General features: G+C 55.8%; 51 protein-coding genes (1 of these 51 running past the window's edge). 22 read left to right on the top strand and 29 right to left on the bottom strand.

Annotation, left to right across the window (positions count from 1 at the left end):
• Together ACCD02_RS25895 and ACCD02_RS25890 are read left to right on the top strand one after the other, a co-directional pair.
• A protein-coding gene (locus ACCD02_RS25895; protein WP_413308398.1) for a DUF4124 domain-containing protein crosses the window boundary here: on the top strand, nt 1–48 show its 3' end. Its footprint begins 480 nt before the window's first position; only the last 48 of its 528 coding nucleotides appear in the window; its start codon lies off the left edge, out of view; it ends in the stop codon at nt 46–48.
• Between the two features lie 847 nt (nt 49–895).
• On the top strand, nt 896–1,495 hold the full coding sequence (locus ACCD02_RS25890; RefSeq protein WP_413308396.1) for a hypothetical protein: 600 nt from the start codon (nt 896–898) through the stop codon (nt 1,493–1,495).
• A 398-nt stretch (nt 1,496–1,893) separates the two neighbouring features.
• Here ACCD02_RS25890 and tnpC read toward each other — a convergent pair whose 3' ends face one another.
• Together tnpC and tnpB are read right to left on the bottom strand one after the other, a co-directional pair.
• Nucleotides 1,894–3,438: an IS66 family transposase gene (gene tnpC / locus ACCD02_RS25885; RefSeq protein ID WP_413308394.1), complete on the bottom strand. Its 1,545-nt coding sequence runs from the start codon at nt 3,436–3,438 to the stop codon at nt 1,894–1,896.
• An 18-nt stretch (nt 3,439–3,456) separates the two neighbouring features.
• On the bottom strand, nt 3,457–3,816 hold the full coding sequence (gene tnpB, locus ACCD02_RS25880; protein ID WP_413308392.1) for an IS66 family insertion sequence element accessory protein TnpB: 360 nt from the start codon (nt 3,814–3,816) through the stop codon (nt 3,457–3,459).
• A 72-nt stretch (nt 3,817–3,888) separates the two neighbouring features.
• Between tnpB and ACCD02_RS25875 the strand changes: the two genes are divergently transcribed.
• Nucleotides 3,889–4,197, top strand: coding sequence for a hypothetical protein (locus ACCD02_RS25875; RefSeq protein WP_413308390.1), 309 nt, complete (start codon nt 3,889–3,891; stop codon nt 4,195–4,197).
• Nucleotides 4,198–4,581: 384 nt separating this feature from the next.
• On the opposite strand, the gene ACCD02_RS25870 is transcribed toward ACCD02_RS25875, so the two are convergent.
• Genes ACCD02_RS25870 through ACCD02_RS25860 form a run of 3 tightly spaced genes read right to left on the bottom strand, consistent with a single transcriptional unit; the run spans nt 4,582 to nt 9,588 of the window.
• Nucleotides 4,582–5,799, bottom strand: coding sequence for a hypothetical protein (locus ACCD02_RS25870; protein WP_413308388.1), 1,218 nt, complete (start codon nt 5,797–5,799; stop codon nt 4,582–4,584).
• 10 nt (nt 5,800–5,809) lie between these two features.
• Nucleotides 5,810–6,274, bottom strand: coding sequence for a response regulator transcription factor (locus tag ACCD02_RS25865; protein ID WP_413308386.1), 465 nt, complete (start codon nt 6,272–6,274; stop codon nt 5,810–5,812).
• Complete coding sequence (locus ACCD02_RS25860; RefSeq protein WP_413308384.1) at nt 6,271–9,588, bottom strand: hypothetical protein; 3,318 nt, start codon at nt 9,586–9,588, stop codon at nt 6,271–6,273. The genes ACCD02_RS25865 and ACCD02_RS25860 overlap by 4 nt, the downstream gene beginning before the upstream one ends.
• Before the next feature lie 860 nt (nt 9,589–10,448).
• On the opposite strand from ACCD02_RS25860, the gene ACCD02_RS25855 reads away from it, so the two are divergent.
• On the top strand, nt 10,449–10,649 hold the full coding sequence (locus ACCD02_RS25855) for a KTSC domain-containing protein (protein ID WP_413308382.1): 201 nt from the start codon (nt 10,449–10,451) through the stop codon (nt 10,647–10,649).
• An 82-nt stretch (nt 10,650–10,731) separates the two neighbouring features.
• Entirely contained in the window at nt 10,732–11,574 is an 843-nt protein-coding gene (locus ACCD02_RS25850; protein WP_413308380.1) for a DUF4062 domain-containing protein, read from the top strand.
• 544 nt (nt 11,575–12,118) lie between these two features.
• On the opposite strand, the gene adhP is transcribed toward ACCD02_RS25850, so the two are convergent.
• The 5 genes from adhP to ACCD02_RS25825 form a co-directional block, all read right to left on the bottom strand.
• The gene (adhP, locus tag ACCD02_RS25845) at nt 12,119–13,153 is read right to left on the bottom strand and encodes an alcohol dehydrogenase AdhP (protein WP_413308378.1); all 1,035 of its coding nucleotides are present in this window, start codon (nt 13,151–13,153) and stop codon (nt 12,119–12,121) included.
• Between the two features lie 67 nt (nt 13,154–13,220).
• A complete protein-coding gene (locus tag ACCD02_RS25840; RefSeq protein WP_413308376.1) occupies nt 13,221–14,657 on the bottom strand; it encodes an NAD(P)(+) transhydrogenase (Re/Si-specific) subunit beta in 1,437 nt (478 codons plus the stop codon).
• 9 nt (nt 14,658–14,666) lie between these two features.
• The gene (locus tag ACCD02_RS25835; RefSeq protein WP_413308374.1) at nt 14,667–15,008 is read right to left on the bottom strand and encodes an NAD(P) transhydrogenase subunit alpha; all 342 of its coding nucleotides are present in this window, start codon (nt 15,006–15,008) and stop codon (nt 14,667–14,669) included.
• A complete protein-coding gene (locus ACCD02_RS25830; RefSeq protein WP_413308373.1) occupies nt 15,005–16,141 on the bottom strand; it encodes an NAD(P) transhydrogenase subunit alpha in 1,137 nt (378 codons plus the stop codon). Before ACCD02_RS25830 ends, ACCD02_RS25835 begins: the two co-directional genes overlap by 4 nt.
• A gap of 63 nt (nt 16,142–16,204) precedes the next feature.
• Nucleotides 16,205–17,587 (bottom strand): NAD-dependent succinate-semialdehyde dehydrogenase, encoded by a 1,383-nt coding sequence (locus ACCD02_RS25825; RefSeq protein ID WP_413308371.1) that lies wholly within the window; start codon nt 17,585–17,587, stop codon nt 16,205–16,207.
• A gap of 398 nt (nt 17,588–17,985) precedes the next feature.
• Between ACCD02_RS25825 and ACCD02_RS25820 the strand changes: the two genes are divergently transcribed.
• Nucleotides 17,986–19,905, top strand: a complete 1,920-nt coding sequence (locus ACCD02_RS25820) for a response regulator (protein WP_413308369.1) — start codon at nt 17,986–17,988, stop codon at nt 19,903–19,905.
• A 24-nt stretch (nt 19,906–19,929) separates the two neighbouring features.
• Here ACCD02_RS25820 and ACCD02_RS25815 read toward each other — a convergent pair whose 3' ends face one another.
• Complete coding sequence (locus ACCD02_RS25815; protein WP_413308367.1) at nt 19,930–20,613, bottom strand: BON domain-containing protein; 684 nt, start codon at nt 20,611–20,613, stop codon at nt 19,930–19,932.
• A 669-nt stretch (nt 20,614–21,282) separates the two neighbouring features.
• Here ACCD02_RS25815 and ACCD02_RS25810 point away from each other — a divergent pair.
• Nucleotides 21,283–21,486, top strand: coding sequence for a hypothetical protein (locus ACCD02_RS25810; RefSeq protein WP_413308365.1), 204 nt, complete (start codon nt 21,283–21,285; stop codon nt 21,484–21,486).
• Nucleotides 21,487–22,685: 1,199 nt separating this feature from the next.
• Here the strand turns inward: ACCD02_RS25810 and ACCD02_RS25805 are convergent.
• On the bottom strand, nt 22,686–24,299 hold the full coding sequence (locus ACCD02_RS25805) for a hybrid sensor histidine kinase/response regulator (RefSeq protein WP_413308414.1): 1,614 nt from the start codon (nt 24,297–24,299) through the stop codon (nt 22,686–22,688).
• A gap of 98 nt (nt 24,300–24,397) precedes the next feature.
• On the opposite strand from ACCD02_RS25805, the gene ACCD02_RS25800 reads away from it, so the two are divergent.
• The 3 genes from ACCD02_RS25800 to ACCD02_RS25790 all read left to right on the top strand — a co-directional run bounded on the left by ACCD02_RS25800 (nt 24,398) and on the right by ACCD02_RS25790 (nt 27,764).
• Nucleotides 24,398–25,048, top strand: coding sequence for a response regulator (locus ACCD02_RS25800; RefSeq protein WP_413308363.1), 651 nt, complete (start codon nt 24,398–24,400; stop codon nt 25,046–25,048).
• A gap of 307 nt (nt 25,049–25,355) precedes the next feature.
• The gene (locus ACCD02_RS25795; RefSeq protein ID WP_413308361.1) at nt 25,356–25,853 is read left to right on the top strand and encodes a hypothetical protein; all 498 of its coding nucleotides are present in this window, start codon (nt 25,356–25,358) and stop codon (nt 25,851–25,853) included.
• Between the two features lie 324 nt (nt 25,854–26,177).
• Nucleotides 26,178–27,764 carry a hybrid sensor histidine kinase/response regulator gene (locus ACCD02_RS25790; protein ID WP_413308359.1) on the top strand — a complete coding sequence of 529 codons (1,587 nt, stop codon included), beginning with the start codon at nt 26,178–26,180 and terminating at the stop codon, nt 27,762–27,764.
• A gap of 41 nt (nt 27,765–27,805) precedes the next feature.
• On the opposite strand, the gene ACCD02_RS25785 is transcribed toward ACCD02_RS25790, so the two are convergent.
• From ACCD02_RS25785 to ACCD02_RS25765, 5 genes are all read right to left on the bottom strand, one after another.
• A complete protein-coding gene (locus ACCD02_RS25785; protein WP_413308357.1) occupies nt 27,806–28,435 on the bottom strand; it encodes a LuxR C-terminal-related transcriptional regulator in 630 nt (209 codons plus the stop codon).
• Between the two features lie 359 nt (nt 28,436–28,794).
• Nucleotides 28,795–29,616 carry a hypothetical protein gene (locus ACCD02_RS25780; RefSeq protein ID WP_413308355.1) on the bottom strand — a complete coding sequence of 274 codons (822 nt, stop codon included), beginning with the start codon at nt 29,614–29,616 and terminating at the stop codon, nt 28,795–28,797.
• The gene (locus ACCD02_RS25775) at nt 29,613–30,413 is read right to left on the bottom strand and encodes a hypothetical protein (RefSeq protein WP_413308353.1); all 801 of its coding nucleotides are present in this window, start codon (nt 30,411–30,413) and stop codon (nt 29,613–29,615) included. Before ACCD02_RS25775 ends, ACCD02_RS25780 begins: the two co-directional genes overlap by 4 nt.
• Nucleotides 30,414–30,795: 382 nt before the next feature.
• On the bottom strand, nt 30,796–31,977 hold the full coding sequence (locus ACCD02_RS25770; protein ID WP_413308352.1) for an NAD(P)/FAD-dependent oxidoreductase: 1,182 nt from the start codon (nt 31,975–31,977) through the stop codon (nt 30,796–30,798).
• A gap of 118 nt (nt 31,978–32,095) precedes the next feature.
• Nucleotides 32,096–32,377, bottom strand: coding sequence for an AbrB/MazE/SpoVT family DNA-binding domain-containing protein (locus ACCD02_RS25765; protein WP_413308350.1), 282 nt, complete (start codon nt 32,375–32,377; stop codon nt 32,096–32,098).
• A gap of 118 nt (nt 32,378–32,495) precedes the next feature.
• Between ACCD02_RS25765 and ACCD02_RS25760 the strand changes: the two genes are divergently transcribed.
• On the top strand, nt 32,496–33,116 hold the full coding sequence (locus tag ACCD02_RS25760) for a LysE family translocator (protein WP_413308348.1): 621 nt from the start codon (nt 32,496–32,498) through the stop codon (nt 33,114–33,116).
• Here the strand turns inward: ACCD02_RS25760 and ACCD02_RS25755 are convergent, their stop codons facing one another.
• Complete coding sequence (locus tag ACCD02_RS25755) at nt 33,117–34,472, bottom strand: ATP-binding protein (protein ID WP_413308346.1); 1,356 nt, start codon at nt 34,470–34,472, stop codon at nt 33,117–33,119.
• A complete protein-coding gene (locus ACCD02_RS25750; protein ID WP_413308344.1) occupies nt 34,469–35,179 on the bottom strand; it encodes a response regulator in 711 nt (236 codons plus the stop codon). Before ACCD02_RS25750 ends, ACCD02_RS25755 begins: the two co-directional genes overlap by 4 nt.
• 168 nt (nt 35,180–35,347) lie before the next feature.
• Here ACCD02_RS25750 and ACCD02_RS25745 point away from each other — a divergent pair, with 168 nt between their 5' ends.
• On the top strand, nt 35,348–36,121 hold the full coding sequence (locus tag ACCD02_RS25745; protein WP_413308342.1) for a VacJ family lipoprotein: 774 nt from the start codon (nt 35,348–35,350) through the stop codon (nt 36,119–36,121).
• A gap of 59 nt (nt 36,122–36,180) precedes the next feature.
• Here the strand turns inward: ACCD02_RS25745 and ACCD02_RS25740 are convergent, their stop codons facing one another.
• Both ACCD02_RS25740 and ACCD02_RS25735 read right to left on the bottom strand, forming a co-directional pair.
• Nucleotides 36,181–37,638 (bottom strand): amino acid racemase, encoded by a 1,458-nt coding sequence (locus tag ACCD02_RS25740; RefSeq protein WP_413308341.1) that lies wholly within the window; start codon nt 37,636–37,638, stop codon nt 36,181–36,183.
• 101 nt (nt 37,639–37,739) lie between these two features.
• The gene (locus ACCD02_RS25735) at nt 37,740–39,041 is read right to left on the bottom strand and encodes a dicarboxylate/amino acid:cation symporter (protein ID WP_413308339.1); all 1,302 of its coding nucleotides are present in this window, start codon (nt 39,039–39,041) and stop codon (nt 37,740–37,742) included.
• A 241-nt stretch (nt 39,042–39,282) separates the two neighbouring features.
• Between ACCD02_RS25735 and ACCD02_RS25730 the strand changes: the two genes are divergently transcribed.
• Together ACCD02_RS25730 and ACCD02_RS25725 are read left to right on the top strand one after the other, a co-directional pair.
• Nucleotides 39,283–40,197, top strand: coding sequence for a LysR substrate-binding domain-containing protein (locus tag ACCD02_RS25730; RefSeq protein WP_413308337.1), 915 nt, complete (start codon nt 39,283–39,285; stop codon nt 40,195–40,197).
• A 368-nt stretch (nt 40,198–40,565) separates the two neighbouring features.
• Nucleotides 40,566–41,498 (top strand): hypothetical protein, encoded by a 933-nt coding sequence (locus ACCD02_RS25725; protein ID WP_413308335.1) that lies wholly within the window; start codon nt 40,566–40,568, stop codon nt 41,496–41,498.
• A 138-nt stretch (nt 41,499–41,636) separates the two neighbouring features.
• On the opposite strand, the gene ACCD02_RS25720 is transcribed toward ACCD02_RS25725, so the two are convergent.
• Nucleotides 41,637–42,023 carry a hypothetical protein gene (locus ACCD02_RS25720; protein WP_413308333.1) on the bottom strand — a complete coding sequence of 129 codons (387 nt, stop codon included), beginning with the start codon at nt 42,021–42,023 and terminating at the stop codon, nt 41,637–41,639.
• 242 nt (nt 42,024–42,265) lie between these two features.
• On the opposite strand from ACCD02_RS25720, the gene ACCD02_RS25715 reads away from it, so the two are divergent.
• Nucleotides 42,266–42,604, top strand: a complete 339-nt coding sequence (locus tag ACCD02_RS25715) for a hypothetical protein (protein WP_413308331.1) — start codon at nt 42,266–42,268, stop codon at nt 42,602–42,604.
• 47 nt (nt 42,605–42,651) lie between these two features.
• Here the strand turns inward: ACCD02_RS25715 and ACCD02_RS25710 are convergent, their stop codons facing one another.
• From ACCD02_RS25710 to ACCD02_RS25700, 3 genes are all read right to left on the bottom strand, one after another.
• On the bottom strand, nt 42,652–42,990 hold the full coding sequence (locus ACCD02_RS25710; protein WP_413308329.1) for a zinc ribbon domain-containing protein YjdM: 339 nt from the start codon (nt 42,988–42,990) through the stop codon (nt 42,652–42,654).
• 121 nt (nt 42,991–43,111) lie between these two features.
• Nucleotides 43,112–44,032: a DUF4431 domain-containing protein gene (locus ACCD02_RS25705; protein WP_413308327.1), complete on the bottom strand. Its 921-nt coding sequence runs from the start codon at nt 44,030–44,032 to the stop codon at nt 43,112–43,114.
• Between the two features lie 160 nt (nt 44,033–44,192).
• The gene (locus ACCD02_RS25700) at nt 44,193–44,795 is read right to left on the bottom strand and encodes a flavin reductase family protein (RefSeq protein ID WP_413308325.1); all 603 of its coding nucleotides are present in this window, start codon (nt 44,793–44,795) and stop codon (nt 44,193–44,195) included.
• A gap of 256 nt (nt 44,796–45,051) precedes the next feature.
• On the opposite strand from ACCD02_RS25700, the gene ACCD02_RS25695 reads away from it, so the two are divergent.
• From ACCD02_RS25695 to ACCD02_RS25685, 3 genes are all read left to right on the top strand, one after another.
• Nucleotides 45,052–45,705 carry an HD domain-containing protein gene (locus tag ACCD02_RS25695; protein ID WP_413308323.1) on the top strand — a complete coding sequence of 218 codons (654 nt, stop codon included), beginning with the start codon at nt 45,052–45,054 and terminating at the stop codon, nt 45,703–45,705.
• Between the two features lie 193 nt (nt 45,706–45,898).
• Nucleotides 45,899–47,572 carry a methyl-accepting chemotaxis protein gene (locus ACCD02_RS25690; protein ID WP_413308321.1) on the top strand — a complete coding sequence of 558 codons (1,674 nt, stop codon included), beginning with the start codon at nt 45,899–45,901 and terminating at the stop codon, nt 47,570–47,572.
• Between the two features lie 111 nt (nt 47,573–47,683).
• Complete coding sequence (locus ACCD02_RS25685) at nt 47,684–48,853, top strand: hypothetical protein (protein ID WP_413308319.1); 1,170 nt, start codon at nt 47,684–47,686, stop codon at nt 48,851–48,853.
• Nucleotides 48,854–48,953: 100 nt separating this feature from the next.
• Here ACCD02_RS25685 and can read toward each other — a convergent pair whose 3' ends face one another.
• A complete protein-coding gene (gene can / locus ACCD02_RS25680) occupies nt 48,954–49,595 on the bottom strand; it encodes a carbonate dehydratase (RefSeq protein WP_413308317.1) in 642 nt (213 codons plus the stop codon).
• Between the two features lie 151 nt (nt 49,596–49,746).
• Here can and ACCD02_RS25675 point away from each other — a divergent pair, with 151 nt between their 5' ends.
• Nucleotides 49,747–50,154 carry a serine kinase/phosphatase gene (locus ACCD02_RS25675; RefSeq protein ID WP_413308315.1) on the top strand — a complete coding sequence of 136 codons (408 nt, stop codon included), beginning with the start codon at nt 49,747–49,749 and terminating at the stop codon, nt 50,152–50,154.
• Between the two features lie 134 nt (nt 50,155–50,288).
• Here the strand turns inward: ACCD02_RS25675 and rimI are convergent, their stop codons facing one another.
• The gene (rimI, locus tag ACCD02_RS25670) at nt 50,289–50,741 is read right to left on the bottom strand and encodes a ribosomal protein S18-alanine N-acetyltransferase (RefSeq protein WP_413308313.1); all 453 of its coding nucleotides are present in this window, start codon (nt 50,739–50,741) and stop codon (nt 50,289–50,291) included.
• On the bottom strand, nt 50,734–51,507 hold the full coding sequence (locus tag ACCD02_RS25665) for an energy transducer TonB (RefSeq protein WP_413308311.1): 774 nt from the start codon (nt 51,505–51,507) through the stop codon (nt 50,734–50,736). Before ACCD02_RS25665 ends, rimI begins: the two co-directional genes overlap by 8 nt.
• A 123-nt stretch (nt 51,508–51,630) precedes the next feature.
• Here ACCD02_RS25665 and mksB point away from each other — a divergent pair, with 123 nt between their 5' ends.
• The 3 genes from mksB to mksF are packed head-to-tail and all read left to right on the top strand — an operon-like array spanning nt 51,631 to nt 56,433.
• A complete protein-coding gene (gene mksB, locus ACCD02_RS25660; RefSeq protein WP_413308309.1) occupies nt 51,631–52,917 on the top strand; it encodes an Mks condensin complex protein MksB in 1,287 nt (428 codons plus the stop codon).
• The gene (gene mksE, locus ACCD02_RS25655) at nt 52,907–53,617 is read left to right on the top strand and encodes an Mks condensin complex protein MksE (protein WP_413308307.1); all 711 of its coding nucleotides are present in this window, start codon (nt 52,907–52,909) and stop codon (nt 53,615–53,617) included. The genes mksB and mksE overlap by 11 nt, the downstream gene beginning before the upstream one ends.
• The gene (gene mksF / locus ACCD02_RS25650; protein WP_413308305.1) at nt 53,614–56,433 is read left to right on the top strand and encodes an Mks condensin complex protein MksF; all 2,820 of its coding nucleotides are present in this window, start codon (nt 53,614–53,616) and stop codon (nt 56,431–56,433) included. The genes mksE and mksF overlap by 4 nt, the downstream gene beginning before the upstream one ends.
• 241 nt (nt 56,434–56,674) lie before the next feature.
• On the opposite strand, the gene ACCD02_RS25645 is transcribed toward mksF, so the two are convergent.
• Nucleotides 56,675–57,436: an SDR family NAD(P)-dependent oxidoreductase gene (locus tag ACCD02_RS25645; RefSeq protein WP_413308303.1), complete on the bottom strand. Its 762-nt coding sequence runs from the start codon at nt 57,434–57,436 to the stop codon at nt 56,675–56,677.
• Between the last annotated feature and the right edge of the window lie 235 nt (nt 57,437–57,671).

Below are 57,671 nucleotides of genomic sequence, written 5' to 3'. Positions count from 1 at the left end.
AATAACTTCGGCCCTAATTCGACCACAACCGTTTACTCTGGGCGTTAGGGTTCAAACTCGGCCTCCCTGGCGCTCCCGGTTCGCGAAACGCTTCGCACGTCCGACCCGCGCTGAGCACCGCGAACCAACAGCCCAATAATCACAATTGCATCCAGCCACATAACTTCGCGTCCATCTGGATGTCGCGAGATGGCTGCCATGCATAACCCTACCTTCGACCCTTCTGCTGTTTACGTCCCCAGAACGCCGCACCGAGACACGAGCTGCGCCGGGTCTACGCCGATCACCCGGGACGGTATTACCCTGTCGGCCATTCAGTGGGCCGCAAGCTTGGGGCTCAAGTGGAGCACGGTAAAGATGCGGCGCTGGCGAGGTGAGACGTGGGTCGAGGCGCTAAGACCAGAGCTCCGACGGTCCACGTTCAATGTCCCTAGCTGGTGCCGCTAACGATTTCGCGCACTACTTCGCGCAGCTCTGAAGCGTCTGAAGAAGTGTGCGAAGCCTCGGCCCATAAGGGTTTCACGCAATAGCTTACGCACGGATTTCACTTAGCCCCGGGGGCGCGAAATGCCCGCGAGCCTGCACAAAGAGCACGGCCAGTCCTGCCCGATCGGCACAACTTGTTCTGCTGATTGGGGCTCCGTAGCCATAGGTGCTAAGGAGTTTGAGGGTGACTTTCCAGGGAGGTCATGTATGCGGGCGGATACCGAGACAACGCTCGCCACGACTTGGCAGAGCATTACCCTAGCGAAAAAAGCTAAAAGAAATGTCCGATGAACCTGTCCTTCATGAACGCTTTCCCGGAAAATATGACAACGAGAAAGTCCGCGTATGCGTTTTCTACGTTTGGAATTTTAGGATTGAGTAATTGTATTTATAAGCAAGGGATTTTGACATGGCACAGCTAAAATGGAATTGGCGCTACACCACTTTTTTAATCGTTGTCTCAATTTGCATGGCGATTTACATCCCTTACGAAATGAGGCTGGCATCCGCTCAGAAATTCTATAACTATTATTACCGAACTAAAATCCCAGCGGGTATTGAGCTTCTAGATCCTGTATTCGTTCACGCGCGCAAAACCTTAGGATTTCTGCCGAAAGAAAACTTTGAGCCTTGGGCAGTAGCTGTCTACAGTATCAGCGACGACACCGCTTCAGCGATAAAACAGGAGGGCCTTGATTTCTTTAAGGGCAAGCAGCAATGGCGGGAAATGCCGTCTTGGGTTAACGCCAGAGTGAAAGCCGATCCAAACAGGTATACCTATCTGCCTTGGAAGCCGACGCCGGTACCTTCAGGCTGGATTCAAGAAAGCCCTTGGGGGCTATGCTTCCCAGATGACCCGCCGTCCGAGTTTTGGAGCTGGCTAAAAGCAGCAGGTAGGGCTGAAAGCTTCTATACCCACACAGAGCCTTTTGAGGCAAGTTTAGTCATATTTCCTGAGCTCAAGGTTATCATCTATTGCTACACCCGCGATAGTCGCTCATTTTTCTAATCTGCTGAATTACGGTTCCATTTTGAGCGAAGGCCACTAATCGAACGGCTGGGCTTCACAACTCACATACCAATGATCAGCCCATTTGAAAGCCAATAAATACCGCAAATTTTCCGGGATTTCGCCTTTCAAACTCGGTTAATACGGAGTTCGAAATATGTGTTGGTTAGACGCTTGCGATCGAGGGTATTGTCGCCCAATTCAAGCTGCCTTCTCACCGAATACAACACTGTTGTATTCAAATACAGCACCCCCTACGCGCAAGGGCCTGGTGCTGCCCAAAAGATGCCGGATAGTTTTCCGATATCTTGATGCCGAGTGAGACGAAACGGTCTCAGTGAGCCAGTTTGGTCGTACGCGATCCATAAACCCCACCTACCCCAAGGTGGGTCAACGGTCTACTGTGGCATCTGCGGTGAGCAGTTCCACGGCAACAGAGCTTCGTAGTCCTCTACCGACGAAGCATGGGGCAACCGCTCCAGTACGTGGCGCAGCCACGTATAGGGCTCCTGGCCGTTAAGCTTGGCGGTCTCGACCAGGCTGTAGACCTGGGCGCTGGCGGTGGCGCCCTTGGGCGTATCGCTGAACAGCCACGCCTTGCGTCCTATTACAAACGGCTTGATCGCTCTTTCGGCCGCATTGTTGTCGATGGGTAAAAAACCTGCTTCGACATAGCGCTCCAGCCGGCTCCAGTTGTTCGCCAAATAATGCACAGCCTTGCCCAGTGCACTTTGCGCCGTGACTTGCTGTTGGGTCTTGTCCAGCCAGTTTTTCAGTTGAGCCAGTATCGGCAGGCTCTTTTGCTGACGAGCGATAAACCGCTGCTCATCGCTGGCGTCTTTGGATTCGCGTTCGATGCCGTACAGTTTGTTGATCATCGTCAGCGCGATATCAGCCCTTCCGGTTTTACCCTTGGGCTGCACTTTTTGCGCCTCCACGAACTTGCGGCGGGCATGGGCCATGCATGCCATTCGCTCTACGCCCGGTTGCAACGCCAAGGCGTTATAGCCGACGTAATCATCGGTCATCACATAGCCGCGATAACTGTCCAGCAAGCGCAACGGTACGTCCTGCACACGGCTGCAGGTGTAGTCAAACAGCACCACTTTCTTGTCCGGTGGACCGCTGGCCTGCACCCACATCCAGGATTGACTGGTCGGGTCGCGATCCGGCTCCTTCAACACCTGGACGCGGGTTTCATCGCAGTGGATCACCGGACTTTCCAGTAATCGGTCGCGCATCAAATTCAGCAGTGGCTGGAAGTGTTCGCTGCACTGGATCACCCACCGCGCCAGGGTCTGGCGCGGGATCTCGATGCCGTGTCGGCTCAGCACGGTTTCAAACCGGTGCAAAGGCAAGCCATCAACATACTTGGTGGTCAACAGCATCGCCAATACGCTGGGGCTGGCCATGCTCTTTTCGATCAACTGGGCAGGCTTGTCAGCCGTGACCGATGCCGTTTCACAACCGCGGCAGCCGTAAACTTTGCGGATGTGTTTGATCACGCGAATCTGCATCGGCACGATGTCCAGTTGTTCGCTGGTCTCTTCGCCGATGGCGTGTTTGCGGCAACCGCAGGCACAAGTCAGTTCGTGTTCGGGCAGTTCGTGGATGACTTCGATACGCGGCAGATCGGCCGCCAACGGCTTGCGCTTGCCACGGCGTGGCGTCGGCGCAACGGCTTCTTCGTCAGGGTCATCAGCGAGCGGCATCGGCTCGCTTTCGGGCTCGTTGAACAGCGCCAGTTGCGGCGTGTTGGGCTCGACAGTTTGTTCGGACTTACGCCCGAACAAGCGGTCGCGCAGCAACTTGATCTGTTCTTTCAGGTCGACGATGTGGGTTTGATAAGCCTGGGCACTTTCTTCCTGGCGGCTGAGCGCCTCAAGCAGCAGTTGCTTGAGCAAAACAGGATCATCCGGAAGGTCGTCGGGCAGGGAAATCATGGCCCGGATTATACCGGGTCAGGCTACATAGCGTGGGGTCAAAACCTGATGAGGGCGGTTGCGCCAAAGGTCAAAACCATCCAGTAACCAGTTGAGTTCCTGAACCGTCAGGACAATAGCCTCGTCGCCGGCATCGGGCGATGTTTTAAAACGTTCAGACTCGAGGCGCTTAAGCCAAAGGCAGAAAGCGTTGCGTTCCCAATACAATATCTTCACTCGGTTGCGTGACCTGTTGAGGAAGACGAAAAGTACGGGGTCGAATACCGCCACTTTGATGTCCAGCTCGACCAGAGCGGCTAGGCCATCGATGGACTTTCGGAAGTCGACGGGCTTGGGGTAGAGGTAGACTTTTTCGACTTTGGCGTCGGGTCGCATCATGAGGGGCTGGCTCCAGAAAAGAATCGGGAGCACAGCATCGGGCTTCAATGGGCGGCTTTGAATGTGTAGGTGATGAATCGCTTACAGTTGAGCACCGTTGAAAGGTACATTACCGAAGCTCAAGAGGAGCATAGGAGAATAGAGATAAAAGCCCTAGATCTTGCACATGATGTCCTCCAAGAAAAATGGAACGATGCTGCTAAGATCCTCATTGAGGCAGGAGGTAAACTCTACGCCGCATCTAGCATGATAAATAGAGATCCGGTATCGCTGCTTAAGCTAGAAGTACCCCGGCAAGGGCAAAATTTTGGAAGTTGGAAGTGGCCAGATTTAGTAGATCGCAGCAGCCAATACTCCCTGAAGGATTTGCTCTCAATATAAATACGAATTAACACTTAAGTAGACGATTCCCGTGGAATTTTAAATTACTCAGAGATCGAATCATGAACAGCCTTGCAAATAAGCACTCATCCTTATCCGAAGCGCTAGAAGCTAGAAAATCCCACTTAGCCGAACTTCTAAAAATCATTAATACAAATATTGGGAAGAACACAGCGACGCAGAGACACACAATTACTGCAATCAGCGGAGAAATGTTACTTATAGAGAACAAATTGAAACGGCGACGGTAAGCCATCGGGGCACTTGTTAAGTCTGTAGAATGAAAAGTAACGCGCTAGCGAGCCAACCAACTCAAAGGCATTTTAAATGCATTAAATTTCAACTTAAAAAGCATGCGAGTAAAATCGCATGCTTGAGACTTGACTAAAGGTATTTATCTACCCATACCTTCAACAAGGCGACGCTTGTATATGAAGCATACGATTGATAGTCATCACCCTTATGATTGTCACCATAATCACATACAGACTTTATAACAACAACCTTGGGTTTTGGCTCATCCGAATCATGGCCTGATGTCATAACACCGTAACTCTCCATATCAAAGCCTAGAATTTTACGATGCTGATTCTTTATTTTAAGCGCGATACCTGGATCGGCTATCACCGACGCTCCCGAGGCGAATGGCCCTATGTGTATCTTCAATTGTGTATCAGGCTTGCTCGCAGGCCATTCATTATAAATATTCGACAAGGCAATATGATCGTTTTCAATTTTCTCAAACTGCTTTTTTATAATAGGATCCAGATTAAGTTGATGAGGAGACGGCTCAAATGCAGACACACCTTCGCTATCAATTGTAATTTTTCCACTACCATAATCCCACCCAGGATCAGCAACTATGATATCACCCATGTTAACCTTTGTTTGGATGCCTGCAGCGATCCCAATCATCACCAAGTACTTTGGCCTGAATTTGTTTATCATCTTACTGGCAAGTACCGCCGCGGCTGGAAGGCCCATTCGTGGAGAAGCCGCAGCATAAATTTCTTTTCCGTTTTTTAATATACCGCGATAATAGGTGGTAGGATCATCAGCGACTTCATACTCAGAAAAGCTCCAACTCTTAATGTTTAATAACGCCCTTAGCTCAGGCGTACTCAAAGCAGCAATCACACAAATTTCCGCATCATAATGACGGGAAACATTTTTCGTAGAAAGTGAGCTTTCGATCTGCTTCAGTTTCTGCTGCAGTTGCTCGCCCCATGTCTCTGACGACTCGTCGTACACCATTACACTCCACAGCCTTTTATCAAAAAAACTTTGGTGATCAGATTTGATTGATGTAAAAGCTGTTAGTCCAATTACCTCCCTCGGAGAGTTATAAATCGAACGTTCCTCTATTTCTGTAAGCAAATCCACACCACCACTCGCATGAGGATCACAGTCGAGACGCTCCGGCAATGACAGGTCAAGAATCATAAGATCGTACTGATTTACCTCCAGCAAATCTCGAGCTTCATTAACAGTTCTCGCCACATCTATTTTTTCTGAGGCATAGCCTCTGACACCTGCAATGCTTAGTAGTATGTTCTTTACTTTATTTTGATTGTCATCTACTAGTAATATTTTCGCTATCATTTGCTTTCACCTAATCCGTGTTCTTATTAAGCACTGACTGAAGTTGACAGTCCAACTCACCCATCCATGTTTCACTTGAAGCATTATAGTATATCAGGCCACGGCAGTTCTCGAAATGCTCTTCCTCAAGCAACGCTCTAAGACCCTCTAATGTCATAGTCTTCGGACCTGATCCAAAAATCTCAAACTGTGTAACAACTATGGCGGGCGTTTTTATATCGAACCTAGCTAACTGCGAAAGAAAATCGCATCCGCCGAAAATGTTAGTTCCTCCTCCAGGCTCATCTGGAGTAACGTCGTAAGTCGGCAATGTCATATCTAAAACTATAAGATCGACTCCTTCGTCGAACACGTAATCCAGACCTTTTTGAATAGAGTAGGCATTGAGCACGACAAAATCTGGATAGTTCGACTCTATGAAGCTATTTAATTGACTCCTTTTATTTTCATCATCCTCTACTATAAGAATTTTCATACCATCTCCTTTGTGAAGGCAGTCGTAAATTTAACCGTGAATTTCTGATCACCTGTAAAGCCAAACGTTAGTAGGTTATCTTCCCCGATTAAATTTTTAATCTTGCTGAACCCGCTGAGGTCTTCTACGCTGACATTTTTTCGGTAGTTTCCAGATCCGATTAAATCTTTCGCCGCTTCTATTCTTTCAAGACTTTCTTCATTCTCTGCGCTCGCTAAAATTTGGTTGGTTATTTCTACGGCCAGAAGGTCTCCAGAAACTGTAGCGTCCACACTCACTTTTGGTCGTGCGATGCCGGAATACTCTTCTACATTATTAAAGATAACGTAAAATATATCAGAGAAGTAGGTAAGCATACTCAATATATTTACATCCCCCCCTGTTATTACTATTTCCGGATCGAAACTTGGCTTTATCTTCTTTACACACTCCAGCCCAACTCTGACAAGCTGCTCGAAGGTAAACATCGGTGGTTCATAAGGGGATGGCAGGCTGAACCATTCTTTTACAACATTTAACGATTGAAAATATGAGGTTTTCGCTTCGGTCACTGCTCGTATGAGTGGCAACGGAGCGTCATCTGGTCGCAAGTTCACAATTGAACTATTTAAGCGCTCAAATATTTCGGTAACACGCTTTTTCACATCAGCTTCTAAGTGTTCATTAATTTCCTTGAGGCAAATATCGACTCCGTGCCAAAACACATGAGTACTAGCCTCAAAAAAATCAGCAAATGTCATGTCCTGGTCTCGGACTATTTTTTGAAGGACCACAAGATCATTGGTAGTAAAGGTCTTCCTGAACCAGCCTTCAGGTTTCTCAACACTCGCTATTTGTATCTTATCATTTACCAAATGATGTATTAGATCATCCAACTCTTTTGAGAAATTGGCAAGTAGCTTGTCTACCTCATCAACACACTCAAACTTCTGTTCAGATAGCACCTTGATCCAATATTTGTTACTTAGATAGGTTTTACCGTCTACAGATCGCTTCGTAATAACCCTATGACTCTCGAGTGCTCCCCGTAGTTGGCCACTCAATACACCATGTCTTATCCTCATACTCAGATAACAATCTAGACCATATTCGGAATTGTATAGAAAAGCGACTAGTAACGACCAGTACAACTGAATCAACGAAAATCTAGTTTCATTATCAGGAAAAAAAAACTCATCTTTTTTACTGGTTGAAGATATAAATCCGATGAGCTTATTATCCTCTGATGTTTTATCAAACTTCGCAGACTCAGACTCTATAAATAGTAAGGATTTTAGCCTATTAAAATCCTCCTTAAAATGCGTATCTGCCCAACGTTGCAACCCTGAGACATCAATTGAAATCTTACTTTTCTCCACATGACGAACGCCCTCAAATATAGTTTGGGCTCGAGTGATCTCACGCACCTCAGTCTCGTAAGACTCTTTGTTTTCGTGATCAATCTCAATGAGCATCCGACACACTAACAGCCTTTCATTTTGCAGATCAATAGAGCTCTTGAATACTCTTGAAATCTTCATAGTGTCAGCGATGCAGATGTACTTTAAATAATAAATCAATGATGCTTTGCGATAAGCACCCAAGGTTGAAGCTAAATCAGAAGGCTTTCGATATTTTCGCGACAAAAGAAAATCTTCATACGCAAAGGCACTAATCCTTTCATGACTTTTGCTGATCTTCTTCGATGCGAAATGCAACAATATAGGTATGGATATTTCTGCAGCCAGTTCCTTACGCAGGTTCTGATCCAATGCTTTTACATAGTCAGCGACAGGAATATGAGTTATCAGCGATGGAGTTTCTATTAATAGTGCTACAGCCTCCCGAACCCCTTCTAAATAGTTTTTTTGCTCTAGCAACGCGCGCTGACGATAAAGTATTGCCACTTTCTTAGTTTGAAAGCAATCCAACAAATCCCAGTCGGCGGTTTCTTTGATAACCCCAATCCAATCTTGATTCTCGGATAGGGAATTGAGTATTACCTGGAGACTAAAATACTTATTCCACCCGTCAACAGGGCAATATGAAAAAAGATCAAATGGTAGTTTTTTACTGAAAGTCTTCACGACTAAACGATTGCTGTTTACTTTCCATGGCAGAAGTACGTCATCCAACCATTTACCAATGATTGAAGAAAAATCGAATCGCCTGAAATTAAATCGGAGCTTAAATAGATAATTAATAGATTTTTCAGCTGCATTGCCGTTCAGCTTCATATCAATAAGCGCATTGAGCATTTTTGCTCTCAGCTTCGGGTTTGCTTCGACTACGGACACTGAATTCAGAAAAATTCTGCAGTCGGCTTCAATGCTGATAGTTTGAGGCGACGTAGAAAAAAGCATGTCAGTGTTTATTAGATTGAGGCATTCCTGCCATTTCCCATTAAGAAATAGCTCAATCAAGTAATTCCAGTTAGAGTTTTCAGCTCCTAACGCCGCTTCTTCAGGCTTAAGGAGATTGATCAATCTTTCGTGATTTGTCAACGGAAGAATTTCGCGTAGCGCAGCACTAAATTTTGATTTACTTTGCGCGGAACCAAAAGCTGGCGAAGTGGCGCAATCGATTCCAAGTTCAATAAATGTTGAATACAGGTCAATAACGCTTGAATTGCTTTCGTACCTCAGAATATCTCGAAACTCCAAATCGCTTGTTATTTGCGTGGGTAATGATTTGTAGAGAATCGAAGAACTCTGGCCCGACTGAGCTAGCTCTAGTGATGTATTATTGATGTGATTTAAATATCTTAAAGGAGTCACAGCATCTTCATTTCTGAAACTAAAGTTCCAAGCGTAATACTTAACTCCTTGAATTGCGTCTCTCTTTACATCTGACAGATATTTTTTTTGTGCTTCCAGCCCTTGGGATGCTTGGAGTATTGCCATCTTCACCTCTAGAAGCCAAAGCGACACACCAAATTTGCCCTCTATTTTAACGAGTAATGATTCGCATGCACCCAACTCCCCGGCCCAAAAATTCATCTCAAGCTCACTGCTTAATTCTAGAAATTCTTTTATATGAGAAGCATTGTTTTTTATTAGTGCGCGTGCCCAAGCCATCTCACACAAAAAACTTGATTCATTGAGGATAGGATCGCGCTTTAATCTAGAAATATTTTTAGGAAATAACGCCTTTAGTCGTTCCTGAAAAATATACTTCCCTTTTTTTTGCGCAGTTGCAGCCCACTTCATCAAATAATCAAAATCTTTAAGCTGCACGAGATTCCGTGCGGTGCTTAACGAAGGGGTAATTTGTTTTAGAATTTTCCCCTGCACGCTCCGTAGCGGTAGACTATTGCTTTTTATCTTGTCGTTCATGCCAGTCCTTTTGACGAGATCATTTGTTGACACTGCGGGAGTTTTCGGCGTCAGCACTACAGTGCTCGAATGCTACCCCAAATTGTTACCGGCCGGAGTTAGTTTTTTCACCCATTCGGTACGGCTACGAGCTCAAGCAGCCTTTGATAGGGAGCGTCGAGAAACAGACGTGACGTCGGTGCTTTTAGTGCTTCAGAGGGCAAAGTCTTCTAGCTTCTGCAGAGCGCAGAAAAGCTAACGTCCTCCCTGGTCATAAGTCGGTACTACTAGAGGCGATAAGTCCTCCTCGATACGCACATTTCCGTGGTGATTTACAAGAGCCGGGGGCATTATCTTCCGGCCGATCACTAGCAATGCCCGAGAGGCTCCCAAGATGTTGTTACACTAATCTGATCTGTTACCCCCTGTAAAACACGGAAAATAAATCGTGTACCCGAATAAAATACTCAATATATTCAGCTACTTACAAAACATGAAACACTTGTAACACCCCTTCACCACCCCCACACCCCGTGGTGAACGCGCGGCCAGCGGAAGTAATGACTGGCTGGCAATTATTTGCTCAAGTCGAATGCACCTGTGAAAGGGTTGACTGGGTCGTGTTAGCAAGCAACATAGGTAGCTTCATCGATGAGGTAAACATCCCCAGTGTCGTTAGGACTCTTTCAATTTCGACTTTGAAATTTCAGTAAGCTGGAATCCTTGCCGCTAAGAAGATTTCACGGGTTTCCTGCCCCGTACCCTTAAGAAAGCTCCAGGGTCCCCAGCACTTTTTGCGAAGGGAGGACGCGAAACCGAAGCGGCTCAGCTAGTCTCAGGCGGATTGGCTCACTGAAGGGCCTGACGTTTGGGGAAATACTATGGACATGATCGCCGTGCGCTCTGATGCAATGACTGCTGTGGGCTACGATCCGGCTACAAGAAGAATGAGCATCCGTTTCCAACAAGGTCATTCCTATGATTTTTGTAACGTCCCCCCAGCCATACACCAAAGCCTGATGTCAGCAGGATCAAAAGGCTCGTATTACAACCGATACATTCGTGATCGATACCGTTGCTGAATGAACCCTTAGCGTGAGTAAACGGTCGGCAATGCTCTAGGCCCTCGCGTCCCGATCGCCCTTCTGACTTCAAGGATGCGCTATGAGCTACACAGCTGAAACCTTCAACGTGATGATCGCGTCTCCAGGTGATGTTGCCTCTGAGCGCGCCATCGTGCGTGATGTCATATATGAGTGGAATGCGGTCAATTCAAACGTGAGGAAAATTGTGTTGCTGCCAATTGGCTGGGAGTCCCATTCATCTCCAGAAATGGGGGGCACTCCCCAAGCAATCATCAACAAGCAGATTCTAGGAAAATGTGATCTTCTGATAGGAGTATTTTGGACAAGGATTGGCACTCCCACCAACGAGTATGCGAGCGGCACTGTTGAAGAACTTGAAAAGCATATTCAGTCAGGCAAACCGGCGATGCTCTATTTCTCATCACAACCCGTGGCCATAGACTCTGTCGATCTTGAACAGGCTGCAGCGGTTAAGAAATTCAGAACCGACTGCCAAAGTCGCGGACTTTATGAGAGCTATGACAGCCTCAGTGACTTCCGTACAAATCTCTACCGGCACCTTCAACTGAAGGTCAACGAGCACCCTCTGTTCAACAACGCGGAAACCCTCAACGCGAGAGAAATCGTCGAGTCCAATACGTCAATCCCGAGACTATCAGGTGAGGCTAGTATCTTGCTGAAGGAGGCGAGCTTAGACGCCCACGGTACGATTATTCACGTCCACTACATGGCAGGAACGGACGTCCAAACAAACGGCAAAAATCTCATCTCGGACAAAAGCGATCGAAGAGAGGTTGCTAAATGGGAACAGGCGATCGTCGAGCTGACCAACGAAGGCCTTATCATCGGCCAAGGCCACAAGGGCGAAATCTACCAAGTCACGAATCTTGGATATCAGATCGCAGATATGATCGTCCTATAAATAGCTGGACGGGGACGGCTCGCTAACCAACTGGCGGTGCTTTACCAAGCGGGCATACCGAAAAGGGGGAGCCAGAAGAATGTGGCTTGTATGCCCACATGTATGCCCAGCTAATACGGGATAAAATAAACCTATTAAATTCAGCATTATACAGATCAGGTTCAAATGACTGTGTATCTAGACGCTTCCAAGGAAGCGTCCAGGCAAATCAAGAAACCCGCCTAGTGCGGGTTTTCTTGTTTTTGGGGTAGAGCAGCCCTGCCCCTCTCGCCGTGTATGTTTGAAGAAACTTTGAAGCCAAGGCACACAGAAAAACAAACGTTCAATCGCGCCTGGCCCTTTATCAGACACAATTTTGAGCCGTCTTGAACCCACCTCCACGAAAGATCGGGAGGTAGATTCAAATGCCCTGCGTTGTCAGGTCAACTCGACGCTCGACCGCTCTGATATTTACGTCCCCGGACCGCCGTATCAATAGCCAACTTGCGCTGGAGCCCCCTTCAGGCTCGATTGAACCACTGTCGAGCCAGGCCATTGCTGGCTCTCAATCGGCACTGAAGTCGATCACCACCCGTGCAGGAACATCGCCATGCTCAAGGCGCTCGAACACCTGGTTAATCGCGGACAACGGCTGCCGTTCGATGTCGGCCTTGACCTTTCCTTCGGCGGCAAATGCCAGCGCCTCCGCCATGTCCTGGCGATTGCCGACGAACGAGCCACGCACCGTAATGCAGTTGGCGACCACGTCGAACAATGCCATGGGGAATTCGCCAGGTGGCAAGCCGACGAGCACGCAGGTCCCCAGTTTGCGGGTCATCGCGACACCCTGCTTGAACGCGCCGAGCGAGGGGGCGGTAATCAGCACCCCATGGGCGCCGCCCTGAGTGGCGGCAATGACGGCGGCGACCGGATCTGTGCTTTTGGCGTTCACCACCGCATCAGCCCCCAGTTGGGTAGCATGGGCCAGCTTTCGCTCATCGATATCCACGGCACATACCCGTAACCCCATGGCCTTGGCGTACTGGACCGCGAGATGGCCCAAGCCGCCTACCCCGGAAATGACGATCCATTGCCCTGGGCGAACATCCGCCTCCTTGATGCCTTTGTACGTGGTAACCCCACCGCAAATGATCGGTGCAGCCTCACAAGGTGTCAGGCCTGCGGGGATGTGTGCGACATACTCAGGGTCCGCCAGTATGTACTCGGCAAAGCCGCCGTTACGCGTGTAGCCGCCAAACTCGGCTTGGGCACAAACGGTCTCCCAGGCTTGCAGGCAGTATTCGCAATGACCGCATGCCGAATAAAGCCACGGCACCCCCACGCGCTCACCCTTCTGCACGGCAGTCACGCCTTCGCCCAGCGCCACGACAATACCGATGCCTTCGTGGCCCGGCGTAAAGGGCAAGCTGGGTTTGAGTGGCCAATCCCCGCGCGCCGCGTGCAGGTCGGTGTGACACACCCCGCAGGCTTCCACTTTAATCAGGATCATCCCCGGCCCCGGTACGGGAATATCCAGCTCGCGCATGACCAATGGTTGTCCAAACGCTTCGACTACGGCGGCCAACATTTTACTTTTCATCCCGCGACCCTCTTCCAGAGTGGTGCCTGCTGGCCAGGCGGATGCCAGGCCAAGCCCGAAAAACGCCTTATCCCAAACCTCTGACCGCCTCAATCATCTTGACCAGGGCGGCCTGCGCATCGCCGTACACCATGTTGCAGTTTTCCGCGTAGAACAGTTGGTTCTGAATACCAGCGTAGCCCTTGCCTTCACCGCGCTTGACCACATACACATGATGCGCCTTGTCCACATCAAGGATCGGCATGCCATAGATGGGCGATGCCTTGTCACTGCGAGCAGCGGGGTTGACCACGTCGTTGGCACCGATCACTAACACCACATCGGTGTCGGGGAAGTCGGTGTTGACGTCTTCGAGCTGGAAAATCAGGTCGTAAGGCACACCGGCCTCTGCCAGTAAAACGTCCATTTGCCCCGGCATGCGTCCCGCCACCGGATGCACGGCGAAGCGCACGAGTACGCCTTTGGCCTGCAACAGTTTCACGAACTCGTAGAGCTTCTGTTGCCCTTGTGCGACGGCCAGGCCGTAACCCGGCACGATGATGACTTTATTGGCGTAACGCATGGCGACCCCGGCATCGCTGGCTGAGGTCGGCTTGAGCTCGCCCACGATCAACGCACCTTTGCGAGTGGGCTGATCACCAAAGCGCGCAAACAGCACATGTGCCACCGTGCGATTCATGGCTTTAGCCATCAGCAACGTCAGCAGCACGCCAGCGGCGCCCACCAGCATGCCGGCGATCATCATGGCCGGAACTTGCAACACGAAACCTTCAAGGCCGACCGCCAGGCCGGTAAAAGCATTGTAGATGGAGATGACTACCGGCATATCGGCACCGCCGATGGGCAACGTCATCAACACGCCGAACAGCAACGCACCGCCGAAGAACCCCGCGATCAACCAGGGGACGTTACCTGACAGCCCCTCTGCGGCGTGCATGGTCACCATCAGCCAGCCAGCGGCAACGAGCGTCGCCAGCATCACCAGAGCGTTAATCAGTTGCAGGCCCTTTAGCCGCAGCGGTTTGTTGATACGGCCGTCCAGTTTGGCCCAGGCAATCAACGACCCTGTTAACGAAACCGCTCCGATCAAGGCGCCGAATAAGGTACCTGCCAGAGTGGGCAGATCGAGTGCCCGCGCGCCGAACAGTTCCATGACCGCAATCGCTGCGGCAGCGCCCCCACCCATGCCGTTGTAGATGGCGACCATCTGCGGCATGGCGGTCATGGCGGCTTTGCGTCCGCTCCACCAGGCGGCCCCCCCACCCAGCACCAATGCCACCAGTGCGAGGCTGATGTTGGTTGGCAAATGTGGTCGTGCCGCCTCACTCACCGAAAACACATAGAGGAAGCTCACGATGACCGCTCCCGCCATGCCCCAGCCAGCGACATGAATACCTCCGGCCGCAGTGACCGGCGACGACATGCGCCACAACCCGAAGATCAGTAAAAACGCGGCGAAAAAATACACCAGCCCTATCAGCCATTGCGACGTCATAATCAGCATGATCAAACCTCAGGCCTTCTCAGGCTTCCTGGTGGCGGAGTGATGGGCTTTGCGCCGCTTGGGCTCCGGCGCGCTGGTCTGGAACATCGCGAGCATCCGACCGGTGACGGCATACCCACCCGCCGCATTTCCTGCCCCAAGCAGCACCGCCACAAACCCGGCGACTTGCTGGGGTACCGTTGCGGCATCGAGTAAACCGATCAGGCCGCCGATGACGACGATGCCATGGATAAAATTCGAACCTGACATCAACGGCGTATGCAGGATGGCCGGCACCCGGCCGATGATGACCCAGCCGGCAAACGCGGCGAGCATGAAAATATACAGCCCGACAAAGCCAATGCTGTTCATGCAGTTTTCTCCTTGGGCACATCAGTCGGGCTCAGTGGCGGCATGAGTTTGCCAGCGTGGGTGAGTGCCGTTTGCGCCAGCAACTGGTCATCCCAATCAATGCTGATGACGTTGTTTTTCAACATCAGCGCCAATAGATTGAACTGGTTTTTCGCATACAGCAGGCTGGCGTCCTGGCTCAAGGACGACGGCAGGTTCAACGGCGCCAACAGTGTGACCTGACCGACCCGGACAGTCTGACCGGGCACACAGCCTTCGCAGTTACCTCCGCCTTCGGCACCGAGGTCAACGATTACGGCGCCCGGCTTCATCCCGGCGAGTTGCGCGGCGCTGATCAAGCGCGGAGAGGGCCGCCCTGGCACGGCCGCCGTGGTAATTACCAGGTCCGCCTGTTGGATGTGTTCGGTCAACACTTGAGCGACCTGTTGCTTTTCTGTGTCACTCAATTCCCGGGCATAGCCGCCTTTGCCCCGCGCATCGACTCCCACATCGACAAAACTCGCCCCCAGAGAGCGGGCTTGCTCGGCGGTTTCCGGGCGTACGTCGTAGCCTTCGACCACAGCACCCAATCGATGAGCGGTGGCTATGGCCTCCAGCCCCGCGACCCCCAGGCCCAGCACCAGCACACGCGCAGGCCCGACAATGCCTGCTGCGGTAGTGACCTTGGGCAGGATGCGAGACATATGCACCGAACCCAGCTGCACCGCGTAGTACCCCGACAACGCCGACTGGCTGGAGAGTGCATCCATCGACTGGGCCCGCGTGGTGCGCGGCAGTCGCTCCATGGCAAAACACGTGACTTGGCGTTCGAGCAAGCGTTGCACCAAGGCCGGGTTATTCTGCGCGTACACAAAACAAATGAGCACCGCGCCGGGCTTCATCTTGCCGACCGCCTCCAGAGAAGGCGCCTGCACTGCGAGCACCACATCGGCCTCATGCAGCCACTGCCCGGCGCCGGACACAAACACCACGTCCGAGTAAGCCGCGTCAGGCAGGAAGCTCGCTTCTCCGGCCCCCGCCTGCATGTGCAGCTTTGCGCCTAACGCGCATAACTTTGCACAGAGGCTCGGTACCAGAGCCACCCGTCGCTCGTGCGAGTGGGTTTCTTTCATCACTGCCACATTGACGTACATCGCTCGCTCCGTTGGCGGAGCCCAGGGTTGGCCGGGCACACAGGAAAGTGGCGGGATAAGGCTTCAGGCAGGCGCCTGGGCCGACACGTAACGCACGAGTTTCTTATTGACGAACTGCTGGATGCCCATGTCGCCCAGTTCGCGGCCATAGCCCGAATCCTTGATGCCGCCAAAGGGCAGTTCGGCATCGCTCCAACTGATGTTGTTGATGAACATCATGCCGGTGTCGACGCGGCTGGCCACGCGACGTCCCCTGTCCAGGTCACGGGTGAACACAGATCCGCCCAGACCAAAGTCGGAGTCGTTTGCCAAGGCAATAGCGGCTTCTTCGTCCTTGACACGGAAAAACATCGCCACGGGACCGAAGAACTCATCGCGGTAGGCCGGATTGTCAGGGGCAATATCGGTAAGGATGGTCGGAGTCATAAATGAACCGGGGCGGTCGACGCGCCCGCCCCCGAGCAGAATCCGGGCCCCGTGTGCCGTCGCCGTCTGCACCTGAGCGAGCAACTGCAACAAGGCCGCTTCCGAAGACAGCGGGCCCAGGGTGGTGGTTTCCTCCATGGGGTCACCCGGTTTCAAGGCCGCAAGCCCGGCCTTGAAACCCGCCAGAAACGCATCGGCCATTGATTCGACGACAATAAAGCGTTTTGCTGCGCAGCAGGTCTGCCCGCAGTTATACATCCGCCCCCAGATCGCCCATTTGATCGCCAGGTCCAGATCAGCGTCTTCAAGCACAATGAACGCATCGCTGCCTCCCAACTCCATGGAGGACGGCTTCAGGTTCTGCCCCGCCCATGACGCCAGGCTGCGGCCGGCGGCGACGCTCCCGGTCAGTGCAACCCCACGCACGCGAGGGTCATCCACGACTTGCCTGGACTGCTCGTGGGATATCAGCAGATTGGTATACAGCCCCGCTGGCGCGCCGGCGTCGAGCAAAATCTGCTCAAAGGCAATCGCACATTGAGGCACGCAACCGGCGTGCTTGATCACCAGCACATTGCCGGCCATCAAATGCGGCCCCGCCACACGCGCCAACTGATAGAAAGGGAAGTTCCACGGTTCGACGCCAAAGACCACGCCAATGGGACTGCTCTCCATATGCGCCTCACCCGCACTGGGATCCAGGGCTTGCGGCGCCAGGAAGCGCTCGGCGTTCTTGGCGTAGTACGCCATGATATCGGCACTGAACTTGACCTCGCCCTGGGCTTCGTTGATGCGCTTGCCCATCTCCAGGGTGATCTTGCGAGCGAGGGTTTCGAAGCGCTGATGCATCAGTTCGCCCGCTTTGGCGATGATGGATGCACGCTGGGCATAGGTCTTGGTTTTCCACGTCGCATAACACTGCGCCGCCACCGCCAGTTTGTGCTCCAACTGTTCAGCCGTCAGCGTATCGAATTGTGCGAGCAACTCGCCGTTGTATGGATTGATCGTCGTGTAAGCCATAACGGTTGCCTTCCCATGAGAGTGAGTCATTCAACGCAGAACGAACGCCATTCATCCGCCCGGCCCATAAAGTCCGGATCACGATGGTCTCGATGCGCACAGATGACTAGCGTCGGAATCTACGCATCCACCTGCTTGAGTGACCGCTGGCGGATGAAGGTCAGGCACCTTGAGGCGGCCCATCGCGCACTTCAAGGGTGCGAAAAACAGGCGTCATGACGGCTGCCGAAGTGTCATTGTGGCGCTTTGTATTGACGGGCCGCCGGCCAGCGCCAGGCAGCACAGCAAAAAGGGGTGAAGGCTCGGTAAATACTTACATAGATCAATTAACTCGCCGGACAAACCGCCTAGGATTGCGCAGCAGGCAATGCACCATCATCGTGTCAGGAGGTTTAATCATGCATATAAACCAATCCATGCCGGAAGACGCCTTACCGCACGCCACCGCAGCCGGTACGACATGTGCGGGTCAACAGCCTCTTTTTCTCAGGGCCCCCCCTCAAAGCCTTGCCCGCCTCCATCCACCTGCATCATCCGGGGACGCCTGCAGCGTCGAACGCCTGCGCGGCATTGATCAAACACTTCGTCAGACAGCGCAACTGGTCTCATTGATCGCCGGGCAACTGGAGGCGAACGAGCTGAGTCCCGCGACACCGGCCCAAGGCCTGCTTAAACAATTGGATACCACCGTGGAGCACTTGTTGAGTCGCTTCAACACCCGGCTGGAACTGCCCTCCTCCGACACCGGGATGGATCGACATGATGCCGTGGACTTCCCAGTACATAGTCTCTTCAAGGAGTTGGCCCAAGACTGTTTGCCATTGGCCGCCGCCCAACTCGTCAAGCTACGGATCGTGTCGTGCTCATCGTGGGTCAGAGGTCTTTACGATGACCTCAGACAGGTGCTGAGCAGCCTGATGTACAACCTCATGGCCACTACCCGCAATACACGTCTGACGCTTGGCTGCAGGCGCCACCCGGAATGGCTGAGCATAGAGCTATGGTTCTCGGGCTGCGAAAGCCGCGAGGCCGCTTTGCGCATCGTCTCGATGCCCGTCCATGCGCCGTTCCTTCCGGATGCGCGCAGCAACACCGGCACACTTTCAACCTATGAATTCAGTGCGATGCTGGGCGCGCAATTGCAGGTTAGACACTCACCGGGAAAAGCCACCCTCATCGCCATCAGCGTGCCGCTGGCGCCGTCAATCGCTCAACCCTCAATGCGCAAGAAAACCGCGATCAACGCGCTGGACAAGGCGCGCAATTGTCTGCTGCTGGTCGTAGAACCGGAGGCCCTGCTCCGCGACATGCTGTGCTGCGGATTGGGTTCGCTGGGCTACCAAACGGCTGCGGTCAGTGATGGCGCCGCTGCCATGGAGTGGATTGCGCGTTCGGGCATTCAACCGGATCTGGTCTTGACCGAACAGGCACTTGAGCCGTCCACGGACGGCGTTCAACTGGTGCAGCAACTGCGCGCGCGATTCAATCGTTTCACCCCCGCGATCGTGCTGACCGCCGATACGCAGCAGCAGGTTTCCCAGGCGGTACTGACGGCAGACTGCATGCTGCTACGCAAACCAGTAAGCCTGGACATGCTGCGCGCGACCCTTGGCACTGCACTCTGTACAGCCACGACAGCAGACATGCCAGCTCCCCTACCCGCGTCATCCGGGCCGGTGGTGTTCGTGGTTGACGAGGATGGGGTCTTGCGCAACAACTTGCGCGTGGTCTTGGAAGCCCAAGGGTACGTAGTGCGGGACTTCGGCAGCGCTGAGCAGTTTCTCGAGCATTACAGCGGCAATCAACGCGGCTGCCTGGTAATTGATTCGCAGCCCTCCGGCATCAATGGACTGGAGGTAGTTGGACAGCTTCGCACACAGGGTGACGAGTTGCCCATCATCATGATCAGTTGCAACGGTCGTGTCGCCCATGTCGTCGACGCGATGAGGGCCGGCGTGTGCGACTTTATCGAAAAACCATTCCGTTACCAGCAGCTATTGAGCAGTTTGACAAAAGCCTTGGCCAGTCAAGCCGACACCGAAGGTTCCAAAGCATTGCGCAAGGCCGCCATTGACCATATCAATCACCTGACAGCCCGTCAGCGTCAAATCATGGAGATGGTCCTGGACGGCCACCCTAGCAAGAACATTGCAGCGGATCTGGGGATCAGCCAAAGGACGGTGGAAAAACACCGAGCGTCGATCATGAGCAGGACCGAAGCCAAATCGATTCCCGAGTTGGCCCGCATCGCCCTGGCTGCCGGCGGCAAAACACTTTTAGCGGCGACCCATGACAAGAACAAGTGGCTCAAGCCGTAATGAACACCATACTGCGTCTTGCTGTTACTCAGGCCGAGCGTCCGTTTGTTCGGCGGTGGGCGATACCACCAGTTTATCGACAACCTTAAGCACGCCCGCCGTGCTTGATGCCGTTGAGCGCGCCATCTCGCGTTCGGGAAGCGATCCGACAACGCCAGAAAGCGTGACATCCCCGCCCTCCACGCGCACGTCGATACCACGGGCGTCGATAATGGCTTTGCGTCGAAACGCAGATTCGATATCCGTCTTGATGGTTTGCGCAGAGGCATGCGTCTTGACGACGATTTCGTTGTTGATCCCCTTGATTCCTTGCAGGTAGCGCACCGCATAACCCGCCGTCTGGCGCTGATGCTCCGAATCGACTTCGCCGCTGAGCACCAGCCAGCCATCCACCACACTGACTTTGACACGGTGGTCTGCCAGCGAGGTGTTCCATTGCAAGGCCGCAACGGCAGCTGCAACGAGATCACTGTCCGTGCGCACATGACTGGAGGGCAGTACAACATCGATGTGGTTGATCAGGTCTACAACACCGGCGATATGCGCGACAGCCTGTTCCGCGTGCCACCGCTCAGCATGACTGGCGACATTGCCGGTGAGCGTAACGATGCCATCAGACACTTGAACTAAAATCTGCTCGGCTTTCAGGGCCAGGTCCCAATCAAGTTCTTCAATCACCCGCTGTCTTAGCATTTCATCGGTATTCATTTAAAAAGCTCCGCTTTTTCATTAGAGACTCGATCAGCTAAAGAGTATTCCTTCGCGACGATCTGTAGCAGTTCGGAAAATACCCATGGCGTGGCATGCACTTTTCACCACCAGCACACGTCCAAACCCTGCAGATAGCCAGCACACCTACTATCAATATTGCGAGACTACCCCTGAGTTTTTCGTCGGCAGAATTTTCCCGAACACCAGGCGTATGCCCAAGGGGTCAAGGATCTGAAGGGCCTGCCAACACGACCGAGACGTAATAGATATACTTCACGATAAAATCCGGAAGCGCAGCAGCAGTGGCTACGCTGATACGCAGGTCGTCGCCGTCGTGAGGTTCCGAAATGAACCATGTTCCATCCCGAGCCCAACGCGTTCTGCCAGACGTCGAGGGCATGCGCGAGTCAGCTCTTATTCGGCACGGTACCGAACGCTCTGAATCGCGAGGGGAGATAAACGATACGGGCATTCCAGAGAACACTACATGCCTCTACCGGCCTGCGCCATGAACGAACTCACCCCAGGTCTGAATCAGTTGCTTGCCCATCGAGTACCGTCATAGATGCCTCCAACGAAGCGCTCAGGCAAATCAAGAAGCCCGCCTCGGACGACCCCACTTGATGAATAGTGCATTCAGACGCCAGCCTTGCAGAAGTTCTGACGATGACAAAGAAGCGACAACAAGACCTCCCCACAGCAACCGCTGCTGACATTGAAAGATCTATCCAGGCCCTGAACAGAATGGCTGAACGCCTTTGGGGAGATGGGCGGGAAGCTGAGGCCAAAGCCCTGCTTGATGCCTTGGATGCGCTGAATCGGGCACTTGACCGGATCAGGATTGGAGAGAGTCGCAAGGTCCTTCATTAAAGGCGTGCGAATCAGGCGCGGACAGTTGAGTCAGGCCAATCAAGAAACCCGCCTGGAGCGGGTTTTCTTGTTTTTGGGTGCCGCATTTATCAGCCTGTCCTGCCCTGTGCGTATCTCGATAAAGCGAGGATTACAGGAAACTTGTCAAAAATCGGGAATTCTGCTTCTACCGTCCCGGGGTCAATCGCCGTTATAGGGTAGGTTCAGGAACGGGGGTGCTGCCTGGAATCAACTTGGCCCCTTTGGGCCGCTTTGGACAATCGCCAGAGGAGTACCAACGGGTAAGGATACCCTTTTCGACCAGGAATCTCTGTTCACAGCGGGCATAATCCGGGACATAGCCCCACTCCATTGAATGGCTGCCATTTGCAAGCCAGACATAATCGTAAGAGATGATCTTTGAACCATCGCCTAGTACATGACTACCTTTTGGCGCTCCCCATGACATGACCAACTCATCTTCAGTTGTCCCTATCCACGACGCCGTGATGTCCGAAGTTGTCTGATAGCGCTGGTTCATGACCAAATTGCTCAAGGGTGACCCTGCACATCCGTAAAGTGCCAGCGCCAATACCATAATAACCAAGAACCTCATACCCTACCCTCACAAGGTGATATCCATATTAAATGACGTTTTCAGCCAGTCGCACTATACAAACTCATTTATAAGGCAAAACAATAATGCAGTTCTGTGAACCGCGGGCTCAAGGTTTTTGATACGCCCCTGCCCAGGTGGAGTAATGCCAAGCAACGACTCTGACAGCAAGGGAGATGACTGACGCAATCATTACCGCCACGTTCGGCTCAACAAGCGGGAGCAAGACATGGTAGATTTCAGAACGATAGAATAAATGGATCACTCTTCCTATCGCGACTTGAAATCCAACCCATTCAGCTCACTCACCTCCGACATACTACCCACAACACAGACAACAATATCACTCCGCCATCACCCCTCCTTTTAGAAACCGCCAGGTTATCAATGCAAGCATGCTAAAACAACGTAATGCACACACGATATAGTGCAACTGTACTATTCAACGCGTTAACGACAACTTTCCGGTCAGCCGCCCTTTGCCAGACCTTGAGCTGGCTCAAGCCATCTATCTTTTGCTCATGCTGATGGGGGTTAAATCAACACTGCCAGAGAATTTAATCACCGATATATCACCTGGAATCGGGGACTCGAAGATGCGCTTCTAATGTACTTTCCGGACCAGGTTTGTGGTCAACTCAAGCAACGTTGCGCGCAACTCCGGTGGACGCACCGGTTTAGCCAAGACCGAAATATGCATAGAGGTCATCGCTTGCCGAATTCTTTCAATTTCATGACCCGTCATGATCATTGCAGGTACTTGCCAACCGCGCTGCTCGCGTATCGCGGCGATGCACTCGGAACCGGAAATCTTGGTGCCCAGGTCGAAGTCGGCAATGATGATATCGCACTCGCTGGTCACGCCCTCACCATCGCTGTGAACTTCCACCTCGCATCCCCATTTTTCCAGCAAGGTCGAGGTTGCCATCAAGACGTTGGCATCGTCTTCAATCAGACACACTCGCAAGTCTTGCAACCGATTCAGTATCGGAACCGGGCTGACAATACCAACCTTGGGGGCAACTACTTTCAGTCCCAGGATCATCGCCCGAGTACCTTTGCCCAACCTGGAATCGAGCTGGATATCCAGATCAATCAGATGACTGATCCGCTTGACGATTGATAATCCCAAGCCCAGGCCCTCAACATCTTTGTCACGCACGTGGCGCACCCGGTAAAACTCTTTGAACACCTCGGGTAAATGCTCAGGGGCGATACCGCGTCCCTTATCATAAATGACGATGGCAAGGCCGTCCCCCTTTGGGCGCACGCCGATCAAGACGGGCTGCCCGGAAGCATACTTGAGCGCATTGGAAACCAGATTCTGTACCATAGTGGTCAACAGACCAGCGTTGATACTTACCCAATACCGACAGGGACGTACACGCAACTCCACCCCGGCCCACCTTGCAGCTTCGGTATTTTGCCTGGCCACGTCCTCAAGCAGAGCCCCCAGATGCACGGGTTCGGATTGCGGCTCAAGATTCCCGTTATCGAGCGTATAAATGTCGAGGATCGAACGAAACAGCTGAGAAACGATATGTAACGAGCGATCGATACTATCGACCAGACGCAACTCCTCCCTCCCCAATCGAGCGTCGCGCAAGCAGGCGGTGAACAGACCAATGGAGTGAATCGGTTGGCGCAGATCATGACTGGCCTGGGCCAGGAATCTGGATTTCTCCTGGTTCGCTATGATCGCTTCTTCAGAGGCAATACGCGTACGCGTCAAAAGGATATGCGCGTAAGCGGGTACCACGATGGTGGTCACGATCAGCATCAGAAACATATAGGGCTGACCGCGCCAGAATGGTGTAAGCCAGAAAATCATGACCAGCATGGCAAGAGCAATCATGGTCGCGGCGGCAAGATAGCGCGAGCCGAAGCGCATACCATTACCCAGCGTCACCCATAACAATGCAGCGTAAACAGGCAGTGCGCCCTCTCCGCCGACAACCATGGCAAAGGAGATTCCTGAGTAATCGTGCGCCATGGCAAAAAGGCGCCGAAGGAAGAAGTGCCCTGGCCAGCGCTTGATCGCCATGCGCAATGGGATAGCAACGCTGATGAAAAAGGCCATGTACCACAGGATGGGTGCATAGGTGGAGAAATCGCTGGAAGGAAGCAGCGCCACTATCAAGATGTACAGAGACGCGCAGGTACTTACCGTCAGCCTCAGAGTGGCCTGGTCCAGTTCACTATTCTTTTCTGAAGTAATCACATTGACCTTCCAATATGAGCAGCTGTATCAAACTTGAAACGAAGTATGGCCATTTAGGTTACGATCGTACGCGAGAAGCCCAGGAGATCTCGAGCATGACGTGCAGAGTCATAGTGGCGGACGACCATCCTTTGTTCCGCGAAGGCATGCTGAAAACCATTGAGCGGTTGCTACCCACCGCGACGATAGAGCAAGCGGGCAACCTTGAAGAAGTCTTGACCCTCGCGCGGTCCGGTGCCGAGGTGGACTCGATAGTGCTTGACTTGCGTTTTCCCGGCATAAATTCTCTGCAAGTAATAGGCCAACTTCGTCAAGAGTTTAAACGCACGTCAATCATAGTGGTATCAATGATCGACGACAGTGACGTTATTTCAGAAGTCATGTCCCTGGGTGCTGATGGCTTTATCGGAAAAAATATAGATCCTGCCAGTATCGCCAACGCCATCATGGCTATTCGAGCGGGTGAAATCGTGGTCAAGTATCAAGCAGAGAATCCTGTTCAAGATGATATGCAGTCCAGACTTCTTGCCCAACTGACCACCCGCCAACGCGAAGTTCTGAGGCTGATTGCATCGGGCAAGACCAATAAAGAAATAGCCAAGGAGCTGGGTATCTCTCCTTTTACTGTTCGCATACATGTTTCATGCTTGCTCAAAACGCTCAATGTCCCCACGCGCGCAGCAGCGGCAGCACAGTTCAGGTATTCTCCGGTCGCCAGTGGCTGGCCTGGAAACCCCAAGACTTAATTCGTTTGGCCTTACCTTCCTTTCGCCTTGCTTACATAAACTAGATGGCGGCTGGCGACGCATAGACTGTCCTCTCAATTCCATGCGCAGGCTATAGCACACTTGCACTATAGCTAAGCCCTCGCCTGCCTCCTAGACTGACAGCGCGTTCTTAATGCGGCTTGAGCCTCTAATTTTTGGACAGCCAGCAAGCTGTAACCCAGGCGCAGTAGCCGTACCTATTGACTACGGTGAAAGCCGTGGTCATCTCGGCCTTGCTCGTCAAAAAATGAAAACGTTCTGAAAACGAATTCAAGGTAAGTCTTATATGTCCCTAAAATATGGAAAAAAGCTTAGAAACGGAATGGCACTATGCCTGCTGGTGGGCCTTCTCGGCGGCTGTGCAAATTCGAGCGATTTAATGGGTTCCTTGAACGGCTTAAACCCGGGGGCACAAAAATACGACATCGCTTATCTAAAAAAAACCATCATCCCCGGTAAAACCAGTAAAAGCCAGATATCTCAAATGTTTGGTGCCCCCGCCAGTGAACTTCTCGACTCAACAAGCAGCAGTAACGAGTCGAGTTGGAGGTATGAAAAAAGCAACGAAGGCCTTGATAAATACTTAAAGCTTGCTCATAAATATGTATCGACTGAGTCGAGCCTGCAAATGTACGACGCCGAGGCGCAGGTGTCCAAAGCGCAGGATGTAGCGAATGACGCGAGCTCCGTGACCGGCCAAAAAACTGCCCAGAACAAAACCCAGGGTAGCGTGCTGATAATTTATTTCGTAAATGATCTGGTCAAATACTACAGACTCTATTAATACTGTTCATTTATTCGGATACCCACTTATGTCATATTCAGCGACAGCCAGTGGGTAACCGAATAAACAAATCGCTTTGCCGAAAAAAATCTGTGGTTCCAATCAGTCAATCCTCCCGCCAAAGCACAGATGGTCTTACGCCATACCACATTAACCGCAAACGCCATCAGCAGGCTGTCCGGTTATCAAACGACCACCTCACGCCCTCCATATTTGCCATGCTCGACCGCTGCCTGATATACAAGCCCTGCATCTGCCGAATCGTCGCCCCCATGAAGTTAGCCGTAATCGCCGACCATCCGCCTTGCTGCGAGGTTAAAATCAGTGGAAAAAAATAGCGAACTCGACCAAGCCAAGTGGCGCCTGATCGTCAGTACATGCGCGCTGCTGTACATCGTTATTCTCAGCGGCGTCGACCACCGTGACACGGCGTCTTATGGACCTATCATTGCTTACATCTCGACGTTCATTATCGCGTCTATCATTCTGCGCGAGCTCATCAAACGCAAACCGGGGCACTTCTTTTATCGGCGCCTTTTCGCCATGCTCCATGATTACAGTGGTATTGCTTTTGCCATGATCCTTGGGGGCGAAGGAGCATTGCCCATCTACGCGGCGCTCCTTTGGGTCACACTGGGCAATGGCATGCGCTTTGGCTCTCGATACCTGGCGATGGCAACCCTCATCGCGATGGTTACTTTGGTACTGATTTTTTGCTTCAATCCATTCTGGCAAACACAGCCATTCATGTTTCTGATGTTGATCATCACCACACTCGTGGTCCCCACTCACGCACATATTATTTTGACGCGTACCCGTATTGCGTCGGAAGAAGCGATGAGAGCGAACCAGGAAACATCCAGATTCCTGGCCCAGGCCAGTCATGATCTGCGCCAACCGATCCACTCCATCGGCTTGTTTATGGCGTGCCTGCGCAATGCTCAATTGGGAAAGGAAGAGTTACGTCTGGTCGACAACATTGATCGCTCGCTACACACGGTGTCACAACTGTTTCGTTCGATCCTCGACATCTACACACTCGATAACGGCAAGCTCGAACCACAGTCCAAAGTTGTGCATTTGGGTGCGCTGCTGCAAGACGCAGTCAGGCAGAACGCCGAGGCAGCGCGTTGGGCGGGTGTCGAATTACGCTTACGTGCCTGCCCTTATTGGATCAATATCAACCCAGGACTGCTGGCCACCCTGATCCAGAACCTGTTGTCCAATGCGCTCAAATACGCACCGGGCAAACCGGTACTGATCGGTGTACGACGTCAGGGCGACGACGTTGCGGTGATGATCTACGATAAGGGGCCCGGCATCAGCTCCGAACATCTGCCCAACATTTTCAAGGAGTTCTATCGAGTTCGTCATGGCCGCGACAAGGACGTGGAAGGCTTGGGCCTCGGACTTTCTATCGTAAAGCGTATAGGCCAGTTATTGAGCGTCGATGTACAGATCCAGTCCAGGGTGGGGCGAGGCACAAAAGCGACTGTCAGCGGCCTGAAACAAGCCACGCCGGGAAGCACAACCCCTGAGGCAGCGCCGGTTCAAAACTGCCTGCACGGTTTACGCGTTTGCCTGATCGAGGACGATGCCAACGTATTGATCGCAACCTCAGCCCTTTTGGAAAAATGGGGATGTAAGGTGGAAACTCACAGCGATGGGGAAGGTAAAACCAGCGAGTGCGATATGATCATTGCCGACTTCGACTTGGGCACCAAAATTTCCGGACTGGAGTTTATCGCCGCGATACGAGAACAGCATGGCTGGCAAGTACCTGCAATGATCATGACCGGACATGAGATTGAGCGGACGCGCCATTTATCGAAAAGCCGTAATATCTCCGTCATGGCCAAACCTGTGCGGCCACCTGAATTACGCGCGGTATTGCTGGAGCTGCTGAGATAAAACACAGGTGCTGACCACCTCCCGCATCCGTGACTTACCGATCATCGTAAGATTCGAAAAGCCTGGCGCTCGGCGAAGCGCGCAGCAGCGACGGCTCTATTGGGAACATTTAATGCGCGAATCAAAGCAGATACATGAATACGCACCGTTAAAGGAGAGATTTCAAGTGCTGCCGCAATTTCCTTGTTGGTCTTGCCTTCGGCGATCAAATGCCAGACCTCTTTCTGTCTGAACGTCAATTTGCTCATGACATCATTAACATCAAGTGAAAGCGCCGAGGGCTGACAACTGACCAGTAGTTTACCATTGCGAATGGCCGTGATCGCCTTGCTCACTTCCTCAACGTCAAGGCTCTTGCCAATATACCCATCTGCCCCGGCACACATGACACGGCTGATCACCTCGGCATCGTCTACCATCGAAACCACAATCAGTAATGCGTCTTTCAGCTCTCGACGTAACGCTGCCAAATCGGCAAACGAACATAATCCAGGAAGATTTACTTCAAAAAAAACCGTATCCACCGGCGACCCATTTTCCGCCAGTTCTCGTATGCCCTGCAAATCACTAGCCTGCTCTACCAGTGCGTCGGGTATCAAACCTTCGACTAACCTCACCATCCCCTCTCGGAACAACGGATGCTCGTCTGCTACAATAATTCGACGACTCATACTAGAGAACACACCCCGTCCATATCAATAAAAACATGTAGATAATGTCCGAGCGCGACTAATTGCGATATAGAACACCTGAACTAGTACAGACGTACTAAGCAATACGAAAACATAAAATCCTGCACCAAATTAAGAAATCACCTGACATGATCAATAGGCGTGGTCGAGAAATCACGTGTAGACCTGCCCGAGGCTGGCTCCATTATTGGACGCATCAACCAGACGAGATCTTGCTCAAGAAAAAAGACCATGCACTTATTATGGTCTTCTCTCACATTAATCAACAGGAAACTTGAAAGAGCCCTCTCAACGAAGCCGGAGATGTTATACCCGAGACATTGGGTCTGTGCATCACGTCAGTATCTGCCATCGCCTGACGGCGGGCTTTGCAGTAGTGCAGCGTCAAATGCTTGTCCAACCGTAATACTGGTCGTGGTGACTTTATAACCCTGGCCGCTCAATGGGGTCTGCTCCAACACAATGAAATCACGACGTGGGCGATGGTCGTTCAAGCCACCCGACGTGAAGCCCCATGCTGCTCCGCCCGCCCATACACACTGCCTGAATGCACTCGACCGGTTAACCCATTCATTGCAGGCCTGGCCGCTTACCGTTTTCCGCTCCGGGCCTTCGAACCCCATGCTGGCCTCTTCTTCCTCTCTCTCGGCAGGCACACGCGACAAAGCATCGGGTGCGGAGGGTTGGACGCTTCGTTCGCCCGTTGCCAGATCGAGCTGCTCATAGCGTTGGGCTGTAGTGGTTTCCTGTAAACCTGTCATCTCCAGCCTGAAAAGACAGGTGCCGGCCGGACCATCGTTCACTACCTGCCAACTACGCTCACGAATCACCTCCCTGGTGGGTTCGAACCAGGCTTCGTAACGCGTGACACCTACCCGTGCCACATCTACCTCTGGCAACGCCCGGCTTTGCATCCCTGCTGCCTGACAATTGCGAAGAGTACGCTGATAAGTATCCCGCGCCGAATTGCTGCCTTCGAGGAGCAACTCTACAGTTTGGTCAACGTGGACAGGAGGCAAATTACCGACGTTGCGGCGTGCATTGCTATCGGACTGATCACAACCGCCCAGCAACAATAGCGTCGCAGGGATGACACAGTGCAAGCCAGAACTGGCTAAAGAGCGGACCGTCCCGGCTGCACATTTAAACTCCAGACTCATCGTACTCTGTACTGCATTTTTACGACCTCGCTGATTCGCTCAGGAGCGCCGTTAGCGGCCGGCGTCATCGATCTTATAGATTGACCGCGGTAAGGCCCTTGCGCAGGAAACCAATTCTGAACAATCAGGTATTTCGGGTCGTTTCCAGAGGCTGACTTCGTCGAAATTTCGTTGGTGAACTTACAGGTATTGAAAGTACCGAGGGAGGTCTTGATGGTCTCTCGACCTTCATAGGTATGCTTCTCAGACACATCGAACTCAACCGTTACGCCTGTACCGACCGCTTTGCCCCTGTAACTGACGGTGAACGTTTCTCCAGGCTGCAAATCAATGGGCGTAGAGGGAGGCGGATTGTAAGTGGTGGTTACCAATGACGCACCAGCCCCATGCCGATCCCCATATCGAATCAACCGACCGTCCTTGATCTGCGCATAGGTCGTTGTTTGAAAGAGTGACGAATTATTCAGGTACGACGTGTGCAACGAAGCAATTGGGTTTACCCCGGCGAAAGGTTCAGGGCCAAGAGTTTCAGTTTTGTTACGGCTGACGGCCGATGACAGATTATCGCGGCTTTCGTATTCCACCACTGTTCCAGCCAGGAAATTCGATTCGTTGGTGCACGCTGCCGAAGAAGTATCGCCTGAAGCAAACTTGGTAGCTGCCACTGCGGTATCGGCATTTGCAGGAACAATACTGCCCCCTCCACAAACCAATAGCGTCATAGATACCAGGGTTGTACTGATTGGTTTTCTTAAAAAGGGACTCAAATAGACGGCTTTAGCTGATTTCAATTTCAAGGACAACTCCTGGTTCGTCTGCATGAGAGGTACAGTCAATGCATCTCAAGACATAGCCGCAATAACACACCCTGACTCCAATGCCGCCGGCAGCATCATTCTCTGAAATCAAAAGCACTTCAGACCGCGCGGTTGGGCGATATGTAGCGCTCCCAGCTTAGAGCGCAGGCACTGGGCACAGCTATAGTGCAGGTGTGCTAAAGCCAGGTGTTGATTTACCTATTCGGACCGGGGAACTCGCCTGTAATGACAGCGCTGGCTGAGACGCGCATTGATATCGGTTGAAACCGCAGGGAAATCAGGAAGCAGATAATTGAGCCAAGACAGCTACTACTTACGGCCGTTGCGGCCGTAAGCATCAGTTATCTGCTAAAGAACCCGCTCACTGCGCCGCCGGAAAATGATGGGTTTCAATCTCCTGAAAGTCGCTCGCCTTCCTGCCTATCAATCTGTCGGGGCTGAAATCCGCCAGTATCGCTGGCCGAGAGCCAGTCAGTATGTCCTCCGCGACCAGGCTCCCCAAGGCTGGCGCCAGTGTCATGCCGCTGTGGGTGGCGACCACATAGACGCGCTTGCGATCGGTCACGTAGCCCACCGCCGGCAGGCCATCGGCAGGGCGTGAGCGTTGGCCTACGATTATCTGCTCAAGCTGCACGCTTGCGCTATTGCGCATCACCCGCGCCAGTCTCGCCATCATTTCTGTTCCAACCGGGCTATCGACAGCAGGCACTCGCGCAGGATCAGCCTGATGATCGATGTCGAGCACCTGCAACAGCAGGCGACCGCCGCCGTCGGGCCTGATGTTGATCTCCGGGGTGATCAGATTCGAGCGCAACTGGATCTGCGCCGGCGAGGTGCGGCCGAGGAAGCTGCAGCTGATGCGTCCGGGCTGGTCGGCATCCACCATGGCCAGCTCCACACCCAGAGTGGCCAGCAATGGCGCGCTCCATCGACCCACTGCGCTGACGGCGATATCACCTTCCCAACAGGTGTCGTTATTCAGTTGCAGGCGCACGCCGCAGGCATGTTCATCGATCCCGGTGACCTGCTGGTGTTCGAGAATGGATACGCCGTTTTGAATGGCTTGCGAGCGCAAGAACGCAACGAACAGCGCAGGGCAGAGCAATGACTCGTCCGGGAAGCTCCAGATCGGTATCGAGTCGGCTGGCAGAATCAGCTCAGGCAGCGATCTGGAGAGCGCTTGGCGCTCCACCGGGACTACCGCGTACCCCTTGGCGACAAGGGATTCGACGCGCGTTTGCAGACGTGCGGCTTCGCAAGGTTCTGCGGCCCACTCGAGGGTGCCGCACTCGTCCAGCCAGCGGATTTGCGACGGACTTTGCTGCTGCAGAAGGCGATGCGCGTTCATCCCCGCTACGTTGAGCGCATGATACGCGTCCGGTGATTTGCCGTTGGAGTTGACCCAGGCGTAGCTCGTTGCGCTGGTGCCTGAACCGACTGTGGCGGCTTCCAGCAAGGTAACCGAGGCGCCCTGCAGCGCAAGGCTTCGCGCCACTGACAAGCCGACGACACCGGCACCTATTACGGCGATTTTCTGTTTCAACCTGTCATTCCTCGGGTGTGGGTCGACGTTAGGCCAAGCGTTGGCTACGGAGCGCGTTAGTGGCTTTGTTCAGCCAGTCTTGCCAACACTTCTTCCATGATATCTGCTGGCAAGGTATCTATCTTGCGCCCATTACGGGCCCCAAGATCAACTCACCAACGACAGCGGGAGCGTCCAGCCATTCACGCCCTTTAACCGATTGCGGCTGAGAGTAATCCGCAGCAGCCAGCAATTCTGCCAACGTATAGCCCGGCCTGGTTTTGGGAGTGAGCACCAGCCGACCGTCTTCAATAGCCAGGCTGACCGTTGAACCTGCTTGCAGATGCAATTGATCGAGGAATGCAGGTGGGACAACCAACATGATTGAGCCTCCTACTTTGCGAAGATTGGTTTTATGCACGATGCCATCCCATCGACTTAGAAAGTCATACACTCGATTATTTGTCCGCAACCCGCTAGTCAGCCCTCACCTACGTGACTCGCCTGCTCACCACTGCCTCCCACATCGAGCCCCCTCCATGTCCATCGCCGATAACCTGCTGGCCTTCACCCTTGCCGCCACCCTGCTGACCCTGACGCCTGGGCTCGATACCGCGCTGATCCTGCGCACGGCGGCCGTGGAAGGCAAGCATCAGGCAGTGCGGGCGGTGTTGGGGATTAATCTGGGTTGCCTGATCTGGGGCGCAGCCGTGGCCTTTGGTCTGGGGGTATTGGTGGCGGTGTCGGAACTGGCGTTCAGCATGCTCAAATACTGCGGTGCGGCGTATCTGTGCTGGCTGGGAGTGAACATGATTGTGCGTCCGCGCAGCGGGTTGGCCAGCGCACACGGCGTCCAGCGCCAAGGCGGCAACTGGCTGCTCAAGGGTATGCTGGGCAACGTGCTCAATCCCAAGGTCGGGATCTTTTATGTGTCATTCCTGCCGCAGTTCATTCCCCAGGATCAGCCTCTGATCATCTGGACATTCGGCCTGGTGGGCATTCATGTGCTGCTCAGCCTGGTCTGGTCGGCGGTGCTGATTGGCGCTACCCGGCCACTGGCCGGGATTCTGCGCCGCGAGCAGGTGATTCGCTGGATGGATCGCACTACAGGCGCGATCTTTGTGCTGTTCGCCGCGCGTCTGGCCCTGAGTCGACGCTGATCAGCCAAAGGGCAGCAGTACCTTCACTTCGAGACCGCCATTTGTGCGGTTACGCAACGTCAGGGTGCCACCATGCTCCAGTACAGTCGCCCGAGCCACCGACAGGCCCAGGCCGACGCCCCCGGTGTTTTTATTGCGTGAACCTTCCAGGCGATAAAACGGAGTAAAGACCGCTTCGTGATGTTCTGCGGCAATGCCCGGCCCACGGTCCAGCACGCAGATTTCCACCCGGTCGCTTGCGCTGATCAATTCGACGCAGGGCTCATGCCCGTATTTGCAGGCGTTCTCCACCAGATTGGTGAGCATCCGCTTGATCCCGACCGGCCGCCCCACATAGACAAAACGGTTGGGGGCGATCAGCGCCACGTCGGTGCCCGCATCCTTGAAATCATCGATCACCGTATGCAGCAGCTCGGCCAGATCGAAGGACGTGGCGGATTCGAGCCGGGCGTCATCACGAAAGAATTCCAAGGCAGAATTGACCATGGCCTGCATTTCGTCCACGTCCCGGAACAGGCGCGATTGCAGTTCCAGATCGTCGATGAATTCGCCGCGCAGACGCATGCGGGTCAGAGGTGCGCGCAGGTCGTGGGAAATGGCGGCAAGCATTTGCGTGCGGTCATGCAGAAAGTGCTGCAACTGCGCCTGCATGGCATTGAACGCGAGGATGGCCTGGCGCAGTTCCTGCGGGCCTTCCACCGGGATCGGCGGGGCCTTGAAGTCGGTGCCGAAGCGGCGCGCGCCTTGGGCGAAACGCTCAAGAGGCCCGGCCAGATGGCGGGTGGCGATCAGTGCGACGACGACGGTGGAGAGCAATGCCAAGGCAATGACGATCAAGTTGCGCGGCAACTCGTTCAAGCCCCAACTGCGGGTCGGCGAGGAGAACATCACCCAGGAGCCATCGATCAGTTGCAGCAGCAGCGCATAGCGTTTGTCTGCCTGTTGCCCAGGCCAGTCAGCGGGCTCGTAGGCTTCTATCCGGGTGCTGGCATTGCCCAGCAACTGGCGCAGCAGGCTCGAGCCCTTGTGGAACCCCGCGTCATCCAGCACGGGCATCTGAGCGTCGGCATGCTGGCGTAGCCACTCCACGGTAAAGCCCTGATCACTGGCCGCCCTGGCGATGGCGGGCCGCTGTTGTGGCGATACCGATTCGATGATGCGGGTAATTGCGGCGACCTTTTCCATCAACCCGGCCTCCAGCAGTGGAGGCTTGGCCCAGACACCCGCCAACAGGCTGAGCAAACCGCCCAATGCCAGGGCAGTGAGCATGGCGCCCATGGTGGTCAAGGCAATCCAGCGGGCCACGGTATTGTGCGGCCGACGATAGCGGGCCTTGAACGTGTCGAGCAGGCTCATCGCCGCACCACATGGGGCGTGAACAGGTAGCCGCCGTTACGGATGGTGCGAATCATCGGCGGGCCTGACGTATCGGTTTCCAGTTTGCGTCGCAGCCTGCTGACCTGAACGTCAACGCTGCGATCAAAGGCCTCATGGGATTCACCGCGAACCATATCGAGCAATTGTTGCCGCGACAGGATCCGTCGCGGGTGCTCGGCAAAAACCAGCAGCAGCTCGAATTCGCCGTTGGACAGGGGAATCATGACCTTGTCCGGCGAGCGCAATTCGCGGCGCATCACGTCCAGCTGCCAGTGAGTGAATTCGAGGATCGGCCGTGGGCCGCAGTCCGTGGCTTGTCTGCCATCACCGGTGCGCCTGAGCACGGCGCGGACCCTGGCCAACAATTCCCGACCATCGAAGGGTTTGGTCAGGTAGTCATCGGCGCCCAATTCCAGGCCGACCACGCGGTCGCTCAGTTCGCCCATGGCGGTGAGCATGATCACCGCCACCGCATGTTCGGCGCGCAGGCGCTGGCACAGCACCAGGCCATTGTCGCCGGGCAGCATCACATCGAGAATGATCAGATCCGGCAAGCGCCGCTCCAGCGCCCGCCACATCCCGGGGCCATCGATGGCCACTTCGACGGTATAGCCGTGCTGTTCAAGAAATTTTTTCAACAGGGCGAGGACTTCAAGGTCATCGTCCACCAGCAGTAAATGGCTCACAGGAACACACTGTCGCGACGAAGGCAGGAGCGTTCATCTAAAACCATTTGCCGCGTGCCGTCATATATTTCAATTCGGCAATAAAGCGACTGTTTTGCAATCAACTGGAAATTCCCGAGCAAAAAACCGCAGGCAGGATCGCCCCCAGTCCTCGTCGAGATATCCCGCATGCCCACTCTTTTTGCTCGATCCAGTCTGGTCAGTCTTATTGCCGTATTCGCCAGCGGTTGCAGCCACACTCCAGTCAGCGACACGCGCCAGGGTCCATGCGACAGCGTGCCCTATGCGCTGCATGACCCGGCCGAAAGCGTCAACCGCGGCATATTCAGCTTCAACCGCGTGCTTGATGATTACGCCATTGCTCCAGTCGCCCGTGGTTATCGCCATCTGCCGGATTTTTTCCAGGACGGTGTGCATAACTTCGTCGCCAACTTCGGTGAGCCAAAAGTCTTTATCAACGACTTGCTGCAAGGTAACGGCCAACGCTCGGTAGCGACTTTTGGCCGCTTCGTGATCAATACGACGGTGGGTGTCGTCGGCCTGATCGATGTGTCAGGCAAGATGGGCATCGAACGGCACAAGGCCGACTTCGGTCAGACCTTCGGCGTGTGGAATATCGCCGACGGCCCTATTGTCGAACTGCCGCTGTTCGGCACGGCCAACCTGCGCGATGCCACCGGCAAAGTATTGAGCTTTGCGGTCGACCCGTTTGGCAGCAACAGCGATACCGTCGATACCCTGAGTACGATCAGTACCGTTGGCGGAGTCGTCGATGGTCGGGCGCAGCTATTGCCGCTGACCGATCGCCTGCAACAACAACCGGACTACTACGCCGCCCTGCGTGACAAGGTGGCGCAGAAGCGCGCGGATTTTGTCGCGGATGGCAAGGCCGGGCTGGTGCAATCACCCTCTTCGCAGTGTAAGGGGGCGGGCGCGCAGTGATCTCCAGGCCCGGGACTGGAATGCGATTGAGCATGACACATCGTCTGTGAGAGCCGGCGTTATCTACCCCGCGCCAACGCCACACAGCGCAACGCCAGAATGGTCGTCGGATCCACCAGCGGTACCACATGTCCGTTGAGGCGAAACCCTGCGCTGTGTTGCAGCACCAGGGGCAGCTCGGTGCAGCCGAGGATCAGCACATTGGCGCCCAGTTCACACAGGTGCTCGGCAGCCAGCAACAGCTGCTCGCGACACAGGCCATCGGTATAGCCGGCCTTGATCCCGCGTTCACCGTAGATGGCCTGCATGACCATCGCCTGATAGTCCAGCCCCGGCGTGATGATCTGCAGCCCGGCATGCCGTGCGACCTCATGATAGACCTGACTCTGGACCGTGCCCGAGGTCGCCAGCAGGCCGATGGTCCTGCCTGAACCGTAATGCTCGGCAATCCACTCCACCGTCTCACTGAGCATGTTGACGATGGGCACGCGCAGGTGCGCCTGGATCCGCTCGACAAAGGCATGGGCGGTATTGCACGGGATGGCGATGGCATTGGCTCCGGCGCTTTCCAGGCGTTTGCAGGTGGCGTACAGGGCCATGGTCGGGTCGGTCTCATCGCGCAGCAGGTTGGCGGTGCGGTCGGGAATCTGGGGGTTCTGCTCGACCACCATCTTGATATGTTCCTGATCCTTGTCCGCCGGGGTGTGGACCACTACCTTGCCCATGAAGTCCACCGTGGCCGCCGGCCCCACTCCCCCAACAATTCCGAGCTTGAACGGCGGGCGTGTCGGCTGGCCGTCCGCCTGGGTCGCGAAGTGGGCGTAGATCTCGTTGATATCCAGAGCGCTGATGCCCCGGCGTTGCAGGTCCGAACAAATCAGCGACAGCTCGGTCATGCCCGGCACGATGATCGCCGCGCCCTGCTCCTGCAACGACAGGCAGGCTTGATACACCGCTTCGAAGGGGACGCCTTCCAGATGGCCGTCCTTGATGCCGTTGACCCCGTACATGGCCTCCATCAGCGCAGTCTGGGCAGAGGCATCGGGATAGACGATGCGGTAGTCGCCCTCCAGATACCGCTCGAACAAACCCGAATGGCGGACATAATCCGAGGCGATCACGCCCAGAGTCGTACCGCGCTCGACCACATGGCCGATGTGCTGGCGCAGGGCGTCAAGCATGTCCAGTACCGGAATGCCGAGCTCTTCCTGAATCTCGGCGCGGAAGGTGTGGCTGGCGAAACACGGCAGCATCACTGCATCGACACCACTGTCCTCGAAGGACTTGCAGACCTGGAAGACATAGAACTTGCGCGAGGTCATGACGGCGTTCCGATCCAGTGGCAGCAACACGTCCTTGAACGGATGCTGCTCGAACAGAAAGTGATAGCGCCCCTGATCCTCAAGCACTGCCCGGGACTTGACCAGTTTGTAGAACAGATCACCACCGGCCAGGGAGCCCAAGCCGCCGACGATGCCCAGTTTGCGCACCGGGGCGGCTTCGTTTGTTTTTTGCATGACCTGCTCTCTTCTCGAACAACGCAAAACCTGATCAATGACCGAAATCCTGTGGGAGCGAATTCGCTCCCACCCGATTTACGCCAACAGGTATTTCCAAATCAGGCAATCGCACCCACAGGCTGGGCAAGCGCTGCCTCTTCTTCAGGCTCTTCCTGCGGCTCGGACTTCGCGACCACGGCGGTGGCGATGCTGTTGCCGACCACGTTGGTCGCGGTGCGGGCCATGTCGAGGAACTGGTCGATACCCAGAATCAACAGCAGACCGGCGTCTGGCAGGTTGAACATCGGCAGGGTCGCGGCAACCACCACCACCGAGGCACGGGCGACACCGGCCATGCCTTTGCTGGTGACCATCAGGGTCAGAAGAATCAGCAGCTGTTGAGTGAAACTCAGGTCAATGTTGTAAGCCTGGGCGATGAACAGGATGGCGAATGCCTGGTACATCATCGAGCCGTCGAGATTGAAGGAATAACCCAGTGGCAGGACGAAACTGGACACTCGCTTGGGCGCGCCGAACTTCTCCAGGGCTTCGATGGTTTTCGGGTAGGCCGATTCGCTGCTGGCCGTGGAAAACGCCAGCAGAATCGGCTCTCGAATCAACTTGCCGAGGGTGAAAACCGAGCGGCCGAGGAAGAAATAGCCAGCGCCGAACAACACGCCCCACAACAGCACGATACCCAGGTAGAACTCGCTGATCAGCTTGCCGTAATCCACCAGCAGGCCCAGGCCCTGAGTGGTAATGGCCGAAGCGATGGCGGCAAATACGCCGATCGGCGCCAGGGCCATGACGTAGTCGGTGATCTTGAACATGACCTTGGCCAGTTCTTCGATGGTGTCGGTAATGCGGGTGTAACCGGCGCGCTTGACGCCTGCCAGGGCAAAGCCGAAGAACAGCGAGAAGACGACTATCTGCAGAATTTCATTGTTGGCCATCGCCTCGGCAATGCTGCGCGGGAACACATGACTGATAAACACCTTGAGGCTGAAATCTCCGGTATTGACTGCCAGCGGCGTCGCCGCGTGCTGAACCACTTCCATGTTCAACCCGGCACCGGGCTGGAACAGGTTGACCAGGCCCATGCCGATCAGCAGCGAGATCACCGACGCGGTGACGAACCAGGTCATGGCACGCAGACCGATGCGCCCTACCGAGCGGGAATTGCCCATGCTGGCGATCCCGCCGACCAGGGTAGCGAACACCAGCGGCGCGATGATCATTTTGATCATGCGCAGAAAGATGTCGGTGACCATGGAGAAGTAAGCGGCGATGTCCTTGGCGCCTTGCGGGCTTGCAAAGTGATGGCATGCCCAACCCACCAGTACACCCAAGGCAATGCCGATGGCGATCTGACGGGGAAGCCGGTTTTTCGTGGAGCGTTTATTCGCAGAGCGACTGTTCATGGCGCGTTCCTCAAGTGATTTTTTTACTTTTTTACTTGGCAGGAGCTGGAGCGGAAGACGAAATCGATCGCCCGATGGCTCTTTGGCATCGGTGCTACAAGGGTGATTCTAAGGACGCCGGGCAACGCGGGTGATGAGTAATCACGATGGCGCTATGCGCTTTTGGAATAGTTTGTGAAACAGCCGCTATTGCCGGGGCTGAGCGCAGTAAACTGGCCGCCACACAGAGTGAGGGCCGGGTATGCATATCAAGTGGCTGGATGATCTTCTGGCAATCGCCGAGTGGAAGAATTTCTCCCGAGCAGCCGAAGTGCGTTGCGTCACTCAGTCGGCCTTGTCACGACGGATTCGTTCCCTCGAAGAGTGGGTCGGCGTCGAGCTGGTGGATCGCAGCACCTACCCCGTGCAGTTGACGGCGGCGGGCAAGCTGTTTTGCGAGGAAAGTCAGGAGGCCCTCGGCGGACTGCTCAGACTGCGCTCGACCCTGCGCGAAGTGGAGCGCATGCCGGGGCGCTCGATCCAGATCACCGCAGGCCACAGCCTCTCGATGACCTTTCTGCCCAAATGGCTCTCGCAGTTTCAGCAGCACAACGAGCAGTTCAATGCCCGGGTCGTCGCGGCGAATATCCATGACGCGGTGATTGCCCTGGAGGAAGGCAACTGCGATCTGATGATTGTCTATCACCATCCGTTGGCACCGATCCTGCTCGACTCCGAGCGCTTCGGCAGCCTGGCCTTGGGCCATGACGCCTTCATTCCGCTGTGCGCCCCCGACAAACGCGGCCAGCCGCTGTATCGCCTGCCCGGCAGCGCCAGTAAACCAGTACCGCACCTGGCCTACACTGCGACGACTTTTCTCGGTCGGGTGGTGGATATCGTCATCAGGAACGGCCCCGGTGCCATTGCCCTGGAACCCTGCTACGAAGCCGATATGACCATGCTGTTGATGCGCATGGCCATTGAGGGCTACGGCGTGGCCTGGCTGCCCCAGAGCGCAGTGATCGATGAGCTTGAACGCGGGCAACTGGTGCGCGCAGGCGGCGAGGAGTGGAGCACGCGCCTGGAGATACGTTCGTACTGCGCCATCGCCAATCAGAACCCGACCATGCGCAACCTGTGGAAAACCCTGGAAGGCGCGTCACGGCGCGTGCCTTGATGGGATGTACTCAAAGACCCGACACCGTTTCCTGTCAAACAAGTTTCAGCTTGCTGAATCGAGGCTGCCCACGAAGGCCTCGACGCGCTGTGCCTGGCTTACCGCGGGGTGCAATTCGCGGGCAAGCCTCACTCCAACGGATCTGCGTTTGTTGCAAGGCGGCGCGTCGCCTTACTCTGCGCAACGCAGTCATGCATAACGCCCAGTGAAAAATGGCCAGACCTTGCAGAATGCATGAATGAAAATTCAAACACAGATGTAACCTATTGAATTACAACATATTTAACCAAGGCTCCCGGTTGGCATAGCGAGTGCAATCTTCCCCGTGAAGATGTAACAAAACTATTCGAGCACGGAGCAACACAACAATGATTACATCCCCTGATACTTACCCTGCCGTTGCGCAAGAGTCGGTCAACCACTCAGGCGTGTCCTGGGGGGCGATCTTCGCGGGTGCCGCCGGCGCTGCTGCCCTTTCCCTCATTCTGGTTCTGCTCGGCTTCGGTCTTGGCTTCTCCGCTGTCTCGCCTTGGGCCGATAGCGGTGTGAGCGCCAAGACACTGGGAATCTCGACCATTATCTGGCTGGCGTTCACTCAGATCGTCTCGTCGGGCCTGGGCGGTTACATTGCCGGTCGCCTGCGGGTGAAATGGGCCAATCTGCATGGCGATGAAGTGTATTTCCGCGACACCGCCCACGGTTTCCTGGCCTGGGCAGTCTCGACGCTGATCGCTGCGATTCTCATTGTCGGTTCGGTCAGCAGCGTCGTCAGTGGCGGCGTGCAAGCCGGTGCCAGCGTTGCCTCCGGTGCAGCCAGCGCCGCGACACAAGTGGCGGGCAGCGCCGCAAGCAACAGCAGCGGCCAGGACTATGGCTACTTCATTGACACCCTGTTCCGTGATGATCGTCCTGCCGCCGTCAGTGATGACGCCGCCAAGGGCGTGGTCTTCCGCATCTTCGCCAAAAGCCTGAACAATGGCGGGCAATTGAGTGCCGAGGATCGTACCTACCTGGCCCAACTGATCGCCCAGCGCACCAACCTCAGCCAGGCTGATGCCGAGCGTCGTGTCGATCAAGTCTACGGTCAGACCGCCAAGGCAGTGGAAGACGCCAAGACCGCTGCCAAGAATGCCGCTGATACCGCCGCCAAAGCCGCCGCCTGGACTTCGCTGTGGACCTTTATCTCGCTGCTGATCGGTGCGTTCTTCGCCAGCTTCGCAGCCATCTACGGCGGTCGCCGTCGCGATGCTGACATCTACCTTGAAGCCCGTACCTACACCACTACAACAACGGCTCGTTAAGCCAGGAGAAAGACAATGCGCTCATTACTGCTGTGGTTCCTCGGTGTGCCTATCCCGGTCATCATCCTGATTGCGCTGTTCATGCACTGATGTGCTGACGCCATGACCCGAGCCGCTTCTGTTTGCAGAAGCGGCTTTTTATTGGGCGTCGACAATTAATGACGGATCGAGAGCTCGGATACGGCTTTCCGAGTGGTAAGCACCGTCGTCGTTGTAGCGCAGGTAGGCTCGCCCGCACTCCCGACAGAGCCACACGCCGCACAGATTGTAGGGATAGAAAGCCGGGGCGATGGGTGCGTCGACCGACCAGTAGGACGTGCCGTCAGGATGGTATTCATCAAGCGTCGCCTCCTCCCGTGGCAAAGCCGCCAGCGTACCGGCCTGCTCAAGCTGTGCCTCGCGCAATGACACGGGCCAGCCTTCCCAGCCGGCCAGGGGTTTGTTGATGCAGTTGCAGGTTTGCCTCACGGCCGCCGAGCGTTGGGCGATAACGCGTAAAGCGTGAAGATCGAGGAACGGTGGCATGGATGAATTCCTTTTTTTTGAAATCGCCGTATTTCCAGCATTGCGCTGTCGCCGGACAAACACATGGCTGCGAATGGGGTCTATCTGATACGCCACTTTCGCAGCCTTCGGCAGCTCCTGCAGAACTCCATTTCAATTCACATGATGAAGGATTGGAATGTGGTTTTTCTGATTATTGCAGCAATACCCCACGCAAATGTGTCTAGAGTCAAACGCTGGGAGGCTCGAGGCAGGAGGCGGTAATGAAGGGATGTCTGGCGTTCATGGCGCTGTGGATGCTTGTGTCCGCCGCGAGTGCCGAGGAAAAAGTGATTGTCATCCCCAATGACAAGCTCGGCCAGTACGTACTGATCGATAAAAGCGGAAGCGCCGAGGAAAGGATGATCGTGGTCAGACGCTCGGGTATCAGCGGAGTTGTCTATTCCAGGCGGGTCTACAACTGCACGGAAGACACTGTGCACTTTCTCGGCTCAGGCCTGACGATGGAGGCACTTGATCGCGACCAGATCAACTGGCGGGAACAGCCGGTGGAAAACGACACAGTGGCCAGCGATATCGAGCGCATTGCCTGCAACAAGTAGGGCATTACAGGCAACGAAGCCAGGCGGTGAAGCCTGGCGGGAAGGTCTCAGACTTTCTTGACGAACTCAGACTTCAGTTTCATCGCGCCGATGCCATCGATCTTGCAATCGATATCGTGATCACCATCGACCAGACGGATGTTCTTGACCTTGGTGCCGACCTTGACCACCAGGGACGTGCCCTTGACCTTGAGGTCCTTGATAACGGTGATGGTATCGCCGTCTTCCAGCACATTGCCGGACGCATCCTTGATGATTTTGACCTCGTCGTCGGCGTCGGCAGACCCGTCGGCGGACCACTCATGGGCGCATTCCGGGCAGATCAGCATGGCGCCGTCTTCGTAGGTGTACTCGGAATTGCATTTCGGGCAGGCGGGTAGGCTCACGCTGTTTCTCACATCAAAGGGGGCTAAAAACCGCAGATTATAAAGGGCTTTTCCGGAAATCGGGTAAAAGCCCCCATGATCTGTGTCAATTAGCCCGCCCAGATGGCTTGAACGGAGCGCATCACTTCGTCACTGGCGGCTTGTTTTCGTTCAGCACATCTATGATTTCCTGGGTGCCCTTGTACTCTTCCATCAGTGCATCCCACTTTTTCTTCAGCCCGCCGCAGCTCTTGTCGATGTTCAGATCAACGCACTCGTGGCGAACCACCGTGTAGGTGTCGACATCATCAGGCAGCGCCTCTTCGCCCTCGCCGCCTTCAGGCTCGACCGCGTCCAGTTGTACCTGCCCCTGATCGATCCAGCCGCTGAAGGTCTTGCCGTCCTTGGCTATGTAGGCAGCCTTGGTCCAGCCGTTTTCGGAAATCTGCGACACCTCGATCTTGTCACCCGGCACCACGAAGACTTTCTTGTTGGTGCAGGCGAAATTCGGCGCCGTATAGAAATAAGCGCGTTCCTTGCCGGAAATGCTGGCAGTCATGGGTGGATCATAGGAACCGTCGACCACTGCCGAGAAGGTTTTATCAAGCGCCGCACAATCAGGCGCAGGCGCTGGCTGGCCGCTGACCTTTTCGACCTGCTGCAACAACACGGGTGTGTTGTGGTAGCCCGAGATCGCGCCGAACATCGTGCCTTTGAGTTCGACCTGCTGGCCCAGATACGGCCGCAGTGTGTCGTAACCTTTCTGATCCAGCACCAGTTGCACCAGGCGTACGTCGGCATCGAGGTCGACGTCCTCCTCGTCCGCGTTGCCGGTCATGCACAGCGGCTCGGCCAGCTTGAGGTAGTAACCGATCAACGGCTCATCGCCGGTGGCGACATCTTCAAAGTTGGGCGGCCCGGCAAACGCCTTGCGCACCAACTGGCCACTGAGGCTGGCCGGTTCAGGCTGATATTTGAGGCATTCGCCCGCCTGGGCAAAGACAAAAGGCAGCAGGCACAGCGCGAGGCCGAGCACTATGCGAAGACGCGGAAGGCAATCCATGTTTGATCTATCCAGAGACACGCCGAAACAGCGCGGCCGCCAGAGTAAAACAATCGCGGCAAGCCGTCAGCCAGCCCTTCAAGGACAACAATGGGCTGACGACTTTTTATTGCCGATCTGAGCAATGGTCGGCAAATCTGCACGCCGACGCGGAACTTCCCTACTCAGGCTTGAGCATCTGGCCGACAACCGGCTCGCCGATGGTCAGGAAATTACCGCCCGCGATATGGTGCAGGGTGCGCAGTTCGGGCAAGTCTTCGAAGTGCCAATGCCCGTCGCGGAACACGCGCTCGTCAGCCTGGGCGGCGATGACCTCACCGAGGAACAGGTCGTAGCGCTCCTGAGTGTGCGGTTCCGGCAACAGCCGACATTCCAGCCAGGCCACGCAGCCCTCGAGCAATGGCGCATCGACCTGCTCACCGGCAAAGGTCTGCAAGCCATAGGTGGTGAACTTGTCCTGGCCTGGCGCGCCGGACAGCTCCTGGCCTGAAGTCGAACCCACGGTCTGGACAATATCGGCCTGGGTCACTACCGGCACATTCAATACAAAAGTGCCCGAGGCTTCGAGCAGTTGCCGGGTCCAGACGGACTTGTCCAGAACAACGGCGACCTTGGGCGGATCAAAATCCAGCGGCATGGACCAGGCGGCGGCCATGATATTGCGCTGCCCGCCGTGGGCAGCGCTGACCAGTACGGTCGGGCCATGGTTAAGCAGGCGATAGGCTTTGGACAGGGGCACGGGACGACGATGGGAAACGCTCATGGAGGGGCTGTTCCAGAGGAAAAACATCAGCATAACGCTAACGCCCTCTTTATGATCTGGAATGCGATTTTAATGCAGGAGCTGCCGAAGGCTGCGAATTGGGCTATCTGGCACACCGCTTTCGCAGCCTTCGGCAGCTTCTGCAGGCCCCCGCGTAGTGCCAAGACCGCGTGCATCGAAAAAGCGAATCTCTCGTCAAAAAGCCGAACTGCCCACTAGACTGCCTGAACGCCCTTCCTTACCCGTCGGTACCTCAATGACCGCAGCCTTCGCCCCCTTCCAGGACCTCGCCAGCCTGTTACTGCCCCACGCAATGGTGGCCAAGGATGATGGTGCCCACGACCGTTCGCACCTGATGCGGGTCTGGCACAACGTCTGCACTCTGCGTAATACCGAAGGCGGTGATCAGGAGCTGTTGGTGGCCGCCACCCTGCTGCATGACTGCGTGGCGGTGGAAAAAAACTCGCCGTTTCGCTCCAGTGCCTCGCGCCTGGCGGCCGCCAAGGCCGGGGATATCCTCACGGAAATGGGTTGGGACGAAGAACGCATCGACGCCGTTTCCCATGCTATCGAAGCCCATAGTTTTTCCGCCGCTATCACGCCCAAGACCCTGGAAGCGCGCATCCTGCAGGACGCCGACCGCCTCGACGCCATCGGCATGGTCGGCGTCGCCCGGCTGTTCTATGTGGCGGGGCGCATGGGCAGCCAGTTATACGACTGCACCGACCCACTGGCCGCCCAACGCGACTATGACGACCAGCGCTTCGCCCTCGATCACTTCCAGACCAAACTGCTGCACCTGGCTGAAGGTTTCCAGACTGCCACCGGCACGCGTCTGGCCCAGGAACGCCAAGTACGCCTGCAAGGCTTCGTCGCCGGTTTTCTTGATGAGATCGGCGGGAAATCCTGATCCAGGACAAGGGGTTGCCTGCTGCGCCGGGTTAGCGGTCAGGATGCTTTGGCGGGCGGTAAATATTTTATAACGACCGCTCATAAGAAATTGGCGTCAAAACGCCATCACCGAACTATCTGTAACAAAATCATCACATTGCAGCCCTATAACCGACTCTCCGGAACCCCCGCAGATGCAGGTTTGACTCATCGTGAAAAAATTACTGCCTCGCTTCTTACGTCAGCGCTCGCAGGTTACCGTGCTGCGCCGACTCAAGATCACTCAACGATTGGTGCTTTGCTTTGGCGTCACGGCGCTGCTGCTGGTGGCCATGGGTGCCTTCTGCCTGTTTCAGATGCAAGGTATCCGCAATCAGGGCGCGGCGGTGGAGAGTGGCGTCCTGCCCAGTATTGCCATGGCTGACGCAATCGCCCTGGATCTGGTCAAGCTACGGGCGGAGTCGGCCCGCCTGATCGCCAACGCCGATGACCCGGGCGCAGCGGTCAACAGCAAGATCAACGTCGAGCAACTCAAGAACGAAGTCGAAAAATACTTCAGCGACTACATAGCCCGGGTCGCCGCAGGCACCGAGCACGATTCGATCATTGCCTTGCAGGACGCCTACAAAGCCTTCATTCCCGCGCTCTACGAGCAAATGACGCTGATCGAGCAACGCAAGCTCGATGACGCGCGCATGCTCGCCAACACGACGCTGTCGCTGCAAGGCGACCTCATGGACATGCAGGTGCAACTGCTGCGCGAGCTGAACAAGCAAAGCGCCGCGACTGCGGTGGATGCGGCGAGCGCCAGCTACCGGCAGACCCGCCTGATCGCGTTCAGCACCATCGGTATCGCCCTGCTGTTGACCCTGCTGCTGGCCTGGCGCTTGAGCGTGAGCATCATCCGCCCTGTGCGTCAGGCGCTGCATATCGCCAGCACCATTGCCGACGGCGACCTCAGCCCGCAACCGATCCCCGAAGGCAATGACGAAACCGCCCAGTTGCTGAGCATGCTCGGCCGCATGCGTAGCAATCTGCACGGCACTATCGACGAGATCTATGCGGCGGCCACCCAGTTGTCGCAATCGGTTCAGGAAATGAGCAGCATCGCCGAGTCCAGCGCCAACAACCTGATGCTGCAAAACACCGAGATCGAACACGCCGCCGTAGCGGTCAATCAGATGAGTCAGGCAGCGGTCAATGTGGCCGACAACGCCACCAATACCGTCAACGAATCCGAGGCGTCCAACAAGGCCGCCGAGCAGGGCAAGCTACGCCTGACCAACACCATCAGTTCGATCAAGGAACTGACCGGCAATGTCCTCGACTCCTCGCATCAGGCCGAAGGCCTGGCCGCGCGCACTCTGAGTATCAGCAAGATTCTCGATGTGATTCACGCCATCGCCAACCAGACCAACCTGCTGGCGCTCAACGCAGCCATCGAAGCGGCTCGTGCCGGGGAAGCCGGACGCGGTTTTGCCGTGGTCGCCGATGAAGTCCGCTCCCTGGCCCAACGCACCACAGCCTCGACTGCGGAGATCGAGACCCTGATCAATGGCGTGCAGAAGAGCACTCAGGAAACCGCAAACGCCCTGCGGGTGACTGCCAACCAGGCCAACCTGACCATGGAACAGGCTGCTGCCGCCGGGGAAACCCTGGCGGTGATCATCAATTCCACCTCGACCATCAACGACCGCAACGTGTTGATCGCCAGCGCCGCCGAACAACAGGCCCAGGTCGCCAACGAGGTCGACCGCAACCTGAGCAGCATTCGCGACCTGTCCGCCCAGACCGCATCGGGCGCACAACAGACCACTGTGGCCAGCGATGCGCTGTCAATGCTGGCAACTCATTTGAACTCTATGGTGCAACGTTTCGTGCTTTGATCCAGTCACAAAAAAAATCGTCACAGGCCATTACTTCGCCATCAATCATGTTCCATTATTGGTCACCGCCCCGAACAGGTCGGGGCGAGCATGGCTGACAAGGATATGAGCATGTTGAAAACCGCACTATGGACCAGCACCACCCTCGCTGCCCTGATGTTGAGCGCCGCTGTACACGCCGATGTCAGTGTCAATCTGGGCAATACTGAACGCGTCACCCGGCTGTTTGCCTACCCTAACAACTGCAACGTGATCTGCTTCAAGAAATGGACACTGGAACAGACCGTCGAAAACTACCTCAATCAGAGCGTACGCCGTGATGGCTACAACGCCGCCACGGTCAGGGTCAGAAGCGACGGCAAGACCCTGCAGGCCGATATCAAGGGCGTTCCGGATACCTACGGCACGCCCCTGACCCAACTGCTGGATACCGGCGAACTGGCTTACAACGGCGCCACCAGGCTAAACACCGATGGTAAGTGGGCGTTCAACTGGTATCTGTTCCTGCCATTGGGCATGGCGCTGGACAGCCGCAAGAGCGTTGAGCTGTTGCACTTCCCGCCGGATTATTCGCTGACTGAATACCAGGACTACCTGAACTCTGCCACCACTGACCGCTGGGCCGAGCTGCTGGTGGATAACGGTATCCCGACCACCCAGACACCGTCTTATCAGGCGATCATCGACATCGCGCCGATTGCCGCCCCGTCCAACGCCGGCAGTACCCTGGAAACCGTCTACAGCTACTTCACCGACTACCAGACCGGCATGGTCAAGCAATTCACCCTGAGCCCGAGCGGCAAGTCGCTGCCAATGGTCGCTTTCGGTGCTCCGGTGCGTAACTGGATCAAGTCGCAATATGGCCAGACAGTGGCCGTACTGGGCCTGGCGACCATCACCCCGACTGCCGGACAGAATGTGTCCGTGCTGGGCTCCAACCACCCAAGCTATATCTGGTATGCGGCCGATCCGGCGCAATACGGTGGCGACCAGGCCAAGGCCGATGCTGCGGGCCTGAAAGTGATGGGGCAAGACTTGACTGCAGCTTGCTGGCAGGCGGGTATGGGCCAGAACCCGGGCGGCAACGCGAGCACGATGTTGAGTGCCTGCGTGCAGAACTGGCAAGTGACCAACAAGGTAAAGACCTGCCAGCTGTTCTTCACCTCAGTACGCAAAATGACGCCTGATCAGGCAGCAGCCAAATGCCGGACCGGCGAAACTTCCCGCTCGCTCAATGAGCTGAAGAAGCCTGCACCGGTATTGAAGCACTCCACGCTGTAATAGCGCAGTTGGAGCGAGGCTTGCCCGCGAATTGAACGACGCGGTAAGTCAGGTACACCGCATCGTGTGCTTCGCGGGCAAGCCACGCTCCAACACCTTCTCACTCGCCCAGCGGACGCAGGCGATACTGCGGCGGCAACTGGTCGAAACCGCTGATGGTCGTATTCAGGCTTTTCCAGCGGCCATCCTTGATGCCATAGATGCAGCCATGCACCGATAGCTTCTGACCGCGATGCCAGGCGTTCTGCACGATGCTGGTATGGCCGACGTTGGCCACCTGCTGAATCACGTTCAGCTCGCACAGACGATCTACCTGTTCTTCTTCGGTCGGCAACTTCGCCAGACTCTCGCGATTTTCGTAATACAAATCACGAATCGAACGCAGCCAGCCGTCGATCAGGCCGAGCTGACGATTCTGCATGGATGCACGCACGCCGCCGCAACCATAGTGGCCGGTGACCAGAATGTGCTTGACCTTGAGCACATCCACCGCGTACTGGATCACGGACAGGCAGTTGAGGTCGGTGTGCAGCACGACGTTGGCCACGTTGCGGTGGACGAAAAGATCGCCAGGGAGCATGCCAACGATCTCGTTGGCCGGCACACGGGCGTCCGAACAGCCGATCCACAGGTATTCCGGGGTTTGCTGGCGGGCCAGCTTGGCGAAGAACTCCGGGTCCTCCTGCTTGATCGCATCAGCCCAGCGTTCGTTGTTGTCGATCAGGTCTTGTAGTTCGTTCATGCTTTGCTGCCTCGAAGATGGTGCTCAGCTTTGACTCGCGTCCGCCCCTTCAGGTCACGACCAATGTGCCATTAAGCCATTGGCCCAATCAGAAGGAATCTTCCTACCCAGGCCAGGTCAACCTTAAACATAGCCAATCGGAGGACTCGTCATGACCGAATCACGCCGCCCCTACGGGGCTACTCAACCCGAACCCATTGACGACAATGAAGATCGCATGGGCTCAATGGAAGAGTTGCACTTCGATGAAGAGGAGCCCAGCGCCCGCATTGGCGATTTGATCCCCGAAGACGAACTTGAACAGGAAATACCGGACCGCCGCGTACGCGAGGCGGGCATGACGGGTGCCTCGACGGCGGACCATCACCCCACCGACGACGATCTGGAAGCCGAGACGATGATCCTGGAAGACGGCGCACGCTCGGCGAAGGAAGCCGGCATGGGCACGCCGATGGACACCAAGCTCAGTGACGTCGATGAAGATGATATTGGCGGCGGCAATGGCCTGGATGAGGAGGAACTGGCCCATCGCAAGCCGCTGGATGGCAAGCCCTGGTAGCGTCTGGACCCTGCGCAAGCAGAATGTGAATTGGAATGTGGTTTTTGCAGGAGCTGCTGAAGGCTGCGAATCGGTCTGCCTGGCCCACCGCTTTCGCAGCCTTCGGCAGCTCCTGCAAAATATCCCGGCACCCGTCAGTCCAGCAGGGTGCAGACCATCACAATCGCGTCTTCACGCCCACCCACTGCCGGGTAGTAGTCACGGCGACGACCGACTTCATTGAAGCCGTAGCGCTCGTACAACCGATAAGCCGCGCGATTGCTGTCGCGCAGTTCAAGGAAGCACTCCCGGGCATTCAGGGCATAGGCCCGCTTCATCAGATGCTCGAGCAGACTCAGGCCCAGACCGCGACCCTGATTCTCGGGTTTCACGGTGATATTGAGCAGGTGCGCTTCGTCGAGAATGATCTGCACCACACCATGGCCCACTTGCTGGGCACCTTCGAACATCAGCCAGATTTCATAGGACTTGAGCCCGTCAAGGAAAATCCCCCGGGTCCAGGGATGGCTGAAGGCCGCGTATTCGATCTTCAGTACCGCATCCAGGTCCGCTTCGGTCATGGGACGGAAGCTGATTGCATCACTCATTCACAATCTTCCAACGCGTCATCAGCCGACGCATGGCTTGCCAGACATCTGCCTTGCGCTGAGGCTCGTCCATCAGTAATTCCAGACCTGGCAACGCCCAGGCCGACCCCAGGCCATCGACCTGAAGTTCTCGATTGAAGGCTTGCGCATCTGCTTCACCGGCAAAGCGCACCGATGGCAGGCCGATCAGCCACAGGCAAGTGCAAGGCTCCTCTTCCAGCTGGGCCATGACAAAGCCCTGGACGAAATCCCTGGCCGCTTCCGGGCCCTGATCGAGCTGACCGCGGAGCAATAGTGGCCAGCGTACCGGCTCGCCGATGATTTGCGGGCTGTCCGGCAGACCGGCGGCGCGCAGCATGTCCTTGAGCAGCAGGTAGGACGGGTCACGGCTCTGGAAGGCTTCGCCGGTCACCAGCTCCACCAGCAGCAGGCATGGCCCGGAGCGCAGCAGTTGCAGGGCAAAGCGCGGTGGCGGCACCACGGGCGCCTTGGCCGGTGCAGGCGCGGCCTCTTCGACCACCGCCTGGTTACGGGTACTGGCCAGGGACGGCCGTGGCACTTCGACCTTCGGCCGCTCCACAGCCCGCGCGACAACAGCGGGCGCTTCCTGTATCGGGGCCTCGACAACCACCTCTGCGACCGGAACCGGCAGAGGCGCGAGCAGCTCCGGCCGCGAAGGTGCGGCGAAGGGCAATTCAGTGCGCGGCAGCCAATTGACCACCTGCATGGCGGTCAAATAAGCGCGGCGGCGGGACTCGTTCAGCAAAGGTCGGCCACCTGTGGATAAGTTAAGGCGGCGATTCTACCGCCCTTCGCCGATTGGAGGTGAATTGTCTGGGAGCTGATGCAGTACAATCGCTGCTTTTATTTGCCAACAGTCGGCCTTCCCATGATCGAACCCAAGCGCGTCCTGCGCGCCCTTGCCGAACACTGGGCGCTCCTTGAGCCCCTGTGCGAGCACTTCGACCAGGGCACCCTGAGCCTGAGCGAACTGCGCCTGCAACTGGCGGCGCAGCAACTGGACAGCACGCCACAGGACATTACCAACCTGCTGGACGTGTGGATTCGCCTGGATATCCTGGTGCCCGTCGCCAAGAGCCCGAACCGTTTCGAGCTTAACGCGCAGATTCACGACTTCCTGTCCTACCTGCGCCGCGAACACCGGCTGGGTCTGTGCCTGGAAATCGAAGCTTATTTGCGCCATCTGGAGCGCCTGGCCGGATATATCCAGGATGCCTTCGATATCCGCGACGCTGACGACCTGGCCAGGCAACTGCGCCTGCTCGACATGCGCGTGCGTGACGTGCTGAAAAAGCTCGCCAATGACGAACAGGCCCTGGTCGCCGTAGCCGATCGGGCCAAGACCAGCAACCGGCAGATTCCGTTGCGTCAACGTTATGCCGAGGTCCTGGCGACCTGGGATGAATACGTCGAGCCGATGATCCAGCTGGTCAACGCCGACGGCGCTTTCGAGCAAGGCGTACGCAAGGTCGAGAACGTCCTGCTGCGCCTGCTGACCGAGCAGCAGCGTCTGGGTCACCTGGTCGACGACGACATGCTGCTGCGCACCCACGCGCGCATCCTCGAGATGCAGACCAGCGCCCAGTTGACCCTGCGTCATGCCCGTGAGTTGCTGCTGCCATTGCGCGAAGAAGCCCGCCGCCATAACGCTGTGACTCGTGGCGCGGCACTGGCCCTGTCGGCGATCCGCCGCAAGGGTCTGGATGCCGTGCCGCAGGCGGCGATGCCGATGTTTACCCGGCCGCAAAGCACCTTCCTCGGCAGTGCCAGCCAGGTCGAGGCCTATGTCTATGCCCTGGCCCGCTTCGAGCCGAAACCGGCACGCTTCCCCAAGGCCGGCACCGCCGCGCGCAAGGGCGAAGCGCCACGCGCACCGCGTACGGTCAAGGAAATGCTCGAACGCTGCGAAGACGCCCTGCCGCTGCCGGACCTGATGGTCTGGCTGCTGGAACAGGAGCCCACCGGTGCCACAGACGAACTGCTCTACTGGTTCTCGCGCCTGTCCCGGGACAAGCGTTTCTCTCGCGACCGTTTAGAGCGCCGCGACTACTTCACACAGGAGCACCAGGTCAGCCTGCGCTCCTTCGCCCTTGCCTCCTCGGGTAAAGACGAATCGTCCCCCGAGAACTCCGAGAGCACTGTCAATGCATCTTGATCTGTCCGAAATGTCCCAGCTCGCTCCGATCTTTCGCGAGCTGTTCAAGGGTTACCATATCAGCCGCCGGGACCCGGAGCTGTATGCGCAACTGTCCAACTCCCAGGACCAGTACCGCACCCTGTTCAAGGCCCTGGGCTTCGAACTGGTCTGCGATACCCGCGGTTTCTACTACTTCGTTCCGGAGCTGGCAGCGGCCCAAGTGAACAAGACTGCCCAGCGTCTGGCGCTGTTCACCTTCATTCTGGTCGAGCACCTGGCCGACCAGGGCCGTGACCCGGTCGCCGTACTCGACGGCGGCAGCCTCGGCCGTGAAGAACTGCCATCGTTGCTGGAGAAATACCGCGACCTGTTCATCCAGGCCGAAGTACAGACTCAGGAAGAGCTCGAAGAAAAGATCATGCGCCGCATGACCCAGCTCGGTTTTGCCAACGAGGAAGTCGGTATCTACCGCTTCCTGCCGCCGATGCACCGTTTTCTCGATGTCTGCCTGTCAGTGCAGCAGGACCGCGACCTGGCGGCCAGCCTGCACAGCAATCTGCCCCTGCCGACACCGATCCTTATCGATGAAGACAGCGACGAAAAACTGCTGCAGACCGACGACCCGCTGGACCTGGCTGAATTCCAGGACAGCGAGGAAAGCGAAGAGCTGGCGCTGGCCCGGGCCATTGCCGAAGAACAACAGGAGCTTGATGCATGAGCCAGGAACGTTATGGCATCCGCCGTTTTGCCCTGCTGAACACCGCCGGTTACAGCCTCGGGCTGTTTCCCCTGGAACACCCGCTGTCGGTCTATGGCGCGAACAACCTGGGCAAGAGTGCCTCGATCAACGCCCTGCAGTTTCCGATCCTGGCGCGCATGTCGGACATGAGCTTCGGCAAGTACAGCCTGGAACAATCGCGGCGTTTCTACTTTGCCACCGACACCAGCTACATCCTCTGCGAAGTATCCCTGCCCCACGGCCCCCATGTGATTGGCGTGGTCGGTCGCGGGCCGGGCGGCGGCTTTGGTCACCAGTTCTTCGCCTATGCTGGCGAACTGGACCTGGCCCATTATCAGAAGAACGACACCTGCCTGCGCCAGAAAGAGCTGTTCAGCAATCTGGAAAGCAAAGGCCTGAAAGCCTACGAGCTCAAACCCGATGAGCTGCGTCGTCTGCTGGTCGGCGGTCATACCTCGATCCCGCTGGACCTGACCCTGATCCCGCTGCGCTCCACCAGTGAGCAGAGCCTCAAGACCTTCCGCGCTTTGTTCATCAACCTCTTGCACATGCGCGAAATTACCGCGGCCAAGCTCAAGCAACTGTTCCTTGATGCCTTCGAGCACAGCCTGCGTTCGGGCAGCGTCGATTACATCGCGGCATGCGAAGAAGCCTTCCGTGACGTACGACGCATGGAACAGGACTACAACTCCCTGGTCCTGGCCGGCCCGTTGGTAGAAGCCCTTGCTGCCGGGGTCAAACAGCGTGACCTGATGCGCGGCAAGCTGCATCGTCTGTCGCCGCTGCTCGATTCCCTGCTGGGTACCTGGCAGGACTACTCCTCGGCACGCAAAGAAGAACTGGTCATCCAGGCCGAGCACTACCGCGGCGAGCAGGATGGCCTGCAGAACGAACAACGCGGTGGTACCCAGGAGCTGATGCGCCTGGAACGGGAAATCAGCGGGATTCAACGCTGGATTGGCGAACTGGCCGTGCTGAAGAACCGCTTTGCCCTGGTCGAAGATGCCAAGGTGCTTGAGCAGCAGTTGCTCGCCGCCAAGGACGCTCACGACGAACTGGCCGGCGCCCTGGCGCAATCCCGTCAGTTCAGCGCCGAAGACCTCGACGAGCGTGTACGGGACCTGGAAAAGCGTCTGAAGTCGGTGAAACAGCAACTCGATCACGCCGACAACAACAGCTATGCCCGCCTGCGTGAAGAGTTCTCGCAACCGGATGTCGAGCGCCTGATGCGCCTGTTCAACAGCGCACTGTTCAGTCTGCCTCTGGGCGAGCAAGGCATTGCGCTGGATGACGGCGATGCCTGGGTCAAGTCACTGGAAACCATCCTCGATGGCTTCAAGGGCGAGCACTTCCAGGTGCCCGGGCTTTCGATCAATCTGTCGCACATCGAGCCACCTGCCCTACAGGCATTGGCGGATCGTGCGGCCTTGCGTGATCAGAAAGAGCGTCTGGAAAAGGAACTCAAGCAACTCAAGACCCAACAGGCCGTAGCGGCTGACCGTACGGCGAGCAAGTCCCAGACCGAAGCCCTGTACCAACAGGTGCTGGATGCGCAGAAGGCTCTGGAAGACTTCCGTCGTTGCCAGACCCTGGCCGTGGAGGAGTCCGACAAGCTGGAACAACTGGCGCAGATGGAAGCCGCTCAGGACGAACTCAAGCGTTCCAGCGATGCCTTCACCGAACGCGTTCAGCAACTGTCAGCCAAGCTGCAACTGATCGCCCGGCAGATCGGCGATCTGGAATCCAAGCAGCGCACCCTGGATGACGCCCTGCGTCGCCGCCAGTTGCTGCCTGCAGACCTGCCATTCGGCACCCCCTTCATGGACCCGGTGGACGACTCCCTGGATAACCTGTTGCCGCTGCTCAACGACTATCAGGACAGCTGGCAGGCCCTGCAACGTTGCGACGGTCAGATCGAAGCGCTGTATGCACAGATCCGCCTCAAAGGCGTGGCCAAGTTCGACAGCGAAGATGACATGGAGCGTCGTCTGCAACTGCTGATCAACGCCTATGCCCACCGCACCGACGAAGCCCTGACCCTGGGCAAGGCGCGTCGTGCCGCAGTCACTGATATCGCACGAACCCTGCGCAATATCCGCAGCGACTACGAAAGCCTCGAGCATCAACTGGCGCTGTTCAACCGCGAGATCAACCGTCGGCAGGTCTCCAACCTGGCCAGCTTCCGTATCGTCCTGGCGCCGAACAAGGAAGCACTCAAGCATATCGACCAGATCATCCACAGCGCCGGGCAATACGAAGAAGGCGAGACCCTGTCGGTATTCGACCTGACGCAAAGTGCCGAGCAGGACAGCAAGAACGAGGAAGCCAAGGAATATCTGGCTCGCCTGGTAGCGGCCAACCATAACCAGTTGGGGCTCAAGGAACTGTTCGAGCTGGCGTTCGAGATCACCAAGGTCAACGGCACGCCGGTTATCCACACCGACATCGACGGCGCGGCGTCCAATGGTACGACCATGACCATCAAGGCGCTGACCAACATGTACCTGTTGCTGCACTTGATGGACCGCGATCAGGCCGGCCGTATTCGCCTGCCGTACTACCTGGACGAAGCCGCCGATATCGACGAACGCAACCAGGCCGCACTGCTGGAAACCAGCCTGCAGCTGGGCTTCGTACCGATTCTGGCCAGTGTAAAGCCGCAAGTCTCGGCTCATGTCGCCATCGACCTGGAAGGCGGCAGCGGGCCTGCCGGCATCTATATCGATGAGGCGGACTGGAAGTACATCCGTCGTCGTGAAGAGGTGAAGCAAGAGGTTGTCGAAGAGGCGATTTAATTCGATGCCGCAGGACAAGAAGGCCGCATGCAGATGCGGCCTTTTTTGTGGGCGCGGGATATGAACCGAATTGGGTCTGTGGGACCGGCTTTAGCCGGGAAGGGGCCGGTACATCCGACACCTCTGCATGATTCCAACAAGGCCTTCCCGGCTGAAATCGGTCCGTATCCGTCCGGCGTTTGAGCCCGTCGGCAAAACAAAGTAACTCGTTCTCGCGCCGCCCCTGCGCAGAGCGCTAAACCTAGGTCAGGTTCAATCCACCGTCTGACAGGAGTATCTCACCGGTTAAGTAGTCCGAATCAACCAACATTACAACCGCCTTTGCAATGTCGTCTGGGCTAGCCGCCCTGCGCATTGGGGCGCGATCTCGCCACAACTCTTGGGCATCTTTCCACTCTGCGGTCAGAGGCGTGTCGACCAAGCCAGGCGCCACAGCATTCACGCGGATGTCTGGCCCAAGTGACACCGCGAGCAAGCGGGTCATGTGATTCAGCGCAGCTTTGCTCACCGCGTAGGGAATGGATGCGCCCTTAGGACGGACGCCAGCATGCGAACTGATGTTTACGATGCTACCTGCTCGACGGGTACGGGCGGCATCGCGCAATGCTGATTCGGCCAACGCGATCAGGTGGAACGGCGCCACCACATTGATTTCGTTAAGTTCGTTCCACACTGCCGAAGTGGCCGAGGCAAGGTCGCTGTGCGGAATAACTCTGCTTATGCCGGCGTTATTGACCAATACGTCGAGCTGACCCCACGCGGCGATCGCCTCGTTAACAAGCCTGACCCTGTCAGCTTCAACAGCAAGATCAGCTTGCACGTAGATAGCCTGTTTCATTTCGGCAGCCATAGCGCGACCCGTATCCGCCGAGTTTCGCGAATGGAGGACCACCGCATAGCCTGCCAGGCTCAGTGTACGTGCAATGGCTGCGCCGATACCGGAAGTGGATCCTGTAACCAACGCGACGCGTAGTGCGTTATCAATTGGCGGATTGGGTTTCATATGGAAATCTCGAATTGGTTGCTAGAGAACCACCACCGCAGCACCGTGGGTCGTAGGTGGAGACGCTTACGATTCCCACAAGGCCTTCCCGGCTGAAGCGGGTCGCACATTTTCTCGCGCAAAAACAAAACCCCATCTGCTTTCGCAAATGGGGTTTCGGAATTTAATCTTGACGATGACCTACTCTCACATGGGGAAACCCCACACTACCATCGGCGATGCATCGTTTCACTAC

This window comes from Pseudomonas sp. Pseusp88 (assembly GCF_047303955.1).
Lineage (GTDB): Bacteria > Pseudomonadota > Gammaproteobacteria > Pseudomonadales > Pseudomonadaceae > Aquipseudomonas.
Note: the sequence above shows the minus strand (reverse complement) of the source record. Positions and strands in the feature narration are given on the sequence as shown.

Excerpts from the sequence above, each read along its gene's own strand:
- ACCD02_RS25800 (WP_413308363.1), top strand. The coding sequence starts at position 24,398 with ATGACGTGCAGAGTCATAGTGGCGGACGACCATCCTTTGTTCCGCGAA.
- ACCD02_RS25755 (WP_413308346.1), bottom strand. The coding sequence starts at position 34,472 with ATGAGCCTGCTCGACACGTTCAAGGCCCGCTATCGTCGGCCGCACAAT.
- ACCD02_RS25815 (WP_413308367.1), bottom strand. The coding sequence starts at position 20,613 with ATGAATACCGATGAAATGCTAAGACAGCGGGTGATTGAAGAACTTGAT.
- ACCD02_RS25735 (WP_413308339.1), bottom strand. The coding sequence starts at position 39,041 with ATGAACAGTCGCTCTGCGAATAAACGCTCCACGAAAAACCGGCTTCCC.
- ACCD02_RS25745 (WP_413308342.1), top strand. The coding sequence starts at position 35,348 with ATGCCCACTCTTTTTGCTCGATCCAGTCTGGTCAGTCTTATTGCCGTA.
- ACCD02_RS25830 (WP_413308373.1), bottom strand. The coding sequence starts at position 16,141 with ATGTACGTCAATGTGGCAGTGATGAAAGAAACCCACTCGCACGAGCGA.
- ACCD02_RS25850 (WP_413308380.1), top strand. The coding sequence starts at position 10,732 with ATGAGCTACACAGCTGAAACCTTCAACGTGATGATCGCGTCTCCAGGT.
- ACCD02_RS25730 (WP_413308337.1), top strand. The coding sequence starts at position 39,283 with ATGCATATCAAGTGGCTGGATGATCTTCTGGCAATCGCCGAGTGGAAG.
- ACCD02_RS25835 (WP_413308374.1), bottom strand. The coding sequence starts at position 15,008 with ATGAACAGCATTGGCTTTGTCGGGCTGTATATTTTCATGCTCGCCGCG.
- ACCD02_RS25705 (WP_413308327.1), bottom strand. The coding sequence starts at position 44,032 with ATGGATTGCCTTCCGCGTCTTCGCATAGTGCTCGGCCTCGCGCTGTGC.
- ACCD02_RS25890 (WP_413308396.1), top strand. The coding sequence starts at position 896 with ATGGCACAGCTAAAATGGAATTGGCGCTACACCACTTTTTTAATCGTT.
- ACCD02_RS25825 (WP_413308371.1), bottom strand. The coding sequence starts at position 17,587 with ATGGCTTACACGACGATCAATCCATACAACGGCGAGTTGCTCGCACAA.
- adhP (WP_413308378.1), bottom strand. The coding sequence starts at position 13,153 with ATGAAAAGTAAAATGTTGGCCGCCGTAGTCGAAGCGTTTGGACAACCA.
- ACCD02_RS25675 (WP_413308315.1), top strand. The coding sequence starts at position 49,747 with ATGACCGAATCACGCCGCCCCTACGGGGCTACTCAACCCGAACCCATT.
- tnpB (WP_413308392.1), bottom strand. The coding sequence starts at position 3,816 with ATGATGCGACCCGACGCCAAAGTCGAAAAAGTCTACCTCTACCCCAAG.
- tnpC (WP_413308394.1), bottom strand. The coding sequence starts at position 3,438 with ATGATTTCCCTGCCCGACGACCTTCCGGATGATCCTGTTTTGCTCAAG.
- ACCD02_RS25695 (WP_413308323.1), top strand. The coding sequence starts at position 45,052 with ATGACCGCAGCCTTCGCCCCCTTCCAGGACCTCGCCAGCCTGTTACTG.
- mksE (WP_413308307.1), top strand. The coding sequence starts at position 52,907 with ATGCATCTTGATCTGTCCGAAATGTCCCAGCTCGCTCCGATCTTTCGC.
- ACCD02_RS25715 (WP_413308331.1), top strand. The coding sequence starts at position 42,266 with ATGAAGGGATGTCTGGCGTTCATGGCGCTGTGGATGCTTGTGTCCGCC.
- rimI (WP_413308313.1), bottom strand. The coding sequence starts at position 50,741 with ATGAGTGATGCAATCAGCTTCCGTCCCATGACCGAAGCGGACCTGGAT.
- ACCD02_RS25720 (WP_413308333.1), bottom strand. The coding sequence starts at position 42,023 with ATGCCACCGTTCCTCGATCTTCACGCTTTACGCGTTATCGCCCAACGC.
- ACCD02_RS25785 (WP_413308357.1), bottom strand. The coding sequence starts at position 28,435 with ATGAGTCGTCGAATTATTGTAGCAGACGAGCATCCGTTGTTCCGAGAG.
- ACCD02_RS25760 (WP_413308348.1), top strand. The coding sequence starts at position 32,496 with ATGTCCATCGCCGATAACCTGCTGGCCTTCACCCTTGCCGCCACCCTG.
- mksF (WP_413308305.1), top strand. The coding sequence starts at position 53,614 with ATGAGCCAGGAACGTTATGGCATCCGCCGTTTTGCCCTGCTGAACACC.
- ACCD02_RS25700 (WP_413308325.1), bottom strand. The coding sequence starts at position 44,795 with ATGAGCGTTTCCCATCGTCGTCCCGTGCCCCTGTCCAAAGCCTATCGC.
- ACCD02_RS25875 (WP_413308390.1), top strand. The coding sequence starts at position 3,889 with ATGAATCGCTTACAGTTGAGCACCGTTGAAAGGTACATTACCGAAGCT.
- ACCD02_RS25780 (WP_413308355.1), bottom strand. The coding sequence starts at position 29,616 with ATGAGTCTGGAGTTTAAATGTGCAGCCGGGACGGTCCGCTCTTTAGCC.
- ACCD02_RS25645 (WP_413308303.1), bottom strand. The coding sequence starts at position 57,436 with ATGAAACCCAATCCGCCAATTGATAACGCACTACGCGTCGCGTTGGTT.
- ACCD02_RS25810 (WP_413308365.1), top strand. The coding sequence starts at position 21,283 with ATGACAAAGAAGCGACAACAAGACCTCCCCACAGCAACCGCTGCTGAC.
- ACCD02_RS25865 (WP_413308386.1), bottom strand. The coding sequence starts at position 6,274 with ATGAAAATTCTTATAGTAGAGGATGATGAAAATAAAAGGAGTCAATTA.
- ACCD02_RS25820 (WP_413308369.1), top strand. The coding sequence starts at position 17,986 with ATGCATATAAACCAATCCATGCCGGAAGACGCCTTACCGCACGCCACC.
- ACCD02_RS25870 (WP_413308388.1), bottom strand. The coding sequence starts at position 5,799 with ATGATAGCGAAAATATTACTAGTAGATGACAATCAAAATAAAGTAAAG.
- ACCD02_RS25740 (WP_413308341.1), bottom strand. The coding sequence starts at position 37,638 with ATGCAAAAAACAAACGAAGCCGCCCCGGTGCGCAAACTGGGCATCGTC.
- ACCD02_RS25860 (WP_413308384.1), bottom strand. The coding sequence starts at position 9,588 with ATGAACGACAAGATAAAAAGCAATAGTCTACCGCTACGGAGCGTGCAG.
- can (WP_413308317.1), bottom strand. The coding sequence starts at position 49,595 with ATGAACGAACTACAAGACCTGATCGACAACAACGAACGCTGGGCTGAT.
- ACCD02_RS25795 (WP_413308361.1), top strand. The coding sequence starts at position 25,356 with ATGTCCCTAAAATATGGAAAAAAGCTTAGAAACGGAATGGCACTATGC.
- ACCD02_RS25855 (WP_413308382.1), top strand. The coding sequence starts at position 10,449 with ATGGACATGATCGCCGTGCGCTCTGATGCAATGACTGCTGTGGGCTAC.
- mksB (WP_413308309.1), top strand. The coding sequence starts at position 51,631 with ATGATCGAACCCAAGCGCGTCCTGCGCGCCCTTGCCGAACACTGGGCG.
- ACCD02_RS25840 (WP_413308376.1), bottom strand. The coding sequence starts at position 14,657 with ATGCTGATTATGACGTCGCAATGGCTGATAGGGCTGGTGTATTTTTTC.
- ACCD02_RS25685 (WP_413308319.1), top strand. The coding sequence starts at position 47,684 with ATGTTGAAAACCGCACTATGGACCAGCACCACCCTCGCTGCCCTGATG.
- ACCD02_RS25725 (WP_413308335.1), top strand. The coding sequence starts at position 40,566 with ATGATTACATCCCCTGATACTTACCCTGCCGTTGCGCAAGAGTCGGTC.